The organism is Burkholderia sp. WTPI3, from assembly GCF_021483755.1.
Taxonomy (GTDB): Bacteria; Pseudomonadota; Gammaproteobacteria; order Burkholderiales; family Burkholderiaceae; genus Burkholderia.
Genome location: NZ_JAGIXF010000036.1, coordinates 1 through 56152, shown reverse-complemented (window position 1 = coordinate 56152; position 56152 = coordinate 1). Strand labels below are relative to the sequence as shown.

The following is a 56152-nucleotide window of genomic DNA, read 5'->3' as shown; positions in this document are numbered from 1 at the left end:
CGAGCCGATCGTGCTCGACGTGCTGCCGGCGGTGCTGCGCGCGGCCGCCGACGCGCAGTTGCACTGGATCACGCTGCGTGCCGCGCTCGAGCCCGGACCGCCCGGCCGGACGGGCATTGCGACACCCCCGTTTGATAAAATCTGATCATGCCCGGCGCGCCCGCCAGCCTCGCTGCGGCGCCCGTTCCGGCCACCGGATGCGACCTTCGTGAAACCTCTCCTGCTCTCGCACTTCACCGCCACCAGCTGCATCGGCCGCGGCCTCGACGCGACGCTCGACGCGCTGCGCAACGCGCGCGGCGGCCTCGTGCCGTGCCACTTCGAACGCGCCGACCTCGACACGTGGATCGGCGCCGTGGACGGCGTCGATGCGCAGCCGGTGCGCTCGGATCTCGCCGATTTCGACTGCCGCAACAACCGCCTCGCGCAACTCGGCCTCGTCCAGGACGGCTTCGACGCGCACGTCGCGGCGGCCATATCGCGCTACGGCGCGGCGCGCGTCGGCGTGTTCATCGGCACGAGCACGTCCGGGATCCTCGAAACCGAACGCGCGTACACGCACCGCGATCCGGCAAGCGGCGCGCTGCCGGCCGGGTTCCGCTATGCGCACACCCACAATCCGTATTCGGTCGCCGCGTTCGTGCGCGCGTATTTCACGCTGCACGGGCCCGCGACGGCGATCTCGTCCGCGTGCTCGTCCGGCGCGAAGGTGTTCGGCTCCGCGCGCCGGATGATCGACGCGGGGCTGATCGACGCGGCCGTCGTCGGCGGGGTCGATTCGTTGTGCCTGACGACGCTGTACGGCTTCAATTCGCTCGAACTGCTGTCGCGCCGGCCGTGCCGGCCGTTCGACGTCGCGCGAGACGGCATCTCGATCGGCGAGGCGGCCGCGTTCGCGCTGCTCGAACGTGTACCCGATTCGCCCGCCGCGCTCGACGACGACGCGATCCTGCTGCTCGGCATCGGCGAATCGAGCGACGCGCATCACATGTCGTCGCCCCATCCGGAAGGACTCGGCGCGCGCATCGCGATCGAACAGGCGCTCGCATCGGCCGGCCTCGACGCGAGCAGGATCGACTACGTGAACCTGCATGGCACCGCGACGCCCAGCAACGATGCCGCCGAAAGCCGGGCGGTCGGCGCGCTGCTCGCGCGTACGCCGTGCAGCTCGACCAAGGGCGCGACCGGCCATACGCTCGGCGCCGCCGGCGCGCTCGAAGCCGTCGTCGCCGCGCTCGCGTTGCGCGAACAGTTCGTGCCGGCCGGCGTCAACACGACGCAACCCGACCCGGCGCTGGGCGCCGACTACGTGCTCGCCAGCCGCGACGCGCGCATCCGCGCCGTCCTGTCCAATTCGTTCGGCTTCGGCGGCACGAATTGCAGCCTGATCCTCGGCCGCGCCGAACCTGCCAGCCGTCGGGAGCCGACATGATGCTGACCGCCTTCATCGAAAGCGTCGGCCTGATCGGGCCGGGACTGAACGACTGGCCGCACGCGGCCGACGTGCTCGCGGGCCGCGCAGCCTATGCGAGCGAGCGCACCGTGCTGCCGCCGCCGGCCGGCCTGCCGCCGGCGGAACGCCGCCGCACCGGCCCCGTCGTGCGCGTCGCGCCCGCGGTGGGTCACGAGGCGGCGGCCGCGAGCGGGCGCGACGCAGCCGCGCTCGCGACCGTGTTCAGCGCATCCGGCGGCGACGGTCAGAATTGCCACGCGATCTGCGAAACGCTCTCCGGCGACGATCGCCAACTGTCGCCCACGCGGTTCCACAACTCGGTGCACAACGCGCCGGCCGGCTACTGGAGCATCGCGGCGCACGCGATGGCGACGTCGAACGTGCTGTGCGCGCACGACGGCAGCTTTTGCGCGGGCCTGCTCGAGAGCCTGTGTCAGGTCGTGGTCGACCGCGTTCCGGTCCTGCTGATCGCGTACGACACCGACTATCCGGAGCCGCTGCACGCGGTACGGCCGATCGTCGACGCATTCGGCGTCGCACTCGTGCTCGCACCCGACGCGACCGAGCGCACGCTCGCGCGCATCGACGCGCGGTTGACCGACGCACCGGCTACCACGCTCGCAAACGCCGGGTTCGAAGCGCTGCGCACCGGCAATCCGGCCGCACGCGCGTATCGGGCAGATAGTCGAGCACGATGCGCGCGTGCAGGTCGATGTCGCGATGCAGGACGGCGCCGCGGAGCACGCCCAATGACCACGCCCGCATCGACACGGATGCTCACGCCCGATCGCGCGTGGATCGCCGCGCATATCCCGCACGACGGCGCGATGTGCCTGCTCGATCGCGTCGACGCATGGGATGCCGCACGAATCCGCTGCAGCGCGACGAGCCATCGCGATCCGCACAATCCGCTGCGTTCGCAAGGCCGGCTCGCGTCGGTCTGTGGAATCGAATATGCCGCGCAGGCAATGGCCGTGCACGGCGCGCTGCTCGGCACGCAGCAGCCGGAGCAGCCGGAACAAACGAAACAAACGCGCCCGCGCGTCGGCTATCTCGCCAGCGTGCGCAACGTCGACGCATTCGTCGGCCGGCTCGACACGCTCGAGTTGCCGCTGACCATCGAGGCCGAGCGCATCGGCGGCGACGGCCGCTCCGTGCTGTACGGCTTCACGCTGCGCTGCGGCGAGCGCATGCTGCTCAGCGGCCGTGCCGCCGTGATGCTCGATGCATCGGCGGCCGGCGCATTTCGTCCGTCGCCCGCCGGCGACGCCGATCCCCGATGAATTTGCCCAGGGAAATCAGGTCGTGAAAGCACGTCAGTTCATTAGCACCGCGCTCGTTCTCGCGCTGATCAGCCCGATCGCGCACGCGGACATGTCCGAAGTGAAGCAGGACATCAAACGGGATTCGAAGGAAGCCGCCCACAAGACCGGCGAGGTCGCACGCGGCTTCGGTCATGCGACCGCTAGCGCTGCGAAGACGGTCGGCCACGGCATCGCGCATGCGTCGCGCGAAGGCTGGGATGCCACCAAGCGCACGACAAAGCGGATCTTCCACAAGAGCGATTCGGGCGAAGGCGCGCAGAAGAAGAGCGATTGAACGCGGGCGGTACGCGCACCTCCGATCGGATGCGCGAGGTGCGGCACGACGCGCGAATCGCGCCGCCGCACCGCCGCCGTCATCTCGCGCCGCTGCGGGTGCGACGCGCCGGCCCGCGCGCGAGGCACTTGCCGTACGCGACGAACCAGCAATCGCGATGATCGAAGTTGCGCAGCAGTCGCGCGCGGCGCCGCTCCAGCCAGTGAAGCGCGATCGCCATCGTCAGCGCGACGGCCAGTGCCGAGCCGCCGATCGCGAGTCCCATCCAGGTGTCGCCCATGCGTCCTCCGGAATGCGAGGCCGGGGCCGCGCGCGTGCGCGCCGCCCCGGCGCTGGATACAGCGGGAGCGCGGCCCGGACACGCGCGCGAACGCCGCCTGGGCCGCCGCGTGTCAGTGCATGTGCTGGCCGCCGTTGATCGCGATGTTGGAGCCCGTCACGAAGCCCGCTTCCTCGGAGCAGAGATACGCGACCAGCGCCGCGACTTCCTCCGGCTGACCGAGCCGTCCCGCCGGGATCTGCGGAAGGATCTTCGTATCGAGGATGTCCTGCGGGATCGCCGTCACCATCTTCGTCGCGAGGTAGCCCGGCGACACCGTGTTCACCGTCACGCCCTTGCGCGCGATCTCGAGTGCGAGCGATTTCGTGAAGCCGTGCATGCCCGCCTTCGCGGCCGCATAGTTGGTCTGGCCGACCGAGCCCTTCGAGCCATTGACCGACGAGATGTTGACGATGCGGCCCCAACCGCGCTCGACCATGCTGTCGCAGACCGGCTTGGTCATGTTGAACACGGAATCGAGGTTGGTCCGGATCACCGCATCCCAGTTGACCTTGTCGAGCTTGCGCAGCGTCATGTCGCGCGTGATGCCCGCATTGTTCACCAGAATGTCGACCGGGCCGACGTCCCGGGCGATCTTCTCGATGCACAGCCGGCACGAGTCGTAATCGGCTACGTCGACGGGATACGCGTGGAATTCGCGGCCGGCCGCGTGCATCTCGGTCAGCCAGCGATCGGCGCCGGCATTGTTCGGCGAATACGTGACGACGACCCGGTGACCCGCATCGTGCAACCGGATGCTGACCGCTTCACCGAGACCGCCCATTCCACCTGTCACAACTGCAATTCGCTTAGTCATCCTATAAGTTACAGACAAAGAAAGTAGTCAATGACGCGGAGCGACGACATGGCACATGCTGTCGCCCCACCGCTGGGGTGCGCGCCCACCCTTGGCGGGCAGGCGTGCACCGGAACATCACGCTTGTTGTTGGTTGCTTGTTCCGCGCGAAAACCGTTTCGCGCGCGTGCGGCGCAGGCCGGCGCCGCACACGCGCGACATCGTCGTCAGACCTCTGCGCGAGGCCCTGCTCAGCCGCGCTCGACCGCGAGTGCGACGCCCATCCCGCCGCCGATGCACAGCGACGCCAGCCCGCGCTTCGCGTCGCGCTTGACCATCTCGTGCAGCAGCGTCACCAGGATCCGGCAGCCCGATGCCCCGATCGGGTGACCGATCGCGATCGCTCCGCCGTTCACGTTCACCTTCGACGTGTCCCACCCCATCTGCTTGTGCACCGCCAGCGCCTGCGCCGCGAATGCCTCGTTGATTTCCATCAGGTCCAGGTCGCCCGGCGTCCACCCCGCACGCTCCAGACAGCGGCGCGAAGCCGGCACCGGACCCATCCCCATCACGCTCGGATCCACCCCCGCGTTCGCGTACGCCTTGATCCGCGCAAGCGGCGTCAGGCCAAGGGCCGCCGCCTTCTGCGCCGACATCACCAGCACCGCTGCCGCGCCGTCGTTCAGACCCGACGCGTTCGCCGCCGTCACCGAGCCGTCCTTCGAGAACGCCGGCTTCAGCCCCGACAGCGATTCCGCCGTCACGCCGTGACGCACGAATTCGTCCGTCGCGAACTGCAGCGGCTCGCCCTTGCGCTGCGGAATCGACACCGGCACGATCTCGTCGTTGAAACGACCGGCCTTCTGCGCGGCTTCCGCCTTGTTCTGCGACAACGCCGCAAATGCGTCCTGCTCTTCGCGCGTGATCCCGTATTCCTTCGCCACGTTCTCCGCCGTGATGCCCATGTGGTACTGGTTGTACACGTCCCACAGACCGTCGACGATCATCGTGTCGACCAGCTTCGCGTCGCCCATCCGGAACCCGTCTCGCGAGCCCGGCAGCACGTGCGGCGACGCGCTCATGTTTTCCTGGCCGCCTGCGATCACGATCTCCGCGTCGCCCGCCGCGATCGCGTTCGCCGCCAGCATCACGGCCTTCAGGCCCGAGCCGCACACCTTGTTGATCGTCATCCCCGGCACGGCATTCGGCAGGCCGGCCTTGATCAGCGACTGGCGCGCCGGGTTCTGCCCCGAACCTGCCGTCAGCACCTGACCCATGATCACTTCGCTCACCTGATCGGGCTTCACGCCCGAGCGCTCCAGCACCGCGCGAATCACCGTCGCGCCCAGTTCCGGTGCCGCAACCTTCGCGAGCGAGCCGCCGAATTTGCCGACCGCGGTCCGCGCGGCCGATACGATCACTACGTCCGTCATGTTCAATTCCTGCATCGAAATCAATGGGGCGATCCGTATTGCGTCCCGGTGCCGGCATGGCGACCGTGGCACGCAAGCGCCACGCGCCCCGGATGCGGCTGCATGTTCACGCGCTCATGCGCGCGGCACACCCGCATGATCCGGCCGTGCCCGGATACGCTATGGCGAACCGGACGTTCGCCGACCGCCACGCGGCACACGCGGCGGCCAACGCCATCCGGCGCCGGTCAATCGTGTCGCGCCGATGCGCGACACGCGATCATGCTGCCGATTCGCGCGGAGCGGCTTCCTTGCGTGCGGCGGCCGTCTGCTTGCCGCCGCGCGCCGCCGTTTCGCTGACCGCGTCGAAGCCGCTTTGCGCGGCCTCGATCGCCTGCCCAGCCGCTGCGCGCACGGAGTCGGCCGCGGCCGTTGCCGCGGACAGTGCCGAGTTCAGCGCGGCGACCACCGGAGCCGAGCCGGCCGGCGCATGCTTCGTCAGTTCGCCGAACACGTCCTTCACGCGCTTGTCGGTCTGCTCGTACTGCGCCTGGGCGACCTTCGACCACTCGGCCTGCGTCGACACCGCGATGTCGAACAGATGGCGGCTGTACGCGACGGCCTTGCCGGCGGCTTCCTGCGGTGCGGCCACTTGCTGCGCCAAGCCGGCAGCCGGGTTGCTGGCGTTGAATGCGTTCTTCAGCTTGTCCTCGTACTCTTCAAGCGCCGTCTTGGCCACTTGCAGGTTGAGTTCGACGACGGCCTCGAAACCGTGGATTGCCGGACGGGCAATTGCGAACCACGCGGCAATTCCGGACTGGTAATCGGCGGCGAATTTTTCGGGGGCAAATACGGACATCGGGCACGCTCCTGTTGGCAATGCGAGAGACGACGTAAAGAAAATGGGAGCCAGGTCGAGTGCCTGCCCCCTTATTCGCGACCCGCACGCCATTGAATGCGGGAAGCTGAGAATCGCCATTCTAGAGGCATTAATTGTCAATTAAATGGCATCAATGCTAGGTGAAAACCCTTATAAGGGGAGTAACCGTTGGCGGCAGGCCTGGCGCACACAACGGAGGTCGATTCACAAGTCACTGTTTCATAATGGCTTTTACCTTTTCAAGCCTAACGCACCGCGATCGCTCGCAACATTTACCCCGCCATTATTCCCGTTATTAGAAAAAAGGTTGGCATTGAAACGGATAACGCCACCCGTGTAATCGTTTTTACAGATTTATTTTGAAACCGTTTACGGGATTATTAATGACGAATTCAATGATCCGATGAATTACGACGCGCGACTACGGCATCGGCCTCACCCGGCCAATTCGCGATGCAGCGCGCGAAACTCCTGCGCGAGCTTGTGCGCCGGTTCGAGATGGATCACCGGCGTCGATTGCTGATGCGACTCGCGGATCTTCACCGACGCCGACAGCTTCGACGCCAGCACCGGCAGCCCTTCGTCGACGAGTTCGTCGACCAGCCGCTGCGGCAGGCTCGCGCGCGGCTGGAACTGATTGATGACGATCCCTTCGACCTCGAGCGCTGCGTTGTGGTCCTGCTGGATTTCCTTGACGTTCTCGAGCAACGTGTACAGCGCGCGACGCGAGAAGTCGTCGCAGTCGAACGGGATCAGGCAGCGCTCGACCGCGATCAGAGCCGAGCGCGTGTAGAAGTTCAGCGCGGGCGGCGTATCGATGTAGACGGCATCGTAGGTGTCGAGCTCGTTCAGCGCGTCGCGCAGCTTGTAGATCTTGTAGCGCGATTCCAGCTTGCCGTGCAGCGTGTCGAGATCCGGATGCGCGGGCATCATGTCGAGACCTTCGAACGGGGTCGGATGGATGAACGATGCGACGTCGACCGGCCGGAAGTTGAACGTCAGCGCGGTCTCGAAGAATTCGGCGGCGCCGGGATGCGCGTCGGCCGCGCCATCGCCAAGCAGGTAGCGCGTGGAATTCGCCTGCGCGTCGAGGTCGATGACGAGCGTGCGCAGCCCTTCACTCGCGCTGATCGCCGCCAGGTTGCAGACGATTGTCGATTTGCCTACGCCGCCTTTCTGGTTGAATACGACCCGCCGCATTGTGTCCCCTTCGATTGAAACGTCGAAAGATCCAGCTTAGCCGGTCAATAATGGCGGCCACGTGACATCCGTCAGATCCGCGGCAACGTGCCCGATACATGACGGTTGCCCGGCACGCTCCACCGCCACGGCAGATCCGTGCCGACGCGAATACCGATGCGCGGGCCGCCCGCCAGATTCGCGGGCGGCGCCATGCCGTCGTCCACGATCGCGAAGCCGTCGCGGGCGACGACCAGGTCGGCGCCGTCCTGCGCGCCGCCGATGCCGAGTGCCTGGGTCAGCCGCGCCGGACCGCGGCACAGATCGCGATCACGTGTCAGCGGCGGCCGTGCCGCGCGCATCCGTTCGAGCCCCTGCAACGGTTCCAGCGCTCGAATCAGCACGCCCGTGCCGGTGCCGTCCGGCCCGCACACGCAATTGCAGCACCAGTGCATCCCGTACGTGAAATAGACGTACATATGCCCGGGCGGCCCGAACATCGTCGCATTGCGCGGCGTCTTGCCGCGATACGTGTGCGCGGCCGGGTCGATCGCGCCGGCATAGGCTTCCACTTCGACGATCCGGCCCGCGCGGCCGTCCGCTGCCGCGAGAATCTTGTTCAGCAGTTGCGGCGCGACTTCGGTGGCCGAGCGATCGAAGAACGCGCGCGGCAACAACGTCCCCGGCCAGTCGGGTGCGCGCTTATTTCGCGTCATTCCGCCCCTCCGGCTGTCCGCTGCAGGAAACCTCCTGCGCCGCCAAATGAAGCCGACGATACGCTTCGACCAGTTCGTCGAGACTGAATGCGCGGTTTCTGCCGCTCGGGTTCGGCAGGATCCAGACGGTCGCGCGCTGCATGCGTGCCGGTTGCAGCCCCCATGCGATCTCGCGTTGCCCGGACAGCGCCGCGTAGGCGGCCTTGCCCAGGAACGCGACGAAGCGCGGCGCGTAACGTTCGAGCTTCTGCCCGAAGACGTCCGCGGCGGCGGCAAATTCGTCGTGCGACAACTGATCTGCGCTCGCCGTCGGCCGCGGCACGACCGCCGTCAGCCCGCAGCCGTATCCAAGTATCGTCCGGTCGTCCTGCGGCGCGATTTCGTCCGGCGTGAAGCCCGCGAGATGCAGCACGCGCCAGAAGCGGTTGCTCCTTCCCGCGAAGTGATGGCCGGTCGCGGCCGCGGTCATGCCGGGGTTGATCCCGCAGAACAGCACGTCGAGATGCGGGGCGATGATGTCGGGAAGTGCGTCTGCCACGTTCGGCCTCGCGCATGAGGGGCGTAAACGAAAAAAGACCCGAAGATCCACGCCAGGCAATTCGCCTGGCCCGGACATTCGGGCCCTTTCCTGTGCGGAATACCGACGTGATGCTTAGAACGGGATATCGTCGTCCATCTCGTCGAAGCCGCCGCCTGCCGGCGCGCTCGGACGGCTCTGGCCGCCGCCTGCACCGCCGCGCGGCGCTGCGCCGGCACGACCACCGCCACCACCACCGCGCTCCATCTGTTCGCCGCCGCGACCGCCGCCACCACCACCGTAGCCGCCGCCGTAACCGCCTTCGTCACCACCACCACCGCCGCCGCCCGCACCGCCGCGGCCGCCGAGCATCTGCATTTGATCCGCGACGATTTCGGTCGAATAGCGATCCTGGCCGTCCTGGCCTTGCCACTTGCGCGTGCGGATGCGGCCTTCGATATAGACCGACGAGCCCTTCTTCAGGTACTCGCTGACGATTTCGGCGAGACGGCCGAAAAACGCGACGCGGTGCCACTCGGTCATTTCCTTGAAATCGCCGCTCGCCTTGTCCTTGTAGCGATCGGTCGTTGCGAGACGAATGTTCGCAACCGCGTCGCCGCTCGGCAGGTAACGGACTTCAGGATCGGCGCCGAGATTGCCGACGAGGATGACCTTGTTGACGGATGCCATGTGTTTCTCCAGTAAATTCGATGCGGGGCCGCCCGCGAAAGTCGTCGGAGCGGCCCGCCGGGCAAGCCGGCGAGCGCCGCCGGTGCGTGCCCGAAAAGAAGGTTCAGGCCTTGCGCGGCGGCGGCGCTTTCATGCTGGCCGCGATTATAAGCCACGCGGCAACGAGCCCCGAGCACGCATAAAAGACGGTATCCGCACCGCCGTGCTTCAGCAGCCAGCCGCCCGCGATGCCGCCGAGCGCGAGCCCGATCGACTGCGTGGTGTTGTAGACGCCCGTGGCCGCGCCCTTGCGCGAACCGGGCGCTAGCTTCGATACGAGCGACGGCTGCGACGCTTCCAGGATGTTGAAACCCAGGAAGTAGATGAAAAGAATCGCCGCCACAATCAGGATGGTATGCGGCGCGCTGCCCAGCAGCAATTGGCCGATCAGGATAGCCAGGATGCCGCCGAGCAGCACCGGCTTCATCTTGCCCCGTTTTTCCGCGACGATGATCGCGGGGACCATCATCACGAACGCGAGCCCCATTACCGGCAGGTAGACCTTCCAGTGCGACGCGACCGGCAGCCCGCCGTCGACCAGCAGGCGCGGCACGACGAGGAACAGCGCCGTCTGCGTCGCGTGCAGCACCAGCACGCCGAAGTTCAGGCGCAGCAGCTCGACGTTGTGCAGTACCTCGGCGAACGGCGCGGGCACGTGCACTGGCTTCGCCGCGTCAGGCACGATCCACAGCACGACGCCGATCGCGAGGATCGACAGCACGCCGACGATCGCGAACAGGCCGCTCATCCCGACCCAGTGGAACACGATCGGCGCGCCGACGATCGCGACCGCGAACGACACGCCGATCGAGCCGCCGACCATCGCCATCGCCTTGGTGCGGTTCTGCTCGGAGGTCAGGTCGGCGATGAACGCGAGCACCGCGGACGACACGGCGCCCATCCCCTGGATCACGCGGCCGACGATGATCCACGTGATGTCGTGCGCAGACGCGGCGACGAAGCTGCCGAGCGCAAAGATCAGCAGGCCGGTGGCAATCACGGGCTTGCGGCCGAACTTGTCGGACGCCCAGCCGTAGAAGATGTACAACAGCGACTGCGTGACGCCGTAGGCCCCGAGCGCGAGGCCGACGAGCAGCACGTTGTCGCCGCCCGGGATGGTTTTCGCGTAGACAGAGAACACCGGCATGATCATGAACAGGCCGAGCATGCGCAGTGCGAAGATTGCCGCGAGCGACGTGGTCGCGCGCAGTTCGGGCGCGCTCATGCGGGAAGACGTGGCGGACGGATTGGACATCGGGAATGAATTTCGAATGATCGGATTGTCCGCCCGGCGGCGGGCGGCGGAAGATCAGGGCCACCGGCCTGGCAGGCCGGGCAAGTCGCTTGCCGGACCATGACGCAGGCAGCCTGCGAGCCGTGCGGCACGGCCGTTTTCCCGGCGCGGGACTGCCTTGCTGCCAGCTGCTGCCGAGGCTGGGGGCCCCCAACGACGGCCTCGAAAAGCCGTTATAGTAGCAGGTTTGGTTCCCTCCATTTTCGCCAGGTTCATGGAACAGATCCGTATCCGTGGGGCACGTACCCACAACCTGAAAAACGTCAATCTCGACCTGCCGCGCCACAAGCTCGTCGTGATTACCGGGTTGTCCGGGTCAGGCAAGTCGTCGCTCGCGTTCGACACCCTATATGCCGAAGGGCAGCGCCGCTACGTCGAAAGCCTGTCCGCGTACGCCCGCCAGTTCCTGCAACTGATGGAGAAGCCCGACGTCGACCTGATCGAGGGCCTGTCGCCCGCGATCTCGATCGAGCAGAAGGCGACATCCCACAACCCGCGTTCGACCGTCGGCACGGTCACCGAGATCCACGACTACCTGCGACTTTTGTTCGCACGTGTCGGCACGCCGTACTGCCCCGACCACGACATCCCGCTCGAGGCGCAGAGCGTGTCGCAGATGGTCGACGCCGCGCTCGCGCTGCCCGAGGAAACCAAGTTGATGATCCTCGCGCCGGTCGTCGCGAACCGCAAGGGCGAGCACGCCGAGCTGTTCGAGGACATGCAGGCCCAGGGCTTCGTGCGCTTTCGCGTGCGCTCGGGCGGCGGCACCGCGAACGAAGGCGTCGCGAAGATCTACGAGGTCGAGTCGCTGCCGAAGCTGAAGAAGAACGACAAGCACACGATCGACGTCGTCGTCGATCGCCTGAAGGTCCGCCCGGACATGAAGCAGCGCCTCGCGGAATCGTTCGAGACCGCGCTGCGGCTCGCCGACGGCCGCGCGATCGCACTCGAGATGGATACCGACCGCGAGCACCTGTTCAGCTCGAAGTTCGCGTGCCCGATCTGCTCGTATTCGCTGCAGGAGCTCGAGCCGCGGCTGTTCTCGTTCAACAACCCGATGGGCGCATGCCCGGAATGCGACGGCCTCGGCCAGATCACGTTCTTCGATCCGAAGCGGGTCGTCGCGCACCCGTCGCTGTCGCTCGCCGCGGGCGCCGTGAAAGGCTGGGACCGCCGCAACCAGTTCTACTTCCAGATGCTGCAGAGCCTCGCGGCGTTCTACGAATTCGACATCGACGCCGCCTTCGAGGATCTGCCTGAAAAGATCCGCAAGGTGCTGCTGTTCGGCTCGGGCAAGCAGACGATCCCGTTCTCGTACATCAACGAGCGCGGTCGCACGACGATCCGCGAGCACGTGTTCGAAGGGATCATCCCGAACCTCGAGCGCCGCTACCGCGAGACCGACTCGGTCGCGGTGCGCGAAGAGCTGTCGAAGTACCAGAACAACCAGCCGTGCCCGTCGTGCGAAGGCACGCGCCTGCGCCGCGAAGCGCGCCACGTGCGCGTCGGCACCGGCGACTACGCGCGCGGCATCTACGAAATCAGCGGCTGGCCGCTGCGCGACGCGCTCGGCTACTTCGACGGCCTGACGCTCGACGGCGCGAAGCGCGAGATCGCCGACAAGGTGATCAAGGAAATCGTCGCGCGCCTGACCTTCCTGAACAACGTCGGCCTCGACTACCTGTCGCTCGAGCGCAGTGCGGAAACCCTGTCGGGCGGCGAGGCGCAGCGGATCCGGCTCGCGTCGCAGATCGGCTCGGGCCTGACCGGCGTGATGTACGTGCTCGACGAGCCGTCGATCGGCCTGCACCAGCGCGACAACGACCGCCTGATCGGTACGCTCAAGCACCTGCGCGACCTCGGCAACTCGGTGATCGTCGTCGAGCACGACGAGGACATGATCCGCACGGCCGACTACGTCGTCGACATGGGTCCGGGCGCCGGCGAACACGGCGGCGTGGTGGTCGCCGAAGGCACGCCGAAGCAGGTGCAGGCGAACCCGCAGTCGCTGACGGGCCAGTACCTCGTCGGCAAGCGCACGATCGAGTATCCGGACGAGCGCCTCGCGCCCGATCCCGAGCGGATGCTGCGCATCGTCGACGCGCACGGCAACAACCTGCAGCACGTCGATCTCGAACTGCCGGTCGGCCTGCTGACCTGCATCACCGGCGTGTCGGGCTCCGGCAAGTCGACGCTGATCAACGACACGCTGTATCACGCGGTCGCGCGCCACCTGTACGGCTCGTCGGCCGAGCCGGCAGCGCACGAGGCGATCGAGGGGCTCGAGCACTTTGACAAGGTGATCAACGTCGACCAGTCGCCGATCGGCCGCACGCCACGTTCGAACCCGGCCACCTACACGGGCCTGTTCACGCCGATCCGCGAGCTGTTCTCGGGCGTGCCGACCGCGAAGGAGCGCGGCTACGACCCGGGCCGCTTCTCGTTCAACGTGAAGGGCGGCCGCTGCGAGTCGTGCCAGGGCGACGGCGTGCTGAAGGTCGAGATGCACTTCCTGCCGGACGTCTACGTGCCGTGCGACGTATGCCACGGCAAGCGCTACAACCGCGAAACGCTCGAGGTCCAGTACAAGGGCAAGAACATCAGCGAAGTGCTCGACATGACGGTCGAACACGCGTATGAATTCTTCAGCGCGGTGCCGGTCATCGCGCGCAAGCTGAAGACGCTGCTCGACGTGGGTCTCGGCTACATCCGCCTCGGCCAGTCGGCCACGACGCTGTCGGGCGGCGAGGCGCAGCGCGTGAAGCTGTCGCTGGAGCTGTCCAAGCGCGACACCGGCCGCACACTGTACATCCTCGACGAGCCGACCACCGGCCTGCACTTCCACGACATCGCGCTGCTGCTCGAGGTGATCCACCGGCTGCGCGACCAGGGCAACACGGTCGTGATCATCGAGCACAACCTCGACGTGATCAAGACGGCCGACTGGGTGATCGACCTCGGCCCCGAGGGCGGCGCCGGCGGCGGCCAGATCATCGCGCAGGGTACGCCCGAGCAAGTCGCGAAGACCAAGGCCAGCTTCACCGGCAAGTACCTCGCTCCGCTGCTCAAACGCGCGACCCGCAAGGCGGCGGCCGGCTGACGGCGCCCCCTTCTACCGTGCGCGGCCGCCCGGCCCGCGCACGGTTCGGGCCCGCGACGGCGCCCGCCCCCGCGGTTTCCCTTCAGTGGTTTTCCCTTCTGCGTTTACACCATGAGCCAAACTGCCTCATGGCGGGCCATAATGGCAGCTATACTTTACGGTCGTAAGATTCGCCGTCCGCACCAAACCGGTGCGATGCCCGGCGAACGCCGCTCTGCCGCCCATCGCGCGGCATGACACACGAACGACAGGAATCCACGATGGAGAAGCAACAAGAGTCGCGCGACGCGCAGAACCGCGAGCCGCACCTGCGCAGCGTGCGGCTGACGAGCGACTTCAGCCTGCCGAAGTTGTCGGCGATCGAGATCGGCAGCTACCTGTTCGCCCTCGTCTCGATGGTGCTCGTCATCGAACTGCGGCTCCTCGGCGGGCTGCTGGCCGGCATGCTGGTCTACCAGCTCATCCACACGATCGCGCCGGTGATCGAACGCCACACCACCAGCATGCGGGCGCGCTGGGTCGCCGTCGTGCTGCTGTCGATCGCGATCGTCGGCGGGCTCACCGGCCTGACGATCGGCATCATCGAACACTTCGAGCACACGGTGCCGAACCTGCAGACCCTGCTCGGCCAGCTGATGCAGATCGTCGAGCAAACGCGCGCGCGCACGCCGGCGTGGATCGCGAACCTGCTGCCCGTCGACGTCGAACAGATGAAGACCAAGGCGGCGGTGCTGATGCACTCCCACATGGATCAGCTCCAGCAAGGCGGCAAGAGCGTCGCGCGCGGCTTCGGCCACGTGGTGTTCGGGATGATCATCGGCGCGATGATCGCGATCGGCGTCGAGCACGGCAAGGTGCGGCGGCCGCTGTCGACCGCCCTCGTCACGCGCGTGTCGCGCTTTGCCGAATCGTTCCGCCGGATCGTGTTCGCGCAGATCAAGATCTCGGCGATCAACGCTGCCTTCACGGCCATCTATCTGCTCGTCGCACTGCCGATTTTCCACCAGCAGCTGCCGCTGTCGAAAACGCTGGTGCTCGTGACCTTCATCGTCGGCCTGCTGCCGGTGATCGGCAACCTGATCTCGAACACACTGATCGTCGCGGTGTCGCTGTCGGTCAGCATGGGCACCGCGATCGCGTCGCTCGCGTTCCTCGTGGTCATCCACAAGTTCGAATACTTCCTGAACGCGAAGATCATCGGCGGCCAGATCGAGTCGCGCGCGTGGGAACTGCTGCTCGCGATGCTGATCATGGAAGCCGCGTTCGGGCTCCCCGGCGTGATCGCCGCGCCGATCTTCTATGCGTACCTGAAGCGCGAGCTGTACATGTTGCGGCTGATCTGACGCCACGCACGTCGCACAACAAAAAACGCCGCGCCCCAAAAAGGGCGCGGCGTTTTTGTGTGTGGGGACCGCCATCCGGGGACGGCCATCCGGCCATCCGGCCGGCAGCCGATCAGCGGAACACGACCGTCTTGGTCCCGTTCAGCACGATCCGGTGCTCGACATGCCACTTCACCGCGCGCGCAAGCGTCACGCACTCGACGTCGCGACCGATCGCGGTCAACTGGTCGGGTGTCATGCTGTGGTCCACGCGCTCGACTTCCTGCTCGATGATCGGGCCTTCGTCGAGATCGGTCGTCACGTAGTGCGCGGTCGCGCCGATCAGCTTCACGCCGCGGTCGAACGCCTGGTAGTACGGCTTCGCGCCCTTGAAGCTCGGCAGGAACGAATGGTGGATGTTGATCGCACGGCCGGCGAGCTGCTGGCACATGTTCGGCGACAGGATCTGCATGTAGCGCGCGAGCACGACGAGATCGGCCCGGTGTTCGTCGATCACTTCCAGAACGCGCGCTTCCTGCGCGGCCTTCGCCGCATCGGACGAACCGCCGACGAGCGGGAAGTGATGGAACGGAATGTTGTAGCTCGCGGCGAGCTGGTAGAACTCCTTGTGGTTCGACACGATCGCCGGAATCTCGATCGGCAGCTGGCCGGTGCGATAGCGGAACAGCAGGTCGTTCAGGCAATGGCCGATCTTCGACACCATGATCACGACGCGCGGCTTCACGGCCGCGTCGTGCAGTTCCCAGCGCATCCCGAACTGCTCGGCGAGCGGCGCGAATTCCTGGCGGAGCGTGTCGAGCGCCGACGCGGCGTCCGTGCCGTCGGCATCCTGCTCGAAGTGCACGCGCATGAAGAACTCGCCGGTGCGGCTGTCGCCGAACTGCGCCGAATCGAGGATGTTGTTGCTGCGCTCGAACAGGAAGCCCGAGACCGCGTGGACGATGCCGTGCCGGTCGGGGCACGACAGTTTCAGGATAAAGCTGTGATCGGTCGGCATGACCGCTACTCCCTTCGTTTCGGTATTCGTCAAATAGCCCGTTCGTGCGGCCGCGCCCCGGCCCGAGGGCGCGTCACGCGGGCGGCACGAACAGCGCGTCGATGCCCGCGGCATCCGCCGCCGCGAGCCAGCGATGGCGCAGCAACGTGTCGAGCATCGCGAGGCTCGCATCCATCGTCGCGCGGCCTTCGCGCAACCAGCCGATCACCTCGGGCACGCCGGCCAGCAGGTGCTCGGCCACTTCGCCGTCCTGGTTGTGCGGCGCGAAGTCGCGCGGCAGCGGCAGGTCGTACACGAAGATCAGTTCGGACTGCGTGCCTTCCGGCAGCGAGCACAGTACCTGCACCGCGCGGCCCGCGATCGCGCGCGCCGCCAGTTCGGCCGGCATGCCGGCCTCTTCCCAGCATTCCTTCGTGAGCGTCTCGTGAACGCCCAGGCCCCAGCCGATGCCGCCCGCCACGACGTTGTCGAGCATGCCGGGGTCGGTGGCCTTGGTCGCGCTGCGGCGGCCGAGCCACATCTGCGGCACCGCGGGCGAACCGGGCGCAGCCGCATATTCTACGATGCCGTTCAGGTGGACCGCATAGGTCTGCGTGCCGAAAAAGCGCGACGCGGCGCGCTCGATGTACGCGAGCGGCGGATCGTCGAAGCGGTTGCGGATCGCATAGATCTCGTCGCGCCAGCCCGGGATCGCCCCCTCGGCCGCCAGCGCGCCGATCGCGCTCGCGAGCGCCATGCTGCGCGCGTCCACGGTGTCATAACGCGCCGACAGCACCACGCGCGTGTCGGTCAGCTCGAACACGTCGGGCCAGCGGGCGAGCTTGGCGACGTCCTGGCGATGCACCCAGCCGACCTGCTCGCCGGCGATCTCGAAACGCAGGTGCGCGGCCTGATCGAAACGGCGCGCGGCCGCAATGCACGGAAACGTCATCGGGCTCAGTCCTTCAGCGCGACGCGAATGCCGATCGCGATGAACGTCGCGCCGGCGATCCGGTCGAGCCACACGCCGGCCTTCGGGCGGCGCTTCAGCCACGCGCCGATCGCGCCCGCGCCGACACCGAACAGCGTGAAGATCGCGGCCGTCTGCAGCATGAACAGCGCACCCAGCTCGAACATCTGCAGCGTCACGCTCTGCACGCCGTGCGGATCGACGAACTGCGGCAGGAACACGACGAAGAACAGCGTGACCTTCGGGTTCATCAGGTTGCCGATCACGCTCTGGCGGAAGATCGCAGCGAGCGGCTGCGGCGGACGTTCGTGCGCATTCGCGAGGCCCTGACTGCGCAGCGCCTTGATGCCGATCCACACGAGGTACGCGGCGCCCGCGAGCTTCAGCGTCTGGAACGCGACCGGCGACGAACGCAGCACGGCCGCGACGCCGAGCGCGGCCAGCGTCGTGTGGAACAGGATCCCGGCCGTGAAGCCGAGCGCCGCGACGAAGCCGGCGGCGCGCCCCTGCGAGATGCCGCGCGCGAGCACCTGCAGGTTGTCGGGACCCGGCGCGAACGTGATCGCGATCGACGTCGCGAGAAACAGCATGAAGTTGGGCATCGTGACCTCGCGGCGTGGGCCGGCGTCCGGTGGTTCAGTGGCCGGCGAATTCGGTGACGGTGTAGACGGGCAGCCCCGCGTTGCGCAACAGCGTCGAGCCGCCGAGATCCGGCAGGTCGATGATCGCCGCGCCCTCGACGACGACCGCGCCGAGCCGCTGCAGCAGGTTGCGCCCCGCCATCATCGTGCCGCCGGTCGCGATCAGGTCGTCCATGATGATCACCCGGTCGCCGGGGCGGCACGCGTCTTCGTGGATCTCGACCGTCGCACTGCCGTATTCAAGGTCGTACGATTCCGAACGCGTCTTGTACGGCAGCTTGCCGACCTTGCGGATCGGCACGAAGCCGACGCTCAGCTCGTACGCGACGATCGGCGCAATGATGAAGCCGCGCGCATCGAGCCCCGCGACGTAGTCGAGCTTCGCATCGACATAGCGTTCGACGAACAGGTCGACGAGGATGCGCAGCGCCTTCGGGCTCTGCAGCAGCGTCGTAATGTCGCGGAACATCACGCCTGGCTGCGGCCAGTCGGGCACCGTGCGGATCTGGCTGTGAATGAAGGCGACCGGATCGAGCGGTGCGGCCGACGACGAATGCGGCATGAAACTCTCCGAAAAAAACGGTGCGCGAGGATCGGGCACCGTTTCGAATAAATACGGGTCAGGTTATCGAATCGCGACTCCGGCGACTCAGGCGACAGCGGCCGGCGGCTCGCGCCGATGGCGCGACAACCGTTCCTCCGCGAGCGCGAGCGCCTCTGGCAGCCCGCGCAGCACCACGATATCGCTCGCGCGCAGCTTGGTCTGCGGATCGGGTTCGACGCCGCGAATGCCGTGCCGGCGGATCGCCGTGACTTCCAGCCCGAGCGCATACAGCCCCAGCTCCTCCAGCGAGCGCCCGACCGCGTCCGCGCGCGTGTCGACCGGCACTGATTGTAGCCGCACCTGCTCGTGATCGTCGTCGTCCGCGTCGTCCGCGCCTCGGAAATAGCCGCGCAGCAGGCTGTAGCGCTCGTCGCGCATCTCCTCGACGCGCCGCACGACCTTGCGCATCGGCACGCCGACCAGCACGAGCGTATGCGACGCGAGCATCAGGCTGCCCTCGACGATCTCCGGAATCACCTCGGTCGCGCCGGCCGCGAGCAGCTTCTCGAGATCGGCATCGTCGACGGTGCGTACGATCGCCGGCAGCGTCGGCTCCAGCTCGTGCACGTGATGCAGCACGCGCAGCGCGGACGGCGTGTTCGCATAGGTGATCGCGACGGCCGCCGCGCGGTGGATACCGGCCGCGAGCAGCGATTCGCGGCGCGCCGCATCGCCGAACACGACGGATTCGCCGGCGGTCGCGGCCGCGCTCACGCGATCGGGATCGAGGTCGAGCGCGACGTACGAAATGCCTTCCTGCTCGAGCATGCGCGCCAGGTTCTGGCCCGCGCGGCCGTAGCCGCAGATGATCACGTGACCGCGCTGCTTCAGGCTTTGCGTCGCGATCCGCGTCATCTGCAGCGACTGCTGCATCCATTCCGTCGACGACAGCCGCATCACGATGCGGTCGGCGTTCTGGATCAGGAACGGCGCGGCGAGCATCGACAGCAGCATCGACGCGAGGATCGCCTGGAGCAGCGTCGAATCGACCAGATGCCGGTCGAGGATCAGGTTCAGCAGCACGAAGCCGAATTCGCCGGCCTGCGCGAGCCCGATGCCGGTACGCATCGCGACGCCCGGCGTCGCGCCGAACAGCCGCGCGAGCCCCGCGATCATCGTCCCCTTGAACAGGATCTGACCGACGAAGAAGCCGAACACGAGGAGCGGATGCTCCCAGATCACGCGCGGATCGAGCAGCATCCCGGTGGTCACGAAGAACAGGCCGAGCAGCACGTCGCGAAACGGCTTGATGTCCTCCTCGACCTGATGGCGAAACGGCGTCTCGGAGATCAGCATCCCGGCGATGAACGCACCGAGCGCGAGCGACAGGCCGAAGCGGTCGGTGATGAAGGCGGCGCCGAGCGTGACGAGCAGCAGGTTCAGCACGAACAGCTCCTGCGAGCGGCGCCGCGCAACGACGTTGAGCCAGCGCGTCATGAAACGCTGGCCGACGATCAGCAGCAGCGCGAGCGCGATCACGATCTTGACCGCCGCGAAGCCGAGCGTGATCGCGAGATCCTTCGACGATTCCGCGCCGAACGCGGCGATCACGATCAGCAGCGGCACCACCGCGAGATCCTGGAACAGCAGCACGCCGAAGATGTTGCGGCCGTGGGCGGTCTCGATCTCGAGCCGCTCGGCGAGCATCTTCGACACGATCGCCGTCGACGACATCGCGAGCGCGCCGCCGAGCGCGACACTGCCCTGCCACGTGATGTGCACCCAGCGCTCGAACAGCGCGCCGAGCACGACCGCGAGCACGAGGGTTGCGACGACCTGCAGCAGTCCTAGCCCGAACACGAGCCGCTGCATCGCCCTGAGCTTCGCGAGCGAGAATTCGAGGCCGATCGAGAACATCAGGAACACCACGCCGAATTCCGCGAGGTGTTCGGCCCGTTCGAGGTCCGCGGCAATGCCGAACGCGTGCGGGCCGACCAGGATGCCGACGGTCAGGTAACCAAGCATCGGCGGCAGGTTCAGCGAGCGGAATACGACGACACCCACCACCGAGGCCAGCAGCAGCAGCAGGGTCATTTCGAGCGGGGAAATCACAGGCGAAGCGTCCTCGTTCGTCGGGGCCACGGCAATGCGGGCGCGGGTGGTGGCGGTGGTCAGGCGACCTCGGACGAGTCCGAAGGCCCGGCGCGGCGAACAAACGCCTTTGCTATACTCCGCGCATGATAGCGAAAATCAATGATGATCGGGCGCTCGCGCTCGCCCGCGACGTGCTCGACATCGAGGCGGACGCCGTACGCGCGCTGCGCGACCAGCTCGACGGCGACTTCGTCCAGGCCGTCGCGCTGCTGCTCGGCTGCCGCGGCCGCGTGGTGGTGTCCGGCATCGGCAAATCGGGGCATATTGCCCGCAAGATCGCGGCCACGCTGGCCAGCACCGGCACGCCTGCCTTCTTCGTCCATCCGGCCGAAGCCAGCCACGGCGACCTCGGCATGGTCACGTCGGACGACGTCTTCATCGGTATCTCGTATTCGGGCGAGTCGGAAGAGCTCGTCGCGATCCTGCCGCTCGTCAAGCGGATCGGCGCGAAGCTGATCGCGATCACGGGTCGTGCGGAATCGAGCCTCGGCACGCTTGCCGACGTGAACCTGAACGCCGCGGTCTCGAAGGAAGCGTGCCCGCTGAACCTCGCGCCCACCGCGAGCACGACCGCCGCGCTCGCGCTCGGCGATGCGCTCGCCGTCGCGGTGCTCGACGCGCGCGGCTTCGGCTCCGAGGATTTCGCGCGCTCGCATCCGGGCGGTGCGCTCGGCCGCCGCCTGCTCACCCATGTGCGCGACGTGATGCGCTCGGGCGACGACGTGCCGCTGGTCGGCGCCGACGCGACGCTGTCGGACGCGCTGTTCCAGATTACCGCGAAGCGGATGGGCATGACGGCCGTGGTCAATGCCGACGGCCGCGTCGCCGGCATCTTCACCGACGGCGACCTGCGCCGCGTGCTTGCCCGCGACGGCGATTTCCGCACGCTGCCGATCGTCGACGTGATGACCCGCAAGCCGCGCACGATCGGCCCTGAACATCTCGCGGTCGAAGCCGTGGAACTGATGGAGCGCCACCGGATCAACCAGATGCTGGTGGTCGATGCCGACGGCGTGCTGATCGGCGCGCTGAACATGCACGACCTGTTTTCGAAGAAGGTGATCTGATGAGCGCAGCGCTGACTGCGGCCGAACGCGCGAGCCGCGTGAAGCTGATGATTTTCGACGTCGACGGCGTGCTGACCGACGGCGGCCTGCTGTTTACCGTGGCCGGCGACGCGATGAAGTCGTTCAATTCGCTCGACGGCCACGGCGTGAAGCTGCTCGGCGAGGCCGGCATCGCGACCGCGATCATCACCGGCCGCCGCTCGGAAATCGTTGCGGCGCGCGCGAAGGAAATGAAGATCGCGCACCTGTTCCAGGGCGTCGAGAACAAGCTCGCCGTGTTCGCCGACCTGATCGCGTCGCTCGGCATCGCCGCCGACGCATGCGGCTACATGGGCGACGACTGGCCCGACCTGCCGGTGATGCTGCGCTGCGGCTTCGCGACCGCGCCGGCCAATGCGCACCCCGAGGTGATCGCCCGCGCGCACTGGGTGGCCGAGGCCCGTGGCGGCCACGGCGCCGTGCGCGAAGTGTGCGACGCGATCCTGCGCGCGCAACGCCGCTACGACGCCATGCTCGCGGCCGCCTGCGGAGCCTGACGAATGAACACGCATTTCCGCTGGACCCAGTTGCTGCCGCTCGTCGCGGTCGCCGCGCTCGCGGGCATCACGTGGTGGCTGTTGCAGGCAACGCTGCCGCCGCCCGGCGAGGGCGCCGTGCAGCCGAAGCGCCATACGCCCGACTATTTCGCGGACAACTTCTCGGTCACCGAGCTCGACCAGTCCGGCACGACCCAGTACCGGCTGACGGCCGCGAAGCTGATCCACTACGAAGACACCGAAAACAGCGACCTGACCGATCCGGCCATGCGCGCGTTCCAGCCCGGCAAGCCGGTCGTGACGACCACCGCGAAGCGCGGCACCGTCAACGGCGACGTGTCGATCGTCGATTTGTACGACGACGCGCGCATCCTGCGCGTGGCCGGCGGCGGCGATCCGCAGATGCAGGCCGATTCCCAGCATTTCCGGATCTTCGTCAATGACGATGTGATCCAGACCGAAAAGCCGGTTAAACTTCAGCGCGGCCTGTCGCTCGTCAACGCGACCGACGGCATGAAGTACAACAACGTCACCCGGGTCATCGAGCTTTACGGCAACGTGCGCGGCACGATTGCCGCGTCCGACGCGTCGGGCGGCTCGAAAGCTCAATCCAGGTGACGCATCCCTCACGTGACTGCATGAACGAACCGTTCCCTCGACAGAATTCCGGCGGCGCTGCGCGCGCCGTCCGCGCCGCGCTCGCCGCGACGCTCGTGGCGCTCCCGCTCGTCGGGCTGGCGCCGCTCGCCCATGCCGAGAAGGCCGACCAGAACAAGCCGATCAACGTCGAGGCGGACAACCTGACCTATGACGACCTGAAGCAGGTCACGGTCGCGACCGGCAACGTCGTGATCACGAAGGGCACGATCATCATCAAGGGCGATCGCGTCGAAGTGCGCCAGGATCCGGAAGGCTATCAGTACGCGACGTCGTTCGGCAGCAGCAAGAAGCACGCAACGTTCCGCCAGAAGCGCGAAGGCCTCGACGAGTACATCGACGGCGATGCCGAGCGCATCGACTACGACGGCAAGCAGGATCTCACGACGCTGACGACCGCGGCCACCGTGCGCCGCCTGCAGGGCACGTCGACCATCGCCGACACCGTGCACGGCAGCGTGATCACGTACGACGGCCAGCACGACTTCTACACCGCGAAGGGCGGCAAGGACGTCGCGGCGCCTGGCAACCCGACCGGCCGCGTGCGCGCGATGCTGTCGCCGAAGAACGGCGGCGCAGGGCCGCTGAACGGTGCGCCGGCGAAGCTGTCGCCGTCGACCACGATCCAGGGAGCGCCGGGCCAATGAACGCGCTACCGAATCGCCAGCCGGCCGGCACGACGAGCTCGCTCGTCGTCCGCAACCTGAAGAAGCGCTACGGCTCGCGCACCGTCGTCAAGGACGTGTCGCTCGACGTGAAGAGCGGCGAGGTCGTCGGCCTGCTCGGCCCGAACGGCGCCGGCAAGACCACGTCGTTCTACATGATCGTGGGCCTCGTGCCGCTCGATGCGGGCGAGATCTCGCTGAACGGCAGCTCGATCAGCCTGCTGCCGATCCACAAGCGCGCATCGCTCGGCCTGTCGTACCTGCCGCAGGAAGCATCCGTGTTCCGCAAGCTGACCGTCGAGGAGAACATCCGCGCAGTGCTCGAGCTGCAGTACGGCGACGATGGCAAGCGGCTCTCGAAGGATGCGATCGCGTCGCGCACCGAGGCACTGCTCGACGAGCTGCAGATCGCCCACCTGCGCGACAATCCTGCGCTGTCGCTGTCGGGCGGCGAACGCCGTCGCGTCGAAATCGCGCGTGCGCTCGCGACCAACCCGAACTTCATCCTGCTCGACGAACCGTTCGCCGGCGTCGATCCGATCGCAGTACTCGAGATCCAGAAGATCGTCAAGTTCCTGAAGCAGCGCAATATCGGCGTGTTGATTACCGATCACAACGTCCGCGAAACGCTCGGCATTTGCGACCACGCATACATCATCAGCGACGGTTCAGTGCTCGCCGCCGGCGCGCCGAGCGACATCATCGAGAACGAAAGCGTGCGCCGCGTGTACCTCGGCGAACACTTCCGCATGTAACTTCCCCTCGTGGCCGGCTGCACCCCGCCCGGCACCGCCGTGCGGGGCCGCGCGCGGCTTTCCAGCCATGTTGCAGCCCTACCCGCGGCCGGGCGGCGCGCCGCGCGTAATCGCGGATGGCTCAAGGCGCCTGGGTCGTGGCACACTGCCGGTATGACTCCCTCTCTGCCATGAAAGCCAGCCTTCAACTCCGCCTGTCGCAACATTTGGCGCTGACGCCGCAGCTACAGCAGTCGATCCGGCTTCTGCAGTTGTCGACGCTCGAACTGCAGCAGGAAGTCGCGATGGCCGTCGCGCAGAATCCGCTGCTCGAAAATGACGATGAATGGATCGCGAGTCCGCTGCGTGTCGCGGCGGATGGATCGCTGATCGCGCAGACGCCGCCCGCGCAGAGCGCCGAACCGGCCGCCGCGAACGGCAGCGGCCAGTCGGGCGAGCGCGCCGAGCGCGACGAACCGGCCGGCGCCGACGAATACGACGGCTACGCATCCGGCGACGGCAACGACGGCCCGCAGTGGAATCTCGACGAGTTCGGCCGCTCGAGCGGCGCATCGGACGACGACGACCTGCCGCCGCTGCAGGTGCAGGAAGCCGCGACGTCGCTGCGCGACCATCTCTCCGCGCAACTGCGCGTCACGCAGGCCGGCCCGCGCGATCGCGCGCTCGTGATGTTCCTGATCGAATCGCTCGACGACGACGGCTACCTGACCGCGTCGCTCGACGAAGTGCTCGCCGATCTGCCGGCCGAACTTGAAATCGACTGCGACGAACTGAACGCGGCGCTCGCGCTGCTGCACAGCTTCGACCCCGCCGGGGTCGGTGCGCGCTCGGCATCCGAATGCCTGAAGCTGCAGTTGCTGCGCCTCGATCCGTCCCCCACCCGCACGCTCGCGCTCGAAATCGTGTCGCAGCATCTCGAGCTGCTCGCCGCGCGCGATTTCACGCGGCTGCGCAAGCACCTGAAGGCGAGCGACGACGCGCTGCGCGACGCGCACGCGCTGATCCGTTCGCTGGAGCCGTTCCCGGGCGCCGCATACGGCAAGGCCGAAGCGGACTACGTCGTACCCGACATCATCGTGAAGAAGTCCGGCCAGAACTGGCTCGCGGAACTCAATCCGGAAGTGATGCCGCGCCTGCGGATCAACAACCTGTACGCGAACATCCTGCGCAACAGCCGCGGCGATCCGTCGGCCGGATCGTTGAAACAGCAGCTCCAGGAAGCACGCTGGCTGATCAAGAACATCCAGCAGCGCTTCGACACGATCCTGCGCGTCGCGCAGGCTATTGTCGAGCGTCAGAAGAATTTCTTTGCGCACGGTGAAATTGCCATGCGCCCCTTGGTTTTGCGGGAAATAGCTGATACGCTGGGCCTACACGAGTCGACTGTCAGCCGTGTGACAACAGGCAAGTACATGCTGACCCCGTTCGGGACGCTTGAATTTAAGTACTTCTTCGGATCACACGTTTCGACCGACACCGGAGGCGCCGCTTCGTCGACCGCCATCCGAGCCCTGATCAAGCAACTGATAGGAGCTGAAGACCCAAAATCGCCACTTTCGGACAGCCGCATTGCCGAGCTGCTGGCAGAACAGGGTTTCGTGGTTGCGCGCCGCACGGTCGCCAAGTATCGCGAAGCCCTCAAAATCCCGGCAGTGAATCTGCGCAAGTCTCTTTAAGCCTGCTGCCTGCCCGGCGGCAGGCGTGTTCCGGCCACCGCGCACACGGGGAACAGGCCGGGCGACCTGTCCGCGAATTTGCCGCCGCGTGCGGCAGGGGCAAGTCGACCGGAGCGCCGCCTCGATGCGGCCGGGTGGTCTCTCGCTTGGAGAAGCACTATGAACCTGAAGATCAGTGGACATCATCTCGAAGTCACGCCTGCAATTCGCGAATACGTGATCACCAAGCTGGACCGGGTGCTACGCCATAGCGATCAGGTGATAGATGGCACTGTGATCCTCTCGGTCGACAACCACAAGGAAAAGGACAAGCAGCAGCGCGCGGAAATCAACCTGCACCTGAAGGGCAAGGACATCTTCGTCGAAAGCGCGAACGGTAACCTGTACGCTGCGATCGATCTGCTGATCGACAAGCTGGATCGCCAGGTCGTCAAGCACATGGAGCGTCTGCAAACGCACGCGCACGACCCCATCAAGCTGCAGCCGTCGATCGACCAGATCGAACTGCCGCCGCAATAACGGTCATTGCAGCACACATGCCGCCCGGTTCGCCGGGCGTTTTTTTTGTGGCTTCGACGCAGTGGTGCGACCGGTCCGTCCATGCTGCGCCACGCGCGCGGCTGTGCTCTATAATGTTCCGGTTATCGCCGGGGGGCGTTGATGCGGTAGCTGCCTTGCAGGTTGCCGATACCGAACGCCTTGATATCGCCGAACATGGAAAATCAGTCTGCCGCAGCAAGGAGACCCCAGGCCGCCCAATCGCCTGCCAACATGAATCGCCTAGCCAAAATCCTGCCCATAGAGAACGTCGTCATCGACCTCTCCGTCACCAGCAAGAAACGCGTCTTCGAACAAGCCGGGCTGATCTTCGAAAATCAGAACGGCATCGCCCGCAGCACCGTCACGGACAACCTGTTCGCGCGCGAGCGCCTCGGCTCGACCGGGCTCGGCGAAGGCGTCGCGATTCCGCACGGGCGTATCAAGGGGCTCAAGCACCCGCTCGCCGCGTTCGTTCGGCTCGCCGATGCGATCCCGTTCGAAGCGCCCGACGGCCAGCCGGTCGGTCTCCTGATTTTCCTGCTCGTCCCCGAGCAAGCCACCCAGCAACACCTCGAGATCCTGTCGGAAATCGCGCAACTGCTGTCCGATCGCGACGCGCGCGAGCGTCTGCACAACGAAACGGATATCGCCGAGTTGCATCGCCTGCTCACTCAGTGGCAACCTTGAGTTGATCCGGGCGGAATATTTTCCCGAGCGAGGCGGCATGCGCCGCCGTCCACGGCTGCCCGGCGCCGGTCCCGCATGGCGACGCCCGTCGCCGCGCGCGTGCACCGACTCATTGGAGTGACGAGAGTCATGGATACGTCCAGCATCAACGCCCAGAGCATCTTCGACGACAACGCAGCCACGCTGAAGCTGAGCTGGCTGACGGGGCATGAAGGCTGGGAGCGCGGTTTTTCGGCCGACACCGTCGGCAACGCGACGTCGAGCGCCGACCTCGTCGGCCACCTGAACCTGATCCACCCGAACCGGATCCAGGTGCTCGGCGAAGCCGAAATCGACTACTACCAGCGGCAGACCGACGAAGACCGTTCGCGCCACATGGCCGAGCTGATCGCACTCGAGCCGCCGTTCCTCGTCGTCGCCGGCGGCGCGGCGGCGCCGCCCGAACTCGTGCTGCGTTGCACGCGCTCGTCCACCCCGCTGTTCACGACGCCGATGTCGGCCGCCGCGGTGATCGATAGCCTGCGGCTCTACATGTCGCGCATCCTCGCGCCGCGCGCGACGCTGCATGGCGTGTTCCTCGACATCCTCGGGATGGGCGTTCTGCTCACCGGCGACTCCGGTCTCGGCAAGAGCGAACTCGGCCTCGAACTCATCAGCCGCGGTCACGGCCTCGTCGCCGACGACGCGGTCGACTTCGTCCGACTTGGCCCCGATTTCGTCGAAGGCCGCTGCCCGCCGCTGCTGCAGAACCTGCTCGAAGTTCGCGGCCTCGGCCTGCTCGACATCAAGACGATCTTCGGCGAAACCGCCGTACGGCGGAAAATGAAGCTGAAGCTGATCGTTCAGCTCGTACGCCGCCCGGACGGCGAATTCCAGCGCCTGCCGCTGGAAAGCCAGACCGTCGACGTGCTCGGCCTGCCGATCAGCAAGGTGACGATCCAGGTGGCGGCCGGCCGCAACCTCGCAGTGCTCGTCGAGGCAGCCGTGCGGAACACGATCCTGCAGTTGCGCGGAATCGACACGTTGCGCGATTTCATGGATCGGCAACGACTCGCGATGCAAGATCCCGACAGTCAGTTCCCCGGCAAGCTCGTGTAATTCTCCCGCGCCGGCCACGCAGCGCCGACGCGTCGAGCCGGTGCTATGATGAAACGTCAGGATTCTCTGCTTCCCATGCGCATCGTCCTCATCACCGGCATCTCCGGCTCAGGCAAATCCGTCGCGCTGAACGCGCTTGAAGACGCAGGCTATTACTGCGTCGACAACCTGCCGCCGCACGTGCTCCCAGAACTCGCCCGCTACCTCGCCGAGGCAGGCCAGCACCGGCTCGCGGTTGCAATCGATGCACGCTCGAGCGCGTCGCTCGACGAAATGCCCGGCCTGATCCGTGCGCTGTCGCTCAAGCACGATGTTCGCGTGCTGTTCCTGAACGCGAGCACGCAGGCACTGATTCAGCGCTTCTCCGAAACGCGCCGGCGCCACCCGCTGTCCGGCTCGCCGTCGCACGATGCGAACGTCGGGCTGCTGTCGTCGCTCGAGGAGGCGATCGAGCGCGAACGCGATCTCGTCGCACCGCTCGCCGAATTCGGTCACCAGATCGATACCAGTACGCTGCGTGCGAACGTGCTGCGCACGTGGGTCAAGCGCTTCATCGAGCAGAAGAACAACGACCTGATGGTGATGTTCGAGTCGTTCGGCTTCAAGCGCGGCGTGCCGCTCGACGCCGACCTGATGTTCGACGTGCGCGCGCTGCCGAATCCGTACTACGACCATGAGCTGCGCCCGCTCACCGGGCTCGACCAGCCGGTCATCGCCTTTCTCGACGCACTGCCGATCGTCCATCAGATGATCGACGACATCCATGCGTTCCTGATGAAATGGCTGCCGCACTTTCGCGAAGACAACCGCAGCTACCTGACCGTCGCCATCGGCTGCACGGGCGGGCAGCATCGCTCGGTGTTCATCGCGGAAACGCTCGCCGCGCGCCTCGCGCCCGAGGCGAACGTGATCGTGCGGCATCGTGACGCGCCCGTGGATGTCGACGCGTCGTCGCGGCTTGTCACCGAGGTCGACCGACCTTAGCGACTCCGCCCTTTCGCCGGCGCGCCATGTCTACCCTATCGACCACCCTGATCGAACTGCCGCTGTTTCCGCTGCACACGGTGCTGTTCCCTGGTGGCTGGCTGCCGCTCAAGGTGTTCGAGGCGCGCTATCTCGACATGGCCCGCGCGTGCCTGCGCGACGAAGCGCCGTTCGGCGTGTGCCTGCTGAAGAGCGGCCCCGAAGTGGCCCAGGACGGCGCCGTCTCGGTGCCCGAGACCATCGGCTGCATGGCACGCATCACCGAATGCGACACCGGCGAATTCGGGATGCTGTTCCTGCAGACCATCGGCACGCAGCGCTTCGAGCTGCTGTCGTATCGCGTCGAAGGCAACGGGCTGCTGGTCGGCATCGCTGAGCCGCTGCCCGACGACATCCCGCTCGAAGGCGAGCAGGCGCTCGCGCAATTCGGCTCGTGTGCCGAGGTGCTCGAGCGTATCATCGAAGCGCTGAAGAAATCGGAACCGGGCAAGATGCCGTTCGGCGAACCGTTCCGCCTCGACGATCCGAGCTGGGTGTCGAACCGCCTCGCCGAACTGCTGCCGCTCGACCTGCGCGCGCGGCAGAAGCTGATGGAGTTTCCAGACGTCGGCGCACGCATCGACGCCGTACACCACGTGCTCGACCGGCACGGGTGGCTGTAAGCGCGCCCATCGCGCATCGCTTTGTGGCGACATCTCGCGCAGTGCACCGGCCGGGTTGAAAACTCGGCATTTTGGAAAGCACGCGGCCCCCGCCGCGCACCGCCCCTTTCGTTACAGCAGCGGCCCGCTCAGTGCATCGAGCAGCTTGCGCACGGGTGCCGGCAAGCCGTACGCGTCGAGCCTGCTCAGCGGCACCCACGCCGTCTCGGCATCCTGCGCAAGCGGCAATCCGCCGGCCGCCATGTCGCTCAGCCGCGGCTCGATCTCGAGCCGGAAATGCGTGAACGTGTGCGTGAACGGTGCAAGCGGCACCGGGCCGCCGCCGCCGAAGCCGCGCGCGAGTTCCGCGAGCGCGGCGTCGCCGTCGGCCTGCGGCAGGCACCACAGCCCGCCCCAGATGCCGGCCGGCGGACGCCGCTCGAGCAGCACGGCATCGCCGTCGCGCAGCACAAGCATCCAGGTCTTGCGCGTCGGCACCGCCTTCTTCGGCCGCGCGGCCGGCAGTTCGCGCTGCCGCCCCGTCGATTGCGCGACGCAATCGCCCGCGAACGGACAACGCACGCAATCCGGCTTGCCGCGCATGCACAGCGTCGCGCCGAGATCCATCAGCCCCTGCGTGTATGCGCTCACGTCGGCCGGATTCGCGGCATCCGGCAACAACGATTCGGCAAGCGCCCACATGTCGTTCTCGACGCGCTTCTCGCCCGGAAAGCCTTCGACGCCGAACACCCGCGCGAGCACGCGTTTCACGTTGCCGTCGAGAATCGTTGCATGCGCGCCGTATGCGAATGACGCGATCGCCGCAGCCGTCGAGCGGCCGATGCCGGGCAGTTCGGCGAGCGCGTCGGGCGTCGACGGGAATACACCGCCATGCTCGGCGGCGACCACCTGCGCGCAGCGATGCAGGTTACGGGCGCGCGAGTAGTAGCCGAGGCCGGCCCACAGCGCCATCACGTCGTCGGCCGGCGCGTCGGCCAGCGCGACGACGGTCGGGAAGCGTTCGAGAAAACGCGTGTAGTACGGAACGACGGTCGATACCTGCGTCTGCTGCAGCATGATTTCCGACAACCAGATCCGGTACGGATCGCGGGTGTTCTGCCATGGCAGGTCGTGGCGGCCGTGCACGCGCTGCCATGCGATGAGGCGAGCGGCGAACGTACTGTGCAGCGGCGTGACGGGGTACGGGGCGGGAGCGGTGCGAGGCGGCTTCAAGTGTTCGAATCAGTGAAAAAGGGGTCAACGCGAGGTTCAGCGCTGGCAGGTCGGGCAGTAATAGGTCGAACGCTGACCCTGCACGATATGCCGGATCGGCGTGCCGCATACGCGGCAAGGCAGGCCTGCGCGATCGTAGACGAAGCAGTCGAGCTGGAAATACCCGCTTTCGCCGTTGCTGCCGACGAAGTCGCGCAGCGTGCTGCCGCCGCGCTCGATCGCGTCGGCGAGCGTCGCCCGTACGGCGTCGGCCAGCCGTTCGTAGCGCGGCAACGATACCTTGCCGGCGGCCGTCGTCGGCCGGATACCGGCGCGAAACAGGCTCTCGGACGCATAGATGTTGCCGACGCCGACGACCATGTCGCCCGCGAGCAGCGCCTGCTTGACCGACACGGTGCGGCCGCGCGTGCGCGCGTGCAGCAGCGCGCCGGTGAACGCGGGCGAGAACGGCTCGACGCCGAGGCTCGCGAGCAGCGGATGCGCATGCACGTCGCCCGCTTCGCGGGGGTGCCACAACACGGCACCGAAACGGCGCGGATCGCGGAACCGCAGCACGAATTCGTCGAAAATCCAGTCGATGTGGTCGTGTTTGGCGGCAACCGGCACGCCGGCCGCGGGCAGGACGCGCAACGTGCCCGTCATCCCGAGATGGACGATGAACCAGCCCGCGTCGACCTCGAACAGCAGGTACTTGCCGCGACGCTCGACCGCGAGCACCTCGCGCGCGCGCAATTGCTCCGCGAGCCCCGCAGGCACGGGCCAGCGCAGCATCGCGGTACGGACGTCGACACGCTCGACGCGGCGGCCTGCGACAAAGGGCTCGATGCCCCGGCGCGTGACTTCGACTTCTGGCAACTCTGGCATATTTTGCGGGTCTGAGGCTGGATTCACTATCGTGCGTGTATTGTAGCGAGCGCGTTACAATCGGTTGAAACATCGAACGGATTTCCATGACCTTGCCCTCGAAGCTGCTTCTGAAGCGCCCCGCCGCCGAGCGTGGCGCGCGTGCGTTCCCGGTCCGCCGCGCGCTCGGCGCCGCGCTGTTCGCGGCCTGGACCCTCTCCGCCTTCCCGGCTCACGCGCAGGATCCGGCATCGGACGACGCGGATTCGCAGGGCGCGTTCGAGCACGTGATGCCGGACGAGAAGAAGGATCTCCCCGGCGTCCCGCTGACGAGCCAGATCGTCTACCAGGTGCTGGCTGCCGAGGTCGCGCTCCAGCGCAACCAGCCCGCGCCGGCCTACCAGACCTATCTCGCGCTCGCCCGCGACACGCACGATCCGCGCATGGCGCAGCGCGCGACCGAGATCGCGCTCGGCGCGCAGAGCCCGGCCGATGCGCTGTCCGCCGCGTCCCTGTGGCGCCAGTACGCCCCCGATTCGAACCGCGCATCGCAGGTCGACGCCGCGCTGCTCGTGCTCGCCGGCAAGCCGGCCGACGCAGAACCGATGCTCGCACGCGAGCTGGCCCGCGCGACTGGCGAAACGCGCGGCCCCGCAATCCTTGCGCTGCAGGCGCTGCTGGTGCGCGGCGCCGACCGCGTCGGCGGCCTCGCGGTGCTGAAGGACATGCTGAAGAACGACATGAACCGGCCCGAGGCGCAGCTTGCGATCGCACGGCAGCAGCTCGCGGTCGACGACAAGGACGGCGCCGCGCAGTCGCTGAAGCAGGCGCTGCAGATCCGCCCGGACTACCTGCCGGCGGCACTGATGCTGTCGCAGATGGGCCCCGCGGAGCGGGCGGCCGGCATCGCGTCGTTCGAGAAATATGTTCAGCAGAATCCGAAGTCGCGCGACGCGCGGCTCGCGCTGTCGCAGCTCTATCTCGCCGACGATCGCCTGGACGACGCGCAGAAGCAGTTCGAGACGATGCACAAGCTCGACTCGAAGGATCCGACGCCGCTGATGGCGCTCGCGCTGATCAAGATCCAGCAGAAGAAACTCGACGATGCGAGCGTGTACCTGAAACAGTACGTGCAGCTCGGCGACAAGCAGCCGAACCTCGACGTCGGCCAGGGCTACATCTATCTCGCGCAGATCGCGATCGAACAGGGCAACGACGCGCAGGCGTCGCAATGGCTCGACAAGGTCGACCAGACGAGCCAGCACTACCTGCCCGCGCAGATCACGCGCGCGCAGCTGCTGCAGAAACAGGGCAAGACCGACGAAGCGCGCAAGGTGCTCGACGACCTGCCGATCAGCGATCCGCGCGATGCAGCGGTCGTCGCACGCACCGACGCGTCGATCCTCTTCACCGCGAAGCGCTATCCGGAAGCCGAGGCGCGGCTCGCGCAGGCGGTGCAGGACTTCCCGGACGATCCCGACCTGCGCTACGACTACGCGATGGCGGCCGAAAAGACCGGCCACTACACGACGATGGAAAAGCAGTTGCGCGAGCTGATCCGTACGCAGCCCGACAATCCGCAGGCGTACAACGCGCTCGGCTATTCGCTGGCCGATCGCAACCAGCGCCTGCCCGAGGCCAGCAAGCTGATCGACAAGGCAATGTCGCTCGCACCGAACGATGCGTACATCATGGACAGCCTCGGCTGGGTGAAGTACCGGATGGGCGACACGGCCGGCGCGGCGAAGATCCTGCGGCATGCGTACGACCTGCAGCCGAATGCCGAGATCGGCGCGCACCTCGGCGAAGTGCTGTGGAAGAGCGGCGCGCAGGACGACGCGCGCGCCGCGTGGCGTGCCGCGCAGAAGCTCGAGCCCGACAACGACACGCTCGTGCAGACGCTCAAGCGCTTCCAGATCAACAGCCTCTGATGCGGATGTTCCCGATGCTTTCCCCGTCTTCCCGCGCGCTGCGCACGCTGGCCGCGGCCGGCGCGGCGCTCGCGCTTGCCGGCTGCGCGAGCACGCCGCCGTCGGCGAATGCGCCGTCGGGCGCCGTACTGCAGACGGCCGCAACGCATGCGTACCACGGCCGCTTCGCGGTGCAGTACAACGACAGCCTCGGCAGGCCGCAAAACGTGTACGGCAACTTCGACTGGCAGGAGCACGGCGACGACGTATCGCTCGAGTTGCGCAGCCCGCTCGGCCAGACGCTCGCGATCGTGAAATCGACGCCGCAGGCCGCGTCGCTCGAGCTGCCGAATCGCCAGCCGCAATACGCGACGGACGTCGGCGAGCTGATGCAGAACACGCTCGGCTTCTCGCTGCCGCTGGCCGGCCTGCGCTACTGGCTGCTGCCGACGCCCGCGCCCGCGACGCCCGCGCACACGGTGCGCGACCCGGCCGATGCCACGCGCGTCAAACAGATTCGCCAGGACGGCTGGACGATCGACTACCTCGCCTACGCGGACGCACCGGCCACCGGCGTCAAACGCGTCAACCTCGTGCGCGCGACGCCGCCGCTCGACATCAAGCTCGTGCTCGACCAGTAAGCACGCGAACCTAGCCCCGACATACGCATGACCGATTCGACCCGCTCGCTGCGCAATTGCCTCGCGCCCGCGAAACTCAACCTGTTCCTGCACATCACCGGCCGTCGCCCGAACGGTTATCACGATCTGCAGAGCGTGTTCCAGTTGCTGAACTGGGGCGATACGCTGCACTTCACGCTGCGCGACGACGGTCGCGTCGCCCGCGTCACGGACGTGCCGGGCGTTCCCGAGGAAAGCGACCTCGTCGTGCGCGCGGCGAACCTGCTGAAGGCCCACACGGGCGCCGCGGCCGGCGTCGACATCGAAATCGACAAGCGCCTGCCGATGGGTGCAGGCCTCGGCGGCGGCAGCTCCGACGCGGCGACGACGCTGCTCGCGCTGAACCGTCTGTGGCAGCTCGACCTGCCGCGCACGGAACTGCAATCGCTCGCGGTAAAACTCGGCGCAGACGTCCCGTTTTTTGTTTTTGGAAAAAATGCGTTCGCAGAGGGTATCGGGGAAGAATTAGCTGAGGTAGAATTGCCGACTCGCTGGTTCTTGGTTGTGACGCCGCGAGTTCATGTCCCCACCGCTGAAATTTTTTCAGATGAGTTGTTGACAAGAGATACGAAGCCAGTCACAATTGCTGACTTTCTTGCACAGCAAAACAGCGATGCGGGATGGCCAGACAGTTTCGGCCGGAACGATATGCAGCAAGTTGTAGCAAGTAAGTACGCGGAAGTTGCGCAGGTGGTCAAATGGTTGTATAATGTGACCCCCGCGAGGATGACAGGCTCCGGAGCAAGCGTGTTTGCGGCGTTTCGCAGCAAGCATGAGGCAGAAGCGGCGAAAGCCAAGCTGCCCACCGGCTGGAACGGTGCAGTTGCCGAGAGTTTGAACGAGCATCCGCTCTTCGCTTTCGCGTCATGAAGTTTTGCTTTATCGGATGGCCTACAAGTCCGGTAAAGTTATCAGTTAAGTGTAGGGGAGTCGCCAAGTTGGTCAAGGCACCGGATTTTGATTCCGGCATGCGAGGGTTCGAGTCCTTCCTCCCCTGCCAAAAATTTTCCCGCATTTCCCGCCTAAGCCTGAAGCAGGTGCACGATGAGCAGCCACAGCCATGATGGCTTGATGGTCTTTACTGGCAACGCGAATCCCGCGCTCGCCCAGGAAGTCGTCAATATCCTTGGAATCCCCCTCGGCAAAGCAATGGTCAGCCGTTTCTCCGACGGCGAGATCCAGGTCGAGATCCAGGAAAACGTGCGCGGCAAGGACGTTTTTGTCCTGCAATCCACGTGCGCGCCGACGAATGACAACCTGATGGAACTGATGATCATGGTCGATGCGCTCAAGCGCGCATCCGCCGGCCGGATCACTGCTGCCATCCCCTACTTCGGCTATGCCCGCCAGGACCGTCGCCCGCGCTCGGCGCGCGTCGCGATCTCGGCGAAGGTCATCGCGAACATGCTGGAAATCGCCGGCGTCGAGCGGATCATCACGATGGATCTGCACGCCGACCAGATTCAAGGCTTCTTCGACATCCCTGTCGACAACATCTACGCAACGCCGATCCTGCTGGGTGACCTGCGCAAGCAGAACTACTCGGATCTGCTCGTCGTGTCCCCGGACGTCGGCGGCGTGGTGCGTGCCCGTGCACTCGCGAAGCAGCTCAACTGCGACCTCGCGATCATCGACAAGCGACGTCCGAAGGCGAACATCGCCGAAGTGATGAACATCATCGGTGAAGTCGAAGGCCGTACCTGCGTGATCATGGACGACATGGTCGATACGGCAGGCACGCTCTGCAAGGCTGCTCAAGTGCTGAAGGATCGTGGCGCGAAGCAGGTGTTTGCATACGCGACGCACCCGGTGCTGTCGGGTGGCGCCGCTGATCGTATCGCCGCATCGGCACTCGACGAGCTGGTCGTCACCGATACGATCCCGCTGTCGGCCGAATCGCTGGCCTGCTCGAAGATCCGCTCGCTGACGAGCGCAAGCCTGCTGGCCGAAACGTTCTCGCGGATCCGCCGCGGCGATTCGGTGATGTCGCTGTTCGCGGAATCCTGATCGCGTCACGACACGACAAAGTAATGCGCAGAAAGCGAAGCGGCAACGCTTCGCTTTTTGCACAATCGGTCGGGATAGACGAAACCCCGTCCGCTTCATCGGGGGCCGCCGTTTCGCCGGCCCCGTTTTACTGCCTGGTCGCGGGCAGCTATTGGAGAATCACATGAAAGTCGTCGCTTTCGAGCGCCAAGAGCAAGGTACGGGTGCGAGCCGCCGCCTGCGCAACGCTGGTAAGACCACGGGTATCGTCTACGGTGGCGAAGCTGCCCCGCAAAAGATCGAACTCGATCACAACGCGCTGTGGCACGCACTGAAGAAGGAAGCCTTCCACTCGTCGATCCTCGACCTCGAAGTGGCTGGTCAGTCGCAACAGGTTCTGCTGCGCGACGTGCAATACCACCCGTTCAAGCAACTGGTGCTGCACGTTGACTTCCAGCGCGTCGATGCGAAGAAGAAGCTGCACACGAAGGTGCCGCTGCACTTCCTGAACGCTGAAGTCAGCCCGGCGGTGAAGCTGTCGAGCGCAATCGTCTCGCACGTCGCGACGGAAATCGAAGTCGAGTGCCTGCCGACGGCTCTGCCGGAATTCCTCGAAGTCGATCTGTCGAAGATCGAAGCAGGTCAGTCGCTGCACGCGAAGGACATCACGCTGCCGAAGGGCGTCGCGCTGGTCGCGCACGTCGACGCGGAAAACCCGGTTGTCGCATCGGCGACGGTCCCGGCTGGTGCCGTGTCGGACGCAGCAGAAGGCGAAACGCCGGCTGCTTAAGCGGTCGCCTATGCGCCGTTCGATCCGTTTCACGAAACGGTCGACGCAACCCGCCGCGGCTTGCCCGGCGGGTTTTTCTTTTTCTGCGCCCAGGCGGCTCCTGCCGCCCACGAAACGTCATGATCAAACTGATCGTCGGCCTCGGCAATCCCGGGGCGGAATACACCGCGACGCGCCACAACGCCGGCTTCTGGCTGATCGACCAGCTCGCCCGCGAGTCAGGTACGACGCTGCGCGACGAGCGCCGCTTCCACGGCTTCTACGCGAAAGCGCGCCTGCACGGCGAGGAAGTCCACCTGCTCGAGCCGCAAACCTATATGAATCGCTCCGGCCAGTCGGTCGTCGCGCTCGCGAGTTTCTTCAAGATCCTGCCCGATCAGATTCTCGTCGCCCACGACGAGCTCGATCTGCCGCCCGGCACCGTGAAGCTGAAGCTCGGCGGCGGCAGCGGCGGCCACAACGGCCTCAAGGACATTTCCGCGCACCTGTCGTCGCAGCAATACTGGCGACTGCGGATCGGCATCGGCCATCCGCGCGACCTGATTCCGGAAGGCGCGCGCGCCGGCGCGAAGCCCGACGTCGCGAACTTCGTGCTGAAGCCCCCACGCCGCGAGGAACAGGACGTGATCGACGCGTCGATCGAACGCGCGCTCGCCGTAATGCCGATGGTCGTCAAGGGCGAACTCGATCGCGCGACGATGCAGTTGCATCGCAACTGAACGCGCATCGCACCGGCATGGTGCATCGTGCCGTCCGGCTGCGCCGGGCGGCACGCCGCTTCCCGCGCAATTGCGCACCGCAACGCCCACATGCGGTAATCTCGTCGTTTTGCCCGTCAGGAGCCAAGCGGTGAGCCGTTACTGGAGCGACGTGGTTCAGCAACTCGTGCCTTACGTGCCGGGCGAACAGCCCGCGCTCGCGCACCCCGTCAAGCTGAACACCAACGAGAATCCCTATCCGCCTTCACCGCGCGTCGTCGCGGCGATCGCACGCGAACTCGGCGAAACCGGCGACACGCTGCGCCGCTATCCCGATCCGCTCGCGCGCGCGCTGCGCGAGACGGTCGCGGCCCATCACCGCATCAAGCCCGAGCAGATTTTCGTCGGCAACGGCTCCGACGAAGTGCTCGCGCATGCGTTCCAGGCGCTGCTCAAGCACGACCGGCCGCTGCGTTTCCCGGACATCTCCTACAGCTTCTATCCGACCTATGCACGCCTGTACGGCATAGAGACCACCGTCGTGCCGCTCGCGGACGACTTCTCGATCCGGGTCGAAGACTATCTGGACGACGCCGGCGGCGTGCTGTTTCCGAATCCGAATGCGCCGACCGGGCGCGCGTTGCCGCTCGCGGACATCGAACGGATCGCAGCCGCGAACCCGTCGTCGGTCGTGGTGATCGACGAAGCGTACGTCGATTTCGGCGCGCAGTCGGCCATCACGCTGATCGACCGGTATCCGAACCTGCTCGTCGTGCACACGACGTCGAAGGCGCGCTCGCTCGCGGGCATGCGCATCGGTTTCGCGTTCGGCGATGCAGGGTTGATCGACGCGCTGAATCGCGTGAAGGACAGCTTCAACTCGTATCCGCTCGACCGGCTCGCGCAGGTTGCCGCTCAGGCCGCATACGAAGACACCGACTATTTCGGTACGACCTGCCGGCGCGTGACCGACAGCCGTGAGCGGCTCACGCACGCGCTCGAAGGGCTCGGTTTCGACGTCGTCCCGTCGGCGGCGAATTTCGTGTTCGCGCGCCATCCTGCGCACGATGCGGGCGCGATCACGGCAAAGCTGAAGGATCGGGAAATTTTCGTGCGGCACTTCCGCGCGCCGCGAATCGACCAGTATCTGCGCATCACCGTCGGCACCGATGCCGAGTGCGACGCGCTCGTCGCGGCATTGCGCGAGCTGCTGGGCTGAAACGAAACCGGCGCCGAAAGGCGCCGGCCGGAAATCGTGACGCCATGACCGTGACGCGCGCGGCAATGCCGAAGCGCGTCACCGCAGGGTCACTGCGCGTCGTCGCCCTTCGCGGCGATCAACGCGTGGTACTTCTCCATCAATTGCGCGTGCGATTCGTCGTGCTGCGGATCGCGCGGAATGCACTCGACCGGACACACCTGCTGGCACTGCGGTTCGTCGAAATGGCCGACGCACTCGGTGCACTTGTTCGGGTCGATCACGTAGATATCCGGGCCCATCGAAATCGCGCCGTTCGGGCACTCGGGCTCGCACACGTCGCAATTGATGCACTCGTCGGTAATCATCAAAGACATACTGATCTCACTTCTTCAGGCCGGCGGCCGGCTTCGCAACGAAACCGGCCGGCGCCGCGTCACGCGGCCGGGCCTCCCATCGCAGCAACTTTCCCGGTCAGCCACTTCTCGACGGACGGAAACACGAACTTGCTGACATCGCCACCCAACTGTGCGATTTCTCGCACGATCGTCCCCGAGATGAACTGATACTGATCGGACGGCGTCATGAACATCGTCTCGACGTCGGGCAGCAGATAGCGGTTCATCCCTGCCATCTGGAACTCATATTCGAAATCGGACACGGCGCGCAGGCCGCGCACGATCACTCGTGCGTTGTTGACGCGGACGAAGTCCTTCAGGAGACCGGTGAAACTCATCACCTTCACGTTCGGATAATGACCGAGCACCTCGTTTGCAATCGTCAGACGTTCTTCCAGCGAAAAGAACGGCTTCTTCGCGCGGCTGTCCGCAACGCCGACTACCAGCGTATCAAAAATGCTCGACGCACGCCGCACGAGGTCTTCGTGCCCGCGCGTCAGCGGATCGAACGTACCGGGATACACGGCGACTACCATGTCGCTCCTCCTGTCATCACGCAAACGGGTTGGCAGCCGTGCAATCCGCACACCGCTGCCGAGATGGGCATGCGTCGCCTTTGCGGCGCGCCGCCTCGTATGGAACGCGCATTATTCATCATTTTCGCGCCGCAGCAAATGATAGTGAACCGCACCGGCCTTGCCGTGCTTCACCACCTGCCAGCCTGCGAGCGCTTCATGCGCGGCCGTGTCGAGTTCCGCGCCCGTCTCGACGTACAGCGCGCCGCCCGGCGCGACGAGCGACGCCGACAGCGCAATCGCGCGATCGAGCACGGCCTGCTCGCCGAACGGCGGATCGAGGAACACGACATCGAACGCACCCGGCGTCAGCCCGGCCGCGAGCCTCAGCGCATCGGCTTCCGCGACCTCGACCGAGCGTGCGCCGAGCTTGTCCTTGATCGCGCGCAGCTGCTGCGCGGCGCGCGGGTGACGCTCGACCATCACGACGCTCGACGCACCGCGCGACGCGGCTTCGAAGCCGAGCGCACCGGTGCCCGCGAACAGGTCGAGACAGCGCCGGCCTCCGAGATCCTGGCCGAGCCAGTTGAACAGCGTCTCGCGCACGCGATCGGGCGTCGGCCGCAGGCCGTCGAGATCGAGCACGGCGAGCGGCGTGCGCTTCCAGTCACCGCCGATGATGCGGATCGTGTGCGGCTTGCCGCGGCTAGAGGGGGCCGCAGCGCGGCCGGAAGAAGAACGGGACATACGGAATATCGACAACGGAGGGACCGGGTGCGCACGAGGGCGCACCGCCAAACAGGCGCACGTTACCACAGCGGCGGCGCGCACTGACGCGAGCGCCCCGCCGCACTGATAAAATGCACGGTTTCGGCCGCCGTGCGCACGCAGGACGGCCCCTCCGGCGCTCCGCCATGGCGGCGCCCGCCCTCTTCCCGACGCCAGACCATGTTCAGCTTCTTCAAACGATTCAAGAAAACGCAGGAGTCCGACTCCGCGGAATCGCAATCGGCCGACGCGCCGCAACCGGACGAAACGTCCGAAGCGCCTGAAGCGCCCGAGGCCCCGCAAGCCCCCGCGCAGCCAGCCGCGCCGGCCGTCGTGATGACGGTCACGCCGACCAACGACGGTAGCGACGAGGTCGTCGAAACGGTCGAGATCGTGCCGCCGCCCACGCAGGATGCGAGCGCGAAGAAATCGTGGCTCGCCCGCCTGAAAACGGGGCTCGCGAAGACGGGCTCGAGCATTACCGGCGTGTTCATCAACACGAAGATCGACGAGGATCTGTACGAAGAGCTCGAAACCGCGCTGCTGATGTCCGACGCCGGCGTCGACGCGACCGAGTACCTGCTCGGCGCGCTGCGCGAAAAGGTGCGCGTGGGCCGGCTGACCGACCCGCAGCAGGTGAAGGGCGCGCTGCACGACCTGCTCGTCGAGCTGCTGAAGCCGCTCGAGAAATCGCTGATGCTCGGCCGCGCGCAGCCGCTCGTGATGATGATCACCGGCGTGAACGGGGCGGGCAAGACGACCAGCATCGGCAAGCTCGCGAAGCATCTGCAGAGCTTCGATCAGTCGGTGCTGCTGGCCGCGGGCGACACGTTCCGCGCGGCCGCGCGCGAACAGCTGGCGGTCTGGGGCGAACGCAACAACGTGACGGTCGTGCAGCAGGAAAGCGGCGACCCGGCCGCGGTGATCTTCGACGCGGTCAGCGCCGCGCGCGCGCGCAAGATCGACGTGATGATGGCCGACACGGCCGGGCGCCTGCCGACGCAGCTCCACCTGATGGAAGAGCTGAAAAAGGTGAAGCGGGTGATCTCGAAGGCGCACGACGGCGCGCCGCACGAGGTGCTGCTCGTGATCGACGCGAACACGGGCCAGAACGCGCTCACGCAGGTGAAGGCATTCGACGACGCGCTCGGCCTCACCGGCCTGATCGTCACGAAACTGGACGGCACCGCGAAGGGCGGCATTCTCGCCGCGATCGCGCGGCAGCGTCCGGTGCCTGTCTACTTCATCGGCGTCGGCGAGAAGGTGGAAGACCTGCAGCCGTTCAGCGCAGCGGAATTCGCGGATGCGCTGCTCGGCTGAACGCCGCCGGCCCGCACCGCACAGGGCGCCTTCGGGCGCCCTTTTTCATGCGCGGCGGCCCGCCGGCGGCTGCCGCGTCATTCGGCGTCGGGCTGCACGCCAGGCTCGGCGGCCTTGAACGCGTCGAGCGACGATGCGTAGTCGGCGATCCGCTGGATCGTCGGGAAGCGCGTCGTGTCGATCGAGAACCGGTTCGCGTTGAACACTTGCGGCACGATGCAGATATCGGCGAGCGTCGGCGTGTCGCCGAAGCACAGCTTGCCGGTGCGCGGATCGTTCGCGAGGCGCGTCTCGAGCGATGCGAAACCGGCCTCGATCCAGTGCCGGTACCACTCGTTCTTCGCTTCCTCCGGCACCTTCAGCGTGTGCTTCAGGTACTTCAGCACGCGCAGGTTGTTCAGCGGATGGATCTCGCATGCGACCTGCAGCGCAATCGCCCGCACGTACGCGCGATCGAGCGGCTGCGTCGGCAGCAGCGCGGGTTCGGGATGCGTTTCCTCGAGATATTCGATGATCGCGAGCGATTGCTGCAGCGTCGCGTCGCCGTCGACCAGCGACGGCACGACCGCATCCGGATTCACCGCGCGGTATGCGTCCTTCAGTTGCTCGCCGCCGTCGCGCAGCATGTGCACCGGGATGGTTTCGTACGGCAACTGCTTCAGGTTCAGGGCGATCCGCACGCGGTACGACGCGGAACTGCGGAAATAGCTGTAGAGCTTCATGGGGCGTCTCTCTTGGTCGTATTCGGCCCGCACAGGTATGCGCGGCACGCACGCGACACCGCCGGGAACCAGAGTTTAGCGCGCCGGGCCGCATCAGCGCGCGCAGCCGTGCGCTTGGGCGAGCCGCGCGCGTGCGATACTCCGGGCATTCCTTACCGCTCACCGCGCGGCCCGATACCGGCCGCACGCCCCACGCTCCGATGACCGCACCCCAAGACTCCGCAGCCTCGCCGTTCCCTTGCGCCCGCTTCATCAAGGAAATCGGCCGCGGCCCGCACGGCGCGCGCGCGCTGTCCGCCGACGACACGTTCGAGCTCTATCGCGCGATGCTCGATGCGCGCGTGTCGGACGTCGAACTCGGCGCGATCCTGATCGCCTACCGCCTGAAGGGCGAAACCGCCGACGAACTGGCCGCCATGCTCGCGGCCGCACAGGCGTCGTTCGAACCGGTGCGCGTGCAGGATGCGGCGTTCCGCCCGGTGTCGATCCCGAGTTACAACGGCGCGCGCAAGCAGCCGAACCTGGTGCCGCTGCTCGCACTGCTGCTCGCACGCGAAGGCGTGCCGGTGCTCGTGCACGGCGTGGAGCGCGATCCGGGCCGCGTGACGAGCGCGGAAATCTTCTCCGCGCTGTCGATCGCGCCGTCCACGTCGCACGATGCGATCGAGGACACGCTCGCCGAGCGCCGCGTCGCGTTCGCGCCGATCGACGCGCTGGCGCCGCGCCTCGCGCGCCTGCTGGCGCTGCGCGGAATACTCGGCGTGCGCAACTCCACGCATACGCTCGTCAAGATCCTGCAGCCGTTCGCGCCGACGGGCCTGCGGCTCGTCAACTACACGCATCCGCCGTACCGCGACAGCCTCGCGCAACTGTTCCGCGACCATCCCGACGCCGCGCTCGGCGGCGCGCTGCTCGCACGCGGCACCGAAGGCGAGGCAGTCGCCGACACGCGGCGCCAGGTGCAGGTCGACTGGCTGCACGACGGCGTGTGCGACACGCTGATCGAGGCCGAGCGCTCGTCGACCGACGCCGCGCCCGTCGCGCTGCCCGAATCGCGCGACGCGACGACGACGGCCGCATGGACGGATGCCGTGCTGCGCGGCGAAATCCCGGTGCCCGACACGCTCGCGCGGCAGGTCGAAACGATCGCGCGGATCGCCCGGATCGCGCCCTGACCGCCGCGTGCTTCGCGCCGATATTTCCGCCGACCATTTGACACGTGCCCGCATCCTGGCATAGAGTTGCCGACATGCGTTCCTTTCCGAACACCCTCCGAATTACCTCCGGCCGCCTAGCGCGGCCGCTATCGCTACGACTAGCCTAAGGCTGTCGTAGCGCCGTGTGCTGTTCGCACGGTCCCTCCCAGCAGTTCCTCGCAGCACCCTTCTCGCAGTTTTTACAACCCGAAGTCGTCAGCATTCGTCCGTCTATCCGTCGGTCGATTCGCGAAGATCATCCGTATCCGTAGCGCTATCCGGCGCCACGGTGCGAGGCAGCGCCAACCGTCGCCCATGCCGCCCGTCTTCGCTCGCGACTCGAGACCCGAGGTCCAGAAGATGAAGCGCAACCCGCAAGACAAGTACCGCCCATTCGAGCCCGTCCGTATCCATGGCCGCCGCTGGCCGACCCGCACCATCGAGCGTGCGCCGGTCTGGATGAGCACCGACCTGCGCGACGGCAACCAGTCGCTGATCGAGCCGATGAGCATCGAACAGAAGCTGGAATTCTTCGACATGCTGGTCGCGATCGGTTTCAAGGAGATCGAAGTCGGTTTTCCGTCGGCGTCGCAAACCGACTTCGATTTCGTCCGCAAGCTGATCGACGAGAAGCGCATCCCCGACGACGTGACGATCGAAGTACTCGTGCAGTCGCGCGAAGACCTGATCGTCCGTACGTTCGACGCGCTCGAAGGCGTACCGAGTGCGATCGTGCACCTCTACAACGCGGTCTGCCCGTCGTTCCGCCGCATCGTGTTCGGGATGTCGAAGGCCGACGTGAAGGCGCTTGCGGTCGAGGGCACCCGGATCATCAAGGAACAGGCGGCCGCACGTCCGGACACGCACTGGACCTATCAGTACTCGCCGGAAACCTTCAGCATGACCGAGCTGACGTTCGCGCGCGAAGTGTGCGATGCGGTCGCGCAGACGTGGCGCCCGACCCGCGATCACAAGATGATCGTGAACCTGCCCGCGACCGTCGAAGCGGCGAGCCCGAACGTGTTCGCCGACCAGATCGAGTGGATGGACCGCAACCTCGCGTATCGCGACAGCATCGTGCTGTCCGTGCATCCGCACAACGATCGCGGCACCGCGGTCGCGGCCGCCGAACTCGCGCTGCTCGCAGGCGCCGACCGCATCGAAGGCTGCCTGTTCGGCAACGGCGAGCGCACCGGCAACGTGGACCTCGTCACGCTCGCGCTGAACCTCTATACGCAGGGCATCGACCCGGGCCTCGATTTCTCCGACATCGACGCGGTGCGCCGCGTGGTCGAGCGCTGCAACCAGATTCCCGTGCATCCGCGCCATCCGTATGCGGGCGACCTCGTGTTCACCGCGTTCTCGGGCTCGCATCAGGACGCGATCCGCAAGGGCTTCGCGCAGCAGCGCCCCGACGCGGTGTGGGAAGTCCCGTATCTGCCGATCGACCCGGCCGACCTTGGTCGCAGCTACGACGCGGTGATTCGCGTCAACAGCCAGTCCGGCAAGGGCGGCGCGACGTTCCTGCTCGAACGCGGGATGGGCTTCACGCCAACGCGCCGCGTGCAGATCGAGTTCAGCGCCGCGGTGCAGACGCTCGCCGACGCATCCGGCGAGGAAGTGACGGGCGATGCGATCTGCGCGCTGTTCGCACGAGAATTCTTCGAAACGGATGGCCCGGCCGCGCGCCACGGCAACGGCGCACGCTGGCAGCACCGCGAGATCGCGGTCGCACCGCCGGCCGACGCGACGGCCGAGGACGCCGTGCAGCGCGCGGCCGCGGCATTCGCGGCGGCGGCCGGCGTGACGATCGACGTCGCGTCGTGCGAACACGTACGCACGACGGACGGCCGGATCGCAGTATCGGTCGGCTGCCGGGTCGGCGATGCGCCGCTGCGGCATGGCGTCGGGCTGCACGCCGATGCGGCGAGCGCGGCGCTCGACGCGGTCGCGAGCGCGATCAACCGCTCGGCGTGGCATTGCACCGACCGCCGCGCGGCAGCCTGACTGCCGGGTTTCGATTCAAGGTTTGAAGGTCAGCGAGCGGTGTGTGACCGCCCGTGCGCCGCGCGATCCGCGTCGCATGGGCCAGCAAAAAGCGGCCCGGAAGGCCGCTTCGGTCGGGACATGAAAACGGGCGCTACCTGCGCTCACGTCTCGGTCGCACATCGCGTCGCCTGCCACGCCAGCAGGCGCCAGTGGCCCTGCTCGTGGGTGTGGACGGCAGTATAGGCAATCGGGAAGACGAGCCCGCCGTTGTTCGTTTCCATCTCGATCAGCGCGCGCCCCGTAACGATGCAGGTTGCGTCGCCGACCGGCAGCAGATCCTGCGACTGGATTTCGATCTGGCGATAGCGGCGGCGGCCGGCGACGATGGCGTCGATGAACTGCTGCTTGGTTTCGCGTTTGCCGTTGGTGTGCACGAAGAACACCTTGTCCGACAATTGCGCATCGAGCGCTTCGCCGTCCCCGTCCACCATCGCCCGGAACCGATCGCGCTCGAGCGCGCGGATCGCATCGACCACCTTCGCCATCGCCTGACTCCTCGGCAACGCGCCCGCCGTGCGGGCGTAGTACGGATCAGAAGTTGTACTGCACGTAGAACTGGTGGAAATTTATACCAGGATTCGGCTCTTTGATACCCGCGTTAGACACATGTTCGAAACGGTAGCCAACCTGATACTGTTGCCGTTGGCCGAACTGCACGCCCACCCCCGCGGTCGGCGCGAACTGGAACGCGGTCGACACCGAGAAATTGTTCGAGATCGTCGGATGCGTCAGCAGCCGGAGGCCGCCGCCGGCCTCGATGTACGGCCGTATCTCCCCCGCGCTCTTGATGAAACGGAACATCGGCGTCACGCCGAATTCCCCGATGCTGCTGTGGACGTTGCCGCCCGTGTGCCAGTAGCCCGCATGTCCTTCGACCACGAACGCGAAGTGCCAGCCGCCGATTTCCCACCAGTTCCAGCCCGGATCCCAGACCACGCCGAGATCGCCCTTGTCGATCCCGTGACGATCGGAAAACCCGCCGCCCGCCTGGATCCCCCACCGATCCGCGAATGCTGCCGTCGATCCGCCAAGCAATGACGCGGCGAGCATCGCATGCAGCGCAAACCGGCTGCGAGGCCGGCGATTCTTTTTATTGTTCATCTGACACTCCAACTTTTTGGGTTGAATGGAGCCTGCCGCAGCGGCCGGGCCCGAGCGAACTGAATGGTATGGTAAAGGACTTTCCGGATCGGCATCACGAAGCGAAATGGTTTGCTTCTAAAACTACAAAAATCGAAACCGTCTGCTGATTCCCCTCAGAAACAACGGCTTACGGAACTTCTCCGCATCTCCCCGGTCGCACTCTAGACTATCGACTCGACTACTTCGATAGAAAACTGGGAACTCCGATGCCCACGTGCGCTCTAAGGAATTAGCACTCGGATTGCGGGAGTGCTAAGATTGCCCTCGGAGTCTCATCCGAGACCAGGGGTTTGTCCCTGATTCCAAAGGAGTTTTTTAGTGAGCCACGCTTTGACCCTTCCGAATACCCTGAGCCCGACGCCGGCCAAGGCCGAATCGGCAGGCTCGCTGGCGCTCGCAACTCAATCGATGTTGCCGGGCCAGCTTGGCAACATCGACGCGTATATCCAGGCCGTCAACCGCATCCCGCTGCTGACCGCTGAAGAAGAACGCCAGTACGCAACCGAATTCCGCGACAACAACAATCTCGACTCGGCACGCCGCCTGGTGCTGTCGCACCTCCGGCTCGTCGTGTCGATCGCCCGTAACTATCTCGGCTACGGGCTGCCGCATGGCGACCTGATCCAGGAAGGGAACATCGGCCTGATGAAGGCCGTGAAGCGTTTCGACCCGGCGCAAAACGTGCGCCTGGTGTCGTACGCGATCCACTGGATCAAGGCCGAGATCCACGAGTACATCCTGCGCAACTGGCGTACGGTAAAGGTCGCGACGACGAAGGCGCAGCGCAAGCTGTTCTTCAACCTGCGCAGCCACAAGAAGGGCCTGCAGGCGATGACGCCCGAGGAAATCGACGGCCTCGCGCAGGAACTCAACGTCAAGCGTGAGGACGTGACCGAGATGGAAACACGCCTGTCGGGCGGCGACATCGCGCTCGAAGGGCAAGTCGAGGACGGCGAGGAGTCGTACGCGCCGATCGCCTATCTGGCCGATTCGCACAACGAGCCGACCGCCGTGCTGGCGGCGCGTCAGCGCGACATGCTGCAGACTGACGGCATCTCGCAGGCGCTCGACGCGCTCGACGCGCGCAGTCGCCGGATCATCGAGGCGCGCTGGCTGAATGTCGACGACGATGGCTCAGGCGGCTCGACGCTGCACGATCTCGCCGCCGAATTCGGTGTGTCCGCAGAACGCATCCGCCAGATCGAAGCGAGCGCGATGAAAAAGATGCGCACCGCACTCGCCGAATACGCGTAAAGCCCGGCGATTCAGAGCGCTTCCCCCCCAAACCGCTGCCCCTCCGGCAGCGGTTTTTTTTCGCCTGTTTGCCCGCCAGTCGCGTCACCTATTAATCGACCTTATTGATCGGGTATTGGGCGGCTTGCGCCCCCTTCCGCATAACCTTGATCTAACTCAAGTTTTTACCCTCAATTCGCGACGGTCTGCCGCAGCGCAGCACTCGGCATCGGAAAGCCGGCATTTTAAAATTGGCATGTCGGCATAAAAGGATTAATAACAGAGCTTCACTGCCGTCATAAATCCGACGTAAAGTCGCCCCAAAACCGACGTAAATCGATTCAGGATTATCGCCTTGATCTCGATCAATAAAGAGCCTGCGCCGCCTCCCCCGCCGGCCGCCGGTGCGATCGGCTGGCGCGCCCGCATCGCCGCGTGGGCCCGCGGACCCACGCTCGTGCGCGACATCACGCTGGTGCTGATCGTCAAGCTGATCCTCCTGATGTCGCTCAAATACGCATTCTTCAATCATCCGCAGGCCGAGCACATGTCGCTGCCGCCTGCTGTCGTCGCCGAAAGACTGCTTTCGGTGCCGGCGCCCGCCTCTACCGAGGGAGACCACCATGATAAGTAGCGAAGTCGTCGATCTGTCGCGTCTGCAGTTCGGCATCACGGCGCTCTACCACTTCCTGTTCGTGCCGCTGACGCTCGGCCTGTCCTGGCTGCTCGTCATCATGGAAGCCGTCTACGTGATGACCGGCAAGCAGGTCTACAAGGACATGACCCAGTTCTGGGGCAAGCTGTTCGGAATCAACTTCGCGATGGGCGTGACGACCGGCATCACGCTCGAATTCCAGTTCGGCACGAACTGGTCGTACTACTCGCACTACGTCGGCGACATCTTCGGCGTGCCGCTCGCGGTCGAAGGCCTGATGGCGTTCTTCCTCGAATCGACGTTCGTCGGCCTGTTCTTCTTCGGCTGGAACCGCCTGTCGAAGGTCAAGCACCTGATCGTCACGTTCCTCGTCGCGCTGGGCTCGAACCTGTCCGCGCTGTGGATCCTCGTCGCGAACGGCTGGATGAACAATCCGGTCGGCGCCGAGTTCAACTATCAGACGATGCGCATGGAGCTGACGAACCTGTTCGACGTGCTGTTCAACCCGGTCGCACAGGTGAAATTCGTGCACACGGTGTCGGCCGGCTACGTGACGGCCGCGATGTTCGTGCTCGGCATCTCGTCGTGGTACCTGCTGAAAAAGCGCGACACCGATTTCGCGCTGCGCTCGTTCGCGGTCGCGGCCGGCTTCGGCCTCGCGTCGACGCTCTGCGTGATCGTGCTCGGCGACGAGTCGGGCTACACGACCGGCGAAGTGCAGAAGATGAAGCTCGCCGCGATCGAGTCCGAATGGGAAACGCAGCCGGCACCCGCCTCGTTCACACTGATCGGCCTTCCGAACCAGGAAGAACAGCGTACCGACTACGCGATCAAGATTCCGTACGCGCTCGGCCTGATCGCGACGCGCTCGATCGACGAACCCGTGGTCGGCCTGCGCGAACTCGCGAAGCACAGCGAGGAGCACATCCAGAGCGGGATGGTCGCGTACGGCGCGCTGCAGAAGATGAAGGAAGGCGACACGAGCGCTGTCACGCGCGAACTGTTCGATCAGCACAAGCAGTATCTCGGCTACGGGCTGATGCTCAAGCAGTTCACGCCGAACGTGGTCGATGCGACGCCCGAGCAGATCAAGGCCGCCGCGAGGAAGACGATCCCGCCGGTCGCGCCCGTATTCTTCTCGTTCCGGATCATGGTGTTCCTCGGTTTCCTGTTCCTCGCGACCTTCGTCGCCGCGTTCTGGTTCTGCGCGCGCCGCCAACTGCTGCAGGACAACCGCCGCTGGTTCCTGCGCTATGCGGTGTGGGCGATTCCGCTGCCGTGGCTCGCTGCGGAATTCGGCTGGGTCGTCGCCGAGCTCGGCCGCCAGCCCTGGACGATCGCGGGCATCCTGCCGACGCATCTGTCCGCGTCGAGCCTGACGCCCACGGACCTGTACCTGAGCCTCGCCGGTTTCATCGCGTTCTACACGGTGCTGTTCGTCATCGAAATCAAGCTGATGTTCAAGTACGCACGCCTCGGCCCTTCGTCGCTGCACACCGGCCGCTATCACCACGAACTCGCCGCTGCCGGCGAGCGCGCCGCGGTTTGAGCACGCCCCTGCAACGGAACAAGGAATCGCTATGGACTATGCAACTCTCAAGCTGATCTGGTGGCTGCTCGTCGGCGTGCTGCTGATCGGCTTCGCCGTCACCGACGGCTTCGACATGGGCGCGACCGCGCTGCTGCCGTTCCTCGGCAAGACCGACGACGAGCGCCGCATCATCGTCAACACCGTCGGCGCGACGTGGGAAGGCAACCAGGTGTGGCTGATCACGGCCGGCGGCGCGATGTTCGCCGCGTGGCCGCTCGTCTACGCCGCGTCGTTCTCCGGCTTCTACTTCGCGATGCTGCTCGTGCTGTTCGCGCTGTTCTTCCGGCCGGTCGGCTTCGACTATCGCAGCAAGCGCCCTGATCCGCGCTGGCGCGCCGGCTGGGACTGGGGCCTGTTCGTCGGCGGCTTCGTGCCGGCGCTGGTGTTCGGCGTCGCGTTCGGCAACCTGCTGCAGGGCGTGCCGTTCCAGTTCGACAGCGACCTGCGCGTGACCTATTACGGCAGCTTCTGGGCGCTGCTGAATCCGTTCGCGCTGCTCTGCGGGCTCGTCAGCCTCACGATGCTCGTCGCGCACGGCGCCGCGTTCATCAAGATGAAGACCGACGGCGTGATCGCCCGCCGCGCGTCGATCGCGCTGCGCGTGTTCTCGCTCCTCGCGGTCGTGCTGTTCGTGCTGGCCGGCGTGCTGGTCGCATCGACGATCGGCGGCTTCCACATCACGCACGCGGCGCCGAACGATACGGTCGCGAACCCGCTGCTGAAGGACGTCGCCGCCGGCGCGGGGCTGTGGCTCGCGAACTACGGCGAATATCCGTGGATGATCGCGGCGCCGGTGGTCGGCATCGCCGGCGGCCTGCTCGCGCTGCTGCTTGCCGGCTCGAAGCAGGAAAAGACGGCGTTCTTCTGCACCGGCCTGATGATCGCCGGCGTGATCCTGACCGCGGGCTTCTCGATGTTCCCGTTCATCATGCCGTCGTCGCTCGATCCGCGCAGCAGCCTGACCGTGTGGGATTCGACGTCGAGTCAGAAGACGCTGCAGGTGATGCTGTTCGCGGTGATCGTGTTCCTGCCGATCATCCTGATCTACACGAGCTGGGTCTACCGCGTGATGCGCGGCAAGGTCACGCGCCAGACGCTCGAAGAGAACACGCACTCGATGTATTGAACCCGGCCGGGGCGCGCAAGCGCCCCGCCGTCCCGTTTCGCAAGGAGTCGGATCATGTGGTATTTCAGCTGGATTCTCGGTATCGGCGTCGCGCTGTCGTTCGGCATCGTCAACGCGATGTGGCTCGAAGCGCGGCAGAAGTCGCCGGAAGCGCCGGTGCGCGCCCGGCGCGACTGATCGATGTGCGGGGCGGCTCGCTCCGCTCCGCTGCCGCCCGCCGGAACGAACCTCCTTCGCGCGAGTTTTTTCGTCCGGGCACCGCACCAAAGAAAAACGGCTTGCGATGCGATTCGCAAGCCGTTTCGTTTTGTCGACCAGCCCGATTCCGCAGCGCGGGTCAGGCCGGCGTCATCGTCGTGGTTCGCATCAGGCCGGTTGCGCGACCGCGCCGCCGCCCGTCGACGGCAGACGCGCGCCGAGCTGTTCGGCATAGCGCGCGGCCGCGTTGCCGCACACGATGTGGAACGTATCCGTCGACACCCATGCGACGTCGAGCTCGCCGAGGCGATCCCGATCGACCGCCGACGCATCGCGCACGACGACACGCAGGCGCGTGGTCGCGATCGCGTCGAGCGATGCGACGTTGGTCGCTCCGCCGAACACGGCGAGCCAGCGCACCGGATCGGGATCGAGCGGACCGGCCGCCGCGCCCGTGACCGGCTGCGCGGCGGCGGCCGTGGCGGTCGCCGCTGCGCCGGTCGCGCCGCTGCCGATGGCCGAGCGCATTTCGTCGGCAATGATGTCGGCTTCGGGCCCGATGATCACCTGCACGCTGTTGCCGCCGCGCTTGAGCACGCCGCGCGCGCCGATCGACTTCAGTTGCGGCTCCGACACCTTCTCAGGATCGACGACGGTCAACCGCAGACGCGTCGTGCATGCGTCGACGACCGTCAGGTTGCCCGCCCCGCCGAGCGCGGCGATGTAGCGCTGCGCGCGCGGCGCTGCCGCGGCAGCACCGGCCGCCGGTGCGACGACACCACCCGTCGCATACGACTCGGTCGCCGCATCGGCCGACGCCGGCTCGCGGCCCGGCGTCGCCATGTTGAACTTGCGGATGAAGAAGCGGAACAGCCCGTAGTACGCGACGCCATACGCGATGCCGAGCGGAATCGCGATCCAGCCCTTCGTCGACAGCCCGTAGTTCAGCACGTAGTCGATCGCGCCGGCCGAGAACGTGAAGCCGAGCTTCACGTCGAGGATCTGGCAGATCGCGAGCGACAGCCCCGTGAGCACCGCGTGGATCACGTACAGCACCGGCGCGAGGAACATGAAGCTGAATTCGATCGGCTCGGTCACGCCGGTCAGGAACGACGTGAGCGCCATCGAGAACAGCAGGCCGCCGACCATCGCGCGGCGCTCCTTCGGCGCTTCGTGCAGCATCGCGAGACACGCGGCCGGCAGGCCGAACATCATGATCGGGAAGAAGCCCGCCATGAAGGTGCCCGCGGTCGGATCGCCCGCGAAGAAGCGGTGCAGGTCGCCGTGCACGATCTCGCCGCCGCCGGGCGGCGTGAAGTTGCCGAACACGAACCAGGCGAGCGAGTTGATGATGTGGTGCAGGCCCGTGACGAGCAGCAGGCGGTTCAGGAAGCCGAACACGAACGCACCGATCGCGCCCGCCGTCGTCAGCCACTGACCGGCCGCGTCGATCGCATGCTGGATCGGTTGCCACACGTATCCGAACACGATGCCCAGTATCACGCACACCAGGCCCGTGATGATCGGCACGAACCGCTTGCCGCCGAAGAACGCGAGGTAGTCGGGCAGCTTGATGTCCTTGTAGCGGTTGTACAGCAAGCCCGCGACCACGCCCGCGATGATCCCGGACAACACGCCCATGTTCAGCTTGGGATCGATATCCTTCATGATCGCGGTTTCGATCAGGTAGCCGATCGCGCCCGCGAGTGCCGCCACGCCGTTATTGTCCTTCGCGAAACCGACCGCCACGCCGATCGCGAACAGGAGCGGCAGGTTGTCGAAGATCGCGCCGCCGGCGTCGGCGATCATCTTGATGTTGAACACATCCGGCTGCCCGAGTCGCAGCAGGATGCCGGCGACCGGCAACACCGCGATCGGTAGCATCAGGGCCCGGCCCAGGCCCTGTATTTTCAGAAACGGATTCCCGTCCATTCAGTCCTCCAATCCATGTCTCGTCATTAATCGTCGTTGACCTAATTGCTTTCGTAGTGAAACGGGTCGCGCGCCCGCCGTCGACGTTCAGTCGAGCGGCCAGACTTCGCGGCTTGCTGCCCTTACCGCCTGTGCCGAGTCGAGTGCGAGCAGATCCTGCGCACGCTGGCGACACAGCTGGTAATCGAGACGGCGCACGCGCGCCTTGATGCCCGGCACCGATACCGGGTCGACCGACAGTTCGGTCACGCCGAGCCCGATGAGGATCGGCACCGCGAGCGGATCGCCGCCCAGCGCGCCGCACACGCCGACCCACTTGCCGTGCTTTTCCGCGCCGCGCACCGCGATGTCGATCAGGCGCAGCACGGCCGGATGCAGACCGTCGGACTGCGCGGCGAGATCGGCCTGGCAGCGGTCCATCGCGAGCGTGTACTGCGTGAGGTCGTTGGTGCCGATCGACAGGAAATCCGCGTGCTGCGCGAGCTGGTCGGCCAGCAGCGCAGCCGACGGCACCTCGATCATCACGCCGACCTCGATCCGCTCGGTGCGGCCCTGCGCCTGCGCGAATTCGTCGATGCGCTTCCTGAGCCGCACGAGCTCGCCCGCGTCCGTCACCATCGGCAGCAGGATGCGCACCGCGCCGAACGGCTTCACCGCGAGCAGGCCCTGCAGCTGATCGTCGAGCAGGTCCGGGCGCACCTGCGCGAGGCGGATGCCGCGCAGGCCGAGCGCCGGGTTCGGTTCGGGCGGCAGCGTCAGGTAATCGACCTCCTTGTCGGCGCCGACGTCGAGCGTGCGGATGATCGCGGTGCGGCCCTGCAGCGCGTCGACGATCGACTGGTAGCTCTGCTGGTGTTCGACGACGGTGGGCGCCGCCTGGCGATGGATGAACATCAGCTCGGTGCGCAGCAGGCCGACCGCGTCCGCGCCGTTGTCGACCGCGGTGTTCGCGTCGTCGAGCGTCGCGATGTTCGCGGCGATCTCGATCGCGCGGCCGTCGGTGGTCGCCGCGGCCGCGCCGGCCATCCGCCGGTTCGCTTCGCGCACGCCGTCCAGACGCTGGCGTTCGTGCCGGGCGCGCTCGACGTCGAGCGCGGTCGGCGCGTGTTCGAGACGGCCCGCGCTCGCATCGACGACGACCTGCGTGCCGTCCGGAATCGCGTACAACGCATCGCCGACCGCGACGAGCGCGGGGATGCCGAGCTGACGCGCGATGATCGCCGCATGCGAGGTCGCACCGCCGCGCGCCATCACGAGCGCGGTCACGCGCTGGCGATCGAGCGACGACAGGTCGGACGGCGTGAATTCCTCGGCGGCGAGCACGGCTTCGTCGGGCAGCGTGCGCGTCGCACCGCTCGTATGGCCGAGTGCGCGCAGCACGCGCTTTTCGATGTCGCGCAGGTCGGCCGCGCGCTCGGCGAGCAGCGTGTCGTCGAGCTTCGACAGCGTGTCGATCTGCGCGCGGATGGTCGCGCGCCATGCGAAGCCCGCGCTCTTACCGAGGCTGATCTGGTCGCGCGCCGCGTCGACGAGCGTCGGGTCTTCGAGCAATACGCGATGCACCGCGAAGATCCCCGCCTCGCCGACCGCGCCGCGCGCGGACGCGTTGCGCACCGTTTCGTCGAGCTCGGCGTCGACCGCCTTCAGCGCCTGGTCGAGGTGGCGGCTTTCAGCAGCAGGCGTGCCGGCCGCCTGTTCGGGCGGCACGATGTCGGCATCGTCGAGACGCACCAGCGTGCCGACCGCTATGCCGGGCGCCGCGCATACGCCCGCGAGCGTGTTCGGGTCGAGGGGCGCGCCGGTGTTGCGCACGATAGCCTGCGGCGCGGGCGAGCGCAGCCGGGCCGGCTTCTCCTCGGCCTCGCCGTGCGCTTCGCGCAGCAGTTCGTTCGCGATCGCATCGACCGCCTGTTGCGCGTGCGCACCGCGACCGACGAGCTCGACGGTCGCACGTTCGCCGGCGCCGAGACCGAGCAGGCCGACCACGCTTTCGATCGACGCCTTGCGACCGTCGAAATGCACTTCGACGTGCGCGTCGAG

General features: G+C 66.4%; 56 protein-coding genes, 1 tRNA gene and 1 pseudogene (1 of these 58 cut by a window edge). 34 read left to right on the top strand and 24 right to left on the bottom strand.

The window, feature by feature from the left end; genetic code table 11:
- The 5 genes and pseudogenes from J7024_RS20245 to J7024_RS20225 form a co-directional block, all read left to right on the top strand.
- Window positions 1-145 carry the end of a polysaccharide deacetylase family protein gene (locus J7024_RS20245; protein WP_124829077.1) on the top strand. It extends 734 nt beyond the left edge of the window, so 145 of the gene's 879 nt are visible here — the last part of the coding sequence; its start codon lies off the left edge, out of view; its stop codon occupies window positions 143-145.
- Between the two features lie 63 nt (window positions 146-208).
- Window positions 209-1432, top strand: coding sequence for a beta-ketoacyl-[acyl-carrier-protein] synthase family protein (locus J7024_RS20240; protein WP_124829079.1), 1224 nt, complete (start codon window positions 209-211; stop codon window positions 1430-1432).
- Window positions 1429-2206, top strand: a pseudogene (locus J7024_RS20235) (beta-ketoacyl synthase chain length factor). The gene J7024_RS20240 and the pseudogene J7024_RS20235 overlap by 4 nt, the downstream one beginning before the upstream one ends.
- Window positions 2203-2736: a hotdog family protein gene (locus J7024_RS20230; protein WP_124829083.1), complete on the top strand. Its 534-nt coding sequence runs from the start codon at window positions 2203-2205 to the stop codon at window positions 2734-2736. Before J7024_RS20235 ends, J7024_RS20230 begins: the two are co-directional and overlap by 4 nt.
- Before the next feature lie 22 nt (window positions 2737-2758).
- The gene (locus J7024_RS20225) at window positions 2759-3052 is read left to right on the top strand and encodes a hypothetical protein (RefSeq protein WP_175751290.1); all 294 of its coding nucleotides are present in this window, start codon (window positions 2759-2761) and stop codon (window positions 3050-3052) included.
- 79 nt (window positions 3053-3131) lie between these two features.
- Here the strand turns inward: J7024_RS20225 and J7024_RS20220 are convergent, their stop codons facing one another.
- The 9 genes from J7024_RS20220 to J7024_RS20180 all read right to left on the bottom strand — a co-directional run bounded on the left by J7024_RS20220 (window position 3132) and on the right by J7024_RS20180 (window position 10855).
- Window positions 3132-3332, bottom strand: a complete 201-nt coding sequence (locus J7024_RS20220) for a hypothetical protein (protein WP_059465802.1) — start codon at window positions 3330-3332, stop codon at window positions 3132-3134.
- 112 nt (window positions 3333-3444) lie between these two features.
- Window positions 3445-4188: an acetoacetyl-CoA reductase gene (gene phbB / locus J7024_RS20215; protein ID WP_124829087.1), complete on the bottom strand. Its 744-nt coding sequence runs from the start codon at window positions 4186-4188 to the stop codon at window positions 3445-3447.
- Between the two features lie 230 nt (window positions 4189-4418).
- Complete coding sequence (locus J7024_RS20210; RefSeq protein WP_199568527.1) at window positions 4419-5600, bottom strand: acetyl-CoA C-acetyltransferase; 1182 nt, start codon at window positions 5598-5600, stop codon at window positions 4419-4421.
- Window positions 5601-5859: 259 nt separating this feature from the next.
- Window positions 5860-6438 (bottom strand): TIGR01841 family phasin, encoded by a 579-nt coding sequence (gene phaP, locus J7024_RS20205; protein ID WP_175752494.1) that lies wholly within the window; start codon window positions 6436-6438, stop codon window positions 5860-5862.
- 456 nt (window positions 6439-6894) lie between these two features.
- Window positions 6895-7659: a ParA family protein gene (locus J7024_RS20200; protein ID WP_124831019.1), complete on the bottom strand. Its 765-nt coding sequence runs from the start codon at window positions 7657-7659 to the stop codon at window positions 6895-6897.
- Between the two features lie 71 nt (window positions 7660-7730).
- The gene (locus tag J7024_RS20195; protein ID WP_124831018.1) at window positions 7731-8354 is read right to left on the bottom strand and encodes a DNA-3-methyladenine glycosylase; all 624 of its coding nucleotides are present in this window, start codon (window positions 8352-8354) and stop codon (window positions 7731-7733) included.
- Entirely contained in the window at window positions 8341-8892 is a 552-nt protein-coding gene (mug, locus tag J7024_RS20190) for a G/U mismatch-specific DNA glycosylase (protein WP_124831022.1), read from the bottom strand. The genes J7024_RS20195 and mug overlap by 14 nt, the downstream gene beginning before the upstream one ends.
- A 114-nt stretch (window positions 8893-9006) precedes the next feature.
- Window positions 9007-9561 carry a single-stranded DNA-binding protein gene (locus tag J7024_RS20185; protein ID WP_124831017.1) on the bottom strand — a complete coding sequence of 185 codons (555 nt, stop codon included), beginning with the start codon at window positions 9559-9561 and terminating at the stop codon, window positions 9007-9009.
- Window positions 9562-9664: 103 nt separating this feature from the next.
- Window positions 9665-10855 carry an MFS transporter gene (locus tag J7024_RS20180; protein ID WP_199568529.1) on the bottom strand — a complete coding sequence of 397 codons (1191 nt, stop codon included), beginning with the start codon at window positions 10853-10855 and terminating at the stop codon, window positions 9665-9667.
- 253 nt (window positions 10856-11108) lie between these two features.
- On the opposite strand from J7024_RS20180, the gene uvrA reads away from it, so the two are divergent.
- Both uvrA and J7024_RS20170 read left to right on the top strand, forming a co-directional pair.
- On the top strand, window positions 11109-13994 hold the full coding sequence (gene uvrA, locus J7024_RS20175; protein ID WP_124827907.1) for an excinuclease ABC subunit UvrA: 2886 nt from the start codon (window positions 11109-11111) through the stop codon (window positions 13992-13994).
- Between the two features lie 260 nt (window positions 13995-14254).
- Entirely contained in the window at window positions 14255-15337 is a 1083-nt protein-coding gene (locus J7024_RS20170; RefSeq protein WP_175750995.1) for an AI-2E family transporter, read from the top strand.
- A 112-nt stretch (window positions 15338-15449) separates the two neighbouring features.
- Here J7024_RS20170 and purU read toward each other — a convergent pair whose 3' ends face one another.
- From purU to J7024_RS20145, 5 genes are all read right to left on the bottom strand, one after another.
- Window positions 15450-16334: a formyltetrahydrofolate deformylase gene (gene purU, locus J7024_RS20165; RefSeq protein WP_124827906.1), complete on the bottom strand. Its 885-nt coding sequence runs from the start codon at window positions 16332-16334 to the stop codon at window positions 15450-15452.
- A 73-nt stretch (window positions 16335-16407) separates the two neighbouring features.
- Window positions 16408-17265 (bottom strand): NUDIX hydrolase, encoded by an 858-nt coding sequence (locus J7024_RS20160; RefSeq protein WP_175796170.1) that lies wholly within the window; start codon window positions 17263-17265, stop codon window positions 16408-16410.
- A gap of 5 nt (window positions 17266-17270) precedes the next feature.
- Window positions 17271-17885, bottom strand: a complete 615-nt coding sequence (locus J7024_RS20155) for a LysE family translocator (protein WP_124827904.1) — start codon at window positions 17883-17885, stop codon at window positions 17271-17273.
- A 34-nt stretch (window positions 17886-17919) separates the two neighbouring features.
- Window positions 17920-18486: an adenine phosphoribosyltransferase gene (locus J7024_RS20150; protein ID WP_124827903.1), complete on the bottom strand. Its 567-nt coding sequence runs from the start codon at window positions 18484-18486 to the stop codon at window positions 17920-17922.
- 87 nt (window positions 18487-18573) lie between these two features.
- Entirely contained in the window at window positions 18574-20580 is a 2007-nt protein-coding gene (locus tag J7024_RS20145; RefSeq protein ID WP_124827902.1) for a monovalent cation:proton antiporter family protein, read from the bottom strand.
- Window positions 20581-20705: 125 nt separating this feature from the next.
- On the opposite strand from J7024_RS20145, the gene kdsD reads away from it, so the two are divergent.
- The 11 genes from kdsD (at window position 20706) to J7024_RS20090 (ending at window position 29949) form a co-directional block, all read left to right on the top strand.
- Complete coding sequence (gene kdsD, locus J7024_RS20140) at window positions 20706-21689, top strand: arabinose 5-phosphate isomerase KdsD (protein ID WP_124827901.1); 984 nt, start codon at window positions 20706-20708, stop codon at window positions 21687-21689.
- On the top strand, window positions 21689-22225 hold the full coding sequence (locus tag J7024_RS20135) for a KdsC family phosphatase (RefSeq protein ID WP_124827900.1): 537 nt from the start codon (window positions 21689-21691) through the stop codon (window positions 22223-22225). The genes kdsD and J7024_RS20135 overlap by 1 nt, the downstream gene beginning before the upstream one ends.
- Window positions 22226-22228: 3 nt before the next feature.
- Window positions 22229-22843, top strand: a complete 615-nt coding sequence (gene lptC / locus J7024_RS20130; RefSeq protein ID WP_096507356.1) for an LPS export ABC transporter periplasmic protein LptC — start codon at window positions 22229-22231, stop codon at window positions 22841-22843.
- 20 nt (window positions 22844-22863) lie between these two features.
- Window positions 22864-23529 carry a lipopolysaccharide transport periplasmic protein LptA gene (gene lptA / locus J7024_RS20125; RefSeq protein WP_124827899.1) on the top strand — a complete coding sequence of 222 codons (666 nt, stop codon included), beginning with the start codon at window positions 22864-22866 and terminating at the stop codon, window positions 23527-23529.
- Window positions 23526-24302: an LPS export ABC transporter ATP-binding protein gene (lptB, locus tag J7024_RS20120; protein WP_124827898.1), complete on the top strand. Its 777-nt coding sequence runs from the start codon at window positions 23526-23528 to the stop codon at window positions 24300-24302. The genes lptA and lptB overlap by 4 nt, the downstream gene beginning before the upstream one ends.
- A gap of 170 nt (window positions 24303-24472) precedes the next feature.
- The gene (locus J7024_RS20115) at window positions 24473-25978 is read left to right on the top strand and encodes an RNA polymerase factor sigma-54 (protein WP_124827897.1); all 1506 of its coding nucleotides are present in this window, start codon (window positions 24473-24475) and stop codon (window positions 25976-25978) included.
- A 159-nt stretch (window positions 25979-26137) separates the two neighbouring features.
- Window positions 26138-26497, top strand: a complete 360-nt coding sequence (hpf, locus tag J7024_RS20110) for a ribosome hibernation-promoting factor, HPF/YfiA family (protein WP_006477786.1) — start codon at window positions 26138-26140, stop codon at window positions 26495-26497.
- Between the two features lie 195 nt (window positions 26498-26692).
- Window positions 26693-27205, top strand: coding sequence for a PTS sugar transporter subunit IIA (locus tag J7024_RS20105; RefSeq protein ID WP_059451610.1), 513 nt, complete (start codon window positions 26693-26695; stop codon window positions 27203-27205).
- Between the two features lie 129 nt (window positions 27206-27334).
- Window positions 27335-28303, top strand: coding sequence for an HPr(Ser) kinase/phosphatase (hprK, locus tag J7024_RS20100; RefSeq protein ID WP_006483133.1), 969 nt, complete (start codon window positions 27335-27337; stop codon window positions 28301-28303).
- 75 nt (window positions 28304-28378) lie between these two features.
- On the top strand, window positions 28379-29287 hold the full coding sequence (gene rapZ, locus J7024_RS20095) for an RNase adapter RapZ (protein ID WP_124827896.1): 909 nt from the start codon (window positions 28379-28381) through the stop codon (window positions 29285-29287).
- A gap of 26 nt (window positions 29288-29313) precedes the next feature.
- A complete protein-coding gene (locus J7024_RS20090; protein ID WP_124827895.1) occupies window positions 29314-29949 on the top strand; it encodes an LON peptidase substrate-binding domain-containing protein in 636 nt (211 codons plus the stop codon).
- A gap of 111 nt (window positions 29950-30060) precedes the next feature.
- Here the strand turns inward: J7024_RS20090 and mutY are convergent, their stop codons facing one another.
- Both mutY and mutM read right to left on the bottom strand, forming a co-directional pair.
- Window positions 30061-31161: an A/G-specific adenine glycosylase gene (mutY, locus tag J7024_RS20085; RefSeq protein WP_124827894.1), complete on the bottom strand. Its 1101-nt coding sequence runs from the start codon at window positions 31159-31161 to the stop codon at window positions 30061-30063.
- 36 nt (window positions 31162-31197) lie between these two features.
- Window positions 31198-32025, bottom strand: a complete 828-nt coding sequence (gene mutM, locus J7024_RS20080) for a bifunctional DNA-formamidopyrimidine glycosylase/DNA-(apurinic or apyrimidinic site) lyase (protein ID WP_124827893.1) — start codon at window positions 32023-32025, stop codon at window positions 31198-31200.
- A gap of 86 nt (window positions 32026-32111) precedes the next feature.
- Between mutM and J7024_RS20075 the strand changes: the two genes are divergently transcribed.
- The 8 genes from J7024_RS20075 (at window position 32112) to hisC (ending at window position 39287) form a co-directional block, all read left to right on the top strand.
- Window positions 32112-33935, top strand: a complete 1824-nt coding sequence (locus J7024_RS20075; protein WP_124827892.1) for a tetratricopeptide repeat protein — start codon at window positions 32112-32114, stop codon at window positions 33933-33935.
- Complete coding sequence (gene lolB / locus J7024_RS20070; protein WP_124827891.1) at window positions 33935-34555, top strand: lipoprotein insertase outer membrane protein LolB; 621 nt, start codon at window positions 33935-33937, stop codon at window positions 34553-34555. The genes J7024_RS20075 and lolB overlap by 1 nt, the downstream gene beginning before the upstream one ends.
- 27 nt (window positions 34556-34582) lie before the next feature.
- Window positions 34583-35464 carry a 4-(cytidine 5'-diphospho)-2-C-methyl-D-erythritol kinase gene (gene ispE / locus J7024_RS20065; RefSeq protein WP_124827890.1) on the top strand — a complete coding sequence of 294 codons (882 nt, stop codon included), beginning with the start codon at window positions 34583-34585 and terminating at the stop codon, window positions 35462-35464.
- Between the two features lie 53 nt (window positions 35465-35517).
- Window positions 35518-35594: transfer RNA gene (locus J7024_RS20060), tRNA-Gln, on the top strand.
- A 44-nt stretch (window positions 35595-35638) separates the two neighbouring features.
- Complete coding sequence (locus J7024_RS20055) at window positions 35639-36601, top strand: ribose-phosphate pyrophosphokinase (RefSeq protein ID WP_059233164.1); 963 nt, start codon at window positions 35639-35641, stop codon at window positions 36599-36601.
- Between the two features lie 163 nt (window positions 36602-36764).
- Window positions 36765-37370 (top strand): 50S ribosomal protein L25/general stress protein Ctc, encoded by a 606-nt coding sequence (locus J7024_RS20050; RefSeq protein ID WP_124827889.1) that lies wholly within the window; start codon window positions 36765-36767, stop codon window positions 37368-37370.
- 119 nt (window positions 37371-37489) lie between these two features.
- Window positions 37490-38089 (top strand): aminoacyl-tRNA hydrolase, encoded by a 600-nt coding sequence (gene pth, locus J7024_RS20045; RefSeq protein ID WP_124827888.1) that lies wholly within the window; start codon window positions 37490-37492, stop codon window positions 38087-38089.
- Window positions 38090-38219: 130 nt separating this feature from the next.
- Window positions 38220-39287 carry a histidinol-phosphate transaminase gene (hisC, locus tag J7024_RS20040; protein WP_124827887.1) on the top strand — a complete coding sequence of 356 codons (1068 nt, stop codon included), beginning with the start codon at window positions 38220-38222 and terminating at the stop codon, window positions 39285-39287.
- A gap of 89 nt (window positions 39288-39376) precedes the next feature.
- Here hisC and J7024_RS20035 read toward each other — a convergent pair whose 3' ends face one another.
- From J7024_RS20035 to rsmD, 3 genes are all read right to left on the bottom strand, one after another.
- On the bottom strand, window positions 39377-39643 hold the full coding sequence (locus J7024_RS20035; RefSeq protein WP_039321670.1) for a YfhL family 4Fe-4S dicluster ferredoxin: 267 nt from the start codon (window positions 39641-39643) through the stop codon (window positions 39377-39379).
- Window positions 39644-39702: 59 nt separating this feature from the next.
- On the bottom strand, window positions 39703-40200 hold the full coding sequence (coaD, locus tag J7024_RS20030; RefSeq protein ID WP_124827886.1) for a pantetheine-phosphate adenylyltransferase: 498 nt from the start codon (window positions 40198-40200) through the stop codon (window positions 39703-39705).
- 111 nt (window positions 40201-40311) lie between these two features.
- Window positions 40312-40926 carry a 16S rRNA (guanine(966)-N(2))-methyltransferase RsmD gene (gene rsmD / locus J7024_RS20025; protein ID WP_124827885.1) on the bottom strand — a complete coding sequence of 205 codons (615 nt, stop codon included), beginning with the start codon at window positions 40924-40926 and terminating at the stop codon, window positions 40312-40314.
- Window positions 40927-41127: 201 nt separating this feature from the next.
- Between rsmD and ftsY the strand changes: the two genes are divergently transcribed.
- Window positions 41128-42267, top strand: a complete 1140-nt coding sequence (ftsY, locus tag J7024_RS20020; RefSeq protein WP_234745394.1) for a signal recognition particle-docking protein FtsY — start codon at window positions 41128-41130, stop codon at window positions 42265-42267.
- Window positions 42268-42344: 77 nt separating this feature from the next.
- Here ftsY and maiA read toward each other — a convergent pair whose 3' ends face one another.
- Entirely contained in the window at window positions 42345-42989 is a 645-nt protein-coding gene (maiA, locus tag J7024_RS20015; protein ID WP_124827883.1) for a maleylacetoacetate isomerase, read from the bottom strand.
- Between the two features lie 200 nt (window positions 42990-43189).
- Between maiA and ybiB the strand changes: the two genes are divergently transcribed.
- Entirely contained in the window at window positions 43190-44164 is a 975-nt protein-coding gene (ybiB, locus tag J7024_RS20010) for a DNA-binding protein YbiB (protein ID WP_124827882.1), read from the top strand.
- Between the two features lie 381 nt (window positions 44165-44545).
- A complete protein-coding gene (leuA, locus tag J7024_RS20005) occupies window positions 44546-46192 on the top strand; it encodes a 2-isopropylmalate synthase (protein WP_175750991.1) in 1647 nt (548 codons plus the stop codon).
- A gap of 143 nt (window positions 46193-46335) precedes the next feature.
- Here the strand turns inward: leuA and J7024_RS20000 are convergent, their stop codons facing one another.
- Window positions 46336-46719, bottom strand: coding sequence for a nuclear transport factor 2 family protein (locus J7024_RS20000; RefSeq protein WP_124827880.1), 384 nt, complete (start codon window positions 46717-46719; stop codon window positions 46336-46338).
- Window positions 46720-46765: 46 nt separating this feature from the next.
- Window positions 46766-47335 (bottom strand): acyloxyacyl hydrolase, encoded by a 570-nt coding sequence (locus J7024_RS19995; protein ID WP_124827879.1) that lies wholly within the window; start codon window positions 47333-47335, stop codon window positions 46766-46768.
- Window positions 47336-47695: 360 nt separating this feature from the next.
- Here J7024_RS19995 and rpoH point away from each other — a divergent pair, with 360 nt between their 5' ends.
- The 5 genes from rpoH (at window position 47696) to cydX (ending at window position 52159) form a co-directional block, all read left to right on the top strand.
- Window positions 47696-48631: an RNA polymerase sigma factor RpoH gene (rpoH, locus tag J7024_RS19990; RefSeq protein ID WP_124827877.1), complete on the top strand. Its 936-nt coding sequence runs from the start codon at window positions 47696-47698 to the stop codon at window positions 48629-48631.
- 334 nt (window positions 48632-48965) lie between these two features.
- On the top strand, window positions 48966-49244 hold the full coding sequence (cydP, locus tag J7024_RS19985; RefSeq protein ID WP_098550538.1) for a cytochrome oxidase putative small subunit CydP: 279 nt from the start codon (window positions 48966-48968) through the stop codon (window positions 49242-49244).
- Window positions 49234-50814, top strand: a complete 1581-nt coding sequence (locus J7024_RS19980; RefSeq protein ID WP_124827876.1) for a cytochrome ubiquinol oxidase subunit I — start codon at window positions 49234-49236, stop codon at window positions 50812-50814. Before cydP ends, J7024_RS19980 begins: the two co-directional genes overlap by 11 nt.
- 31 nt (window positions 50815-50845) lie before the next feature.
- Entirely contained in the window at window positions 50846-51982 is a 1137-nt protein-coding gene (cydB, locus tag J7024_RS19975) for a cytochrome d ubiquinol oxidase subunit II (RefSeq protein ID WP_124827875.1), read from the top strand.
- A 54-nt stretch (window positions 51983-52036) separates the two neighbouring features.
- The gene (cydX, locus tag J7024_RS19970) at window positions 52037-52159 is read left to right on the top strand and encodes a cytochrome bd-I oxidase subunit CydX (RefSeq protein WP_014895987.1); all 123 of its coding nucleotides are present in this window, start codon (window positions 52037-52039) and stop codon (window positions 52157-52159) included.
- A 189-nt stretch (window positions 52160-52348) separates the two neighbouring features.
- Here the strand turns inward: cydX and nagE are convergent, their stop codons facing one another.
- Complete coding sequence (gene nagE, locus J7024_RS19965; protein ID WP_124827874.1) at window positions 52349-54112, bottom strand: N-acetylglucosamine-specific PTS transporter subunit IIBC; 1764 nt, start codon at window positions 54110-54112, stop codon at window positions 52349-52351.
- 87 nt (window positions 54113-54199) lie between these two features.
- Window positions 54200-56152, bottom strand: a 1953-nt coding sequence (gene ptsP, locus J7024_RS19960; protein ID WP_234745391.1) for a phosphoenolpyruvate--protein phosphotransferase, incomplete at its 5' end; no start/stop codon positions are given.

Coding starts and splice junctions, on each gene's coding strand:
- J7024_RS20230 (WP_124829083.1), top strand. CDS start 2,203: ATGACCACGCCCGCATCGACACGGATGCTCACGCCCGATCGCGCGTGG.
- J7024_RS20220 (WP_059465802.1), bottom strand. CDS start 3,332: ATGGGCGACACCTGGATGGGACTCGCGATCGGCGGCTCGGCACTGGCC.
- phbB (WP_124829087.1), bottom strand. CDS start 4,188: ATGACTAAGCGAATTGCAGTTGTGACAGGTGGAATGGGCGGTCTCGGT.
- J7024_RS20210 (WP_199568527.1), bottom strand. CDS start 5,600: ATGACGGACGTAGTGATCGTATCGGCCGCGCGGACCGCGGTCGGCAAA.
- phaP (WP_175752494.1), bottom strand. CDS start 6,438: ATGTCCGTATTTGCCCCCGAAAAATTCGCCGCCGATTACCAGTCCGGA.
- J7024_RS20200 (WP_124831019.1), bottom strand. CDS start 7,659: ATGCGGCGGGTCGTATTCAACCAGAAAGGCGGCGTAGGCAAATCGACA.
- J7024_RS20195 (WP_124831018.1), bottom strand. CDS start 8,354: ATGACGCGAAATAAGCGCGCACCCGACTGGCCGGGGACGTTGTTGCCG.
- J7024_RS20185 (WP_124831017.1), bottom strand. CDS start 9,561: ATGGCATCCGTCAACAAGGTCATCCTCGTCGGCAATCTCGGCGCCGAT.
- J7024_RS20180 (WP_199568529.1), bottom strand. CDS start 10,855: ATGTCCAATCCGTCCGCCACGTCTTCCCGCATGAGCGCGCCCGAACTG.
- uvrA (WP_124827907.1), top strand. CDS start 11,109: ATGGAACAGATCCGTATCCGTGGGGCACGTACCCACAACCTGAAAAAC.
- J7024_RS20170 (WP_175750995.1), top strand. CDS start 14,255: ATGGAGAAGCAACAAGAGTCGCGCGACGCGCAGAACCGCGAGCCGCAC.
- purU (WP_124827906.1), bottom strand. CDS start 16,334: ATGCCGACCGATCACAGCTTTATCCTGAAACTGTCGTGCCCCGACCGG.
- J7024_RS20160 (WP_175796170.1), bottom strand. CDS start 17,265: ATGACGTTTCCGTGCATTGCGGCCGCGCGCCGTTTCGATCAGGCCGCG.
- J7024_RS20155 (WP_124827904.1), bottom strand. CDS start 17,885: ATGCCCAACTTCATGCTGTTTCTCGCGACGTCGATCGCGATCACGTTC.
- J7024_RS20150 (WP_124827903.1), bottom strand. CDS start 18,486: ATGCCGCATTCGTCGTCGGCCGCACCGCTCGATCCGGTCGCCTTCATT.
- kdsD (WP_124827901.1), top strand. CDS start 20,706: ATGATAGCGAAAATCAATGATGATCGGGCGCTCGCGCTCGCCCGCGAC.
- J7024_RS20135 (WP_124827900.1), top strand. CDS start 21,689: ATGAGCGCAGCGCTGACTGCGGCCGAACGCGCGAGCCGCGTGAAGCTG.
- lptC (WP_096507356.1), top strand. CDS start 22,229: ATGAACACGCATTTCCGCTGGACCCAGTTGCTGCCGCTCGTCGCGGTC.
- lptA (WP_124827899.1), top strand. CDS start 22,864: ATGAACGAACCGTTCCCTCGACAGAATTCCGGCGGCGCTGCGCGCGCC.
- lptB (WP_124827898.1), top strand. CDS start 23,526: ATGAACGCGCTACCGAATCGCCAGCCGGCCGGCACGACGAGCTCGCTC.
- J7024_RS20115 (WP_124827897.1), top strand. CDS start 24,473: ATGAAAGCCAGCCTTCAACTCCGCCTGTCGCAACATTTGGCGCTGACG.
- hpf (WP_006477786.1), top strand. CDS start 26,138: ATGAACCTGAAGATCAGTGGACATCATCTCGAAGTCACGCCTGCAATT.
- J7024_RS20105 (WP_059451610.1), top strand. CDS start 26,693: ATGGAAAATCAGTCTGCCGCAGCAAGGAGACCCCAGGCCGCCCAATCG.
- hprK (WP_006483133.1), top strand. CDS start 27,335: ATGGATACGTCCAGCATCAACGCCCAGAGCATCTTCGACGACAACGCA.
- rapZ (WP_124827896.1), top strand. CDS start 28,379: ATGCGCATCGTCCTCATCACCGGCATCTCCGGCTCAGGCAAATCCGTC.
- J7024_RS20090 (WP_124827895.1), top strand. CDS start 29,314: ATGTCTACCCTATCGACCACCCTGATCGAACTGCCGCTGTTTCCGCTG.
- mutM (WP_124827893.1), bottom strand. CDS start 32,025: ATGCCAGAGTTGCCAGAAGTCGAAGTCACGCGCCGGGGCATCGAGCCC.
- J7024_RS20075 (WP_124827892.1), top strand. CDS start 32,112: ATGACCTTGCCCTCGAAGCTGCTTCTGAAGCGCCCCGCCGCCGAGCGT.
- lolB (WP_124827891.1), top strand. CDS start 33,935: ATGCGGATGTTCCCGATGCTTTCCCCGTCTTCCCGCGCGCTGCGCACG.
- ispE (WP_124827890.1), top strand. CDS start 34,583: ATGACCGATTCGACCCGCTCGCTGCGCAATTGCCTCGCGCCCGCGAAA.
- J7024_RS20055 (WP_059233164.1), top strand. CDS start 35,639: ATGAGCAGCCACAGCCATGATGGCTTGATGGTCTTTACTGGCAACGCG.
- J7024_RS20050 (WP_124827889.1), top strand. CDS start 36,765: ATGAAAGTCGTCGCTTTCGAGCGCCAAGAGCAAGGTACGGGTGCGAGC.
- pth (WP_124827888.1), top strand. CDS start 37,490: ATGATCAAACTGATCGTCGGCCTCGGCAATCCCGGGGCGGAATACACC.
- J7024_RS20035 (WP_039321670.1), bottom strand. CDS start 39,643: ATGTCTTTGATGATTACCGACGAGTGCATCAATTGCGACGTGTGCGAG.
- coaD (WP_124827886.1), bottom strand. CDS start 40,200: ATGGTAGTCGCCGTGTATCCCGGTACGTTCGATCCGCTGACGCGCGGG.
- rsmD (WP_124827885.1), bottom strand. CDS start 40,926: ATGTCCCGTTCTTCTTCCGGCCGCGCTGCGGCCCCCTCTAGCCGCGGC.
- ftsY (WP_234745394.1), top strand. CDS start 41,128: ATGTTCAGCTTCTTCAAACGATTCAAGAAAACGCAGGAGTCCGACTCC.
- maiA (WP_124827883.1), bottom strand. CDS start 42,989: ATGAAGCTCTACAGCTATTTCCGCAGTTCCGCGTCGTACCGCGTGCGG.
- ybiB (WP_124827882.1), top strand. CDS start 43,190: ATGACCGCACCCCAAGACTCCGCAGCCTCGCCGTTCCCTTGCGCCCGC.
- leuA (WP_175750991.1), top strand. CDS start 44,546: ATGAAGCGCAACCCGCAAGACAAGTACCGCCCATTCGAGCCCGTCCGT.
- J7024_RS20000 (WP_124827880.1), bottom strand. CDS start 46,719: ATGGCGAAGGTGGTCGATGCGATCCGCGCGCTCGAGCGCGATCGGTTC.
- J7024_RS19995 (WP_124827879.1), bottom strand. CDS start 47,335: ATGAACAATAAAAAGAATCGCCGGCCTCGCAGCCGGTTTGCGCTGCAT.
- J7024_RS19980 (WP_124827876.1), top strand. CDS start 49,234: ATGATAAGTAGCGAAGTCGTCGATCTGTCGCGTCTGCAGTTCGGCATC.
- cydB (WP_124827875.1), top strand. CDS start 50,846: ATGGACTATGCAACTCTCAAGCTGATCTGGTGGCTGCTCGTCGGCGTG.
- cydX (WP_014895987.1), top strand. CDS start 52,037: ATGTGGTATTTCAGCTGGATTCTCGGTATCGGCGTCGCGCTGTCGTTC.
- nagE (WP_124827874.1), bottom strand. CDS start 54,112: ATGGACGGGAATCCGTTTCTGAAAATACAGGGCCTGGGCCGGGCCCTG.